The organism is Pelomonas nitida, from assembly GCF_043555975.1.
Classification (GTDB): domain Bacteria; phylum Pseudomonadota; class Gammaproteobacteria; order Burkholderiales; family Burkholderiaceae_C; genus Pelomonas; species Pelomonas nitida.
In genome coordinates, this window is the sequence record NZ_JBIGIA010000026.1 from 1 (window position 1) to 45,685 (window position 45,685).

At 69.9% G+C, this 45,685-nt stretch carries 42 protein-coding genes, 1 tRNA gene and 2 pseudogenes; 24 read left to right on the plus strand and 21 right to left on the minus strand.

Going from position 1 to position 45,685, the window contains the following annotated elements:
• Together ACG00X_RS22500 and ACG00X_RS22505 are read left to right on the plus strand one after the other, a co-directional pair.
• Window positions 1–118: pseudogene (locus tag ACG00X_RS22500) on the plus strand (IS5/IS1182 family transposase); the annotation flags it as partial.
• Complete coding sequence (locus ACG00X_RS22505) at window positions 112–771, plus strand: dienelactone hydrolase family protein (protein ID WP_394491794.1); 660 nt, start codon at window positions 112–114, stop codon at window positions 769–771. The pseudogene ACG00X_RS22500 and the gene ACG00X_RS22505, both read left to right, overlap by 7 nt.
• 48 nt (window positions 772–819) lie before the next feature.
• On the opposite strand, the gene ACG00X_RS22510 is transcribed toward ACG00X_RS22505, so the two are convergent.
• A complete protein-coding gene (locus ACG00X_RS22510) occupies window positions 820–1,632 on the minus strand; it encodes a DUF429 domain-containing protein (RefSeq protein ID WP_394491796.1) in 813 nt (270 codons plus the stop codon).
• Window positions 1,633–1,663: 31 nt separating this feature from the next.
• On the opposite strand from ACG00X_RS22510, the gene ACG00X_RS22515 reads away from it, so the two are divergent.
• A complete protein-coding gene (locus ACG00X_RS22515; RefSeq protein WP_394491798.1) occupies window positions 1,664–2,704 on the plus strand; it encodes an asparaginase in 1,041 nt (346 codons plus the stop codon).
• A 190-nt stretch (window positions 2,705–2,894) separates the two neighbouring features.
• Window positions 2,895–3,368, plus strand: a complete 474-nt coding sequence (locus tag ACG00X_RS22520) for a group II truncated hemoglobin (protein WP_394491800.1) — start codon at window positions 2,895–2,897, stop codon at window positions 3,366–3,368.
• Window positions 3,369–3,418: 50 nt separating this feature from the next.
• Here the strand turns inward: ACG00X_RS22520 and ACG00X_RS22525 are convergent, their stop codons facing one another.
• Complete coding sequence (locus ACG00X_RS22525; protein WP_394491802.1) at window positions 3,419–3,724, minus strand: hypothetical protein; 306 nt, start codon at window positions 3,722–3,724, stop codon at window positions 3,419–3,421.
• Window positions 3,725–3,867: 143 nt separating this feature from the next.
• Between ACG00X_RS22525 and ACG00X_RS22530 the strand changes: the two genes are divergently transcribed.
• The 4 genes from ACG00X_RS22530 (at window position 3,868) to ACG00X_RS22545 (ending at window position 10,331) form a co-directional block, all read left to right on the plus strand.
• Window positions 3,868–4,515, plus strand: coding sequence for a TetR/AcrR family transcriptional regulator (locus ACG00X_RS22530; RefSeq protein ID WP_394491804.1), 648 nt, complete (start codon window positions 3,868–3,870; stop codon window positions 4,513–4,515).
• A gap of 117 nt (window positions 4,516–4,632) precedes the next feature.
• Window positions 4,633–6,045, plus strand: a complete 1,413-nt coding sequence (locus tag ACG00X_RS22535) for an efflux transporter outer membrane subunit (RefSeq protein ID WP_394491806.1) — start codon at window positions 4,633–4,635, stop codon at window positions 6,043–6,045.
• A gap of 78 nt (window positions 6,046–6,123) precedes the next feature.
• Entirely contained in the window at window positions 6,124–7,215 is a 1,092-nt protein-coding gene (locus tag ACG00X_RS22540; protein WP_394491808.1) for an efflux RND transporter periplasmic adaptor subunit, read from the plus strand.
• Window positions 7,216–7,226: 11 nt separating this feature from the next.
• Window positions 7,227–10,331 (plus strand): efflux RND transporter permease subunit, encoded by a 3,105-nt coding sequence (locus ACG00X_RS22545; RefSeq protein ID WP_394491810.1) that lies wholly within the window; start codon window positions 7,227–7,229, stop codon window positions 10,329–10,331.
• Here ACG00X_RS22545 and ACG00X_RS22550 read toward each other — a convergent pair.
• The 7 genes from ACG00X_RS22550 to hutC all read right to left on the minus strand — a co-directional run bounded on the left by ACG00X_RS22550 (window position 10,328) and on the right by hutC (window position 18,979).
• The gene (locus ACG00X_RS22550) at window positions 10,328–12,544 is read right to left on the minus strand and encodes a DNA/RNA non-specific endonuclease (RefSeq protein ID WP_394491812.1); all 2,217 of its coding nucleotides are present in this window, start codon (window positions 12,542–12,544) and stop codon (window positions 10,328–10,330) included. The two genes, ACG00X_RS22545 and ACG00X_RS22550, sit on opposite strands and share 4 nt — an antisense overlap.
• Window positions 12,545–12,674: 130 nt before the next feature.
• Window positions 12,675–14,228, minus strand: a complete 1,554-nt coding sequence (locus tag ACG00X_RS22555) for a methyl-accepting chemotaxis protein (RefSeq protein WP_394491814.1) — start codon at window positions 14,226–14,228, stop codon at window positions 12,675–12,677.
• A 52-nt stretch (window positions 14,229–14,280) separates the two neighbouring features.
• Window positions 14,281–15,651, minus strand: coding sequence for a formimidoylglutamate deiminase (gene hutF, locus ACG00X_RS22560; RefSeq protein ID WP_394491816.1), 1,371 nt, complete (start codon window positions 15,649–15,651; stop codon window positions 14,281–14,283).
• Window positions 15,639–16,439 (minus strand): N-formylglutamate deformylase, encoded by an 801-nt coding sequence (gene hutG, locus ACG00X_RS22565; protein ID WP_394491818.1) that lies wholly within the window; start codon window positions 16,437–16,439, stop codon window positions 15,639–15,641. Before hutG ends, hutF begins: the two co-directional genes overlap by 13 nt.
• The gene (hutI, locus tag ACG00X_RS22570; RefSeq protein WP_394491821.1) at window positions 16,436–17,632 is read right to left on the minus strand and encodes an imidazolonepropionase; all 1,197 of its coding nucleotides are present in this window, start codon (window positions 17,630–17,632) and stop codon (window positions 16,436–16,438) included. Before hutI ends, hutG begins: the two co-directional genes overlap by 4 nt.
• A complete protein-coding gene (locus ACG00X_RS22575; protein ID WP_394491823.1) occupies window positions 17,629–18,177 on the minus strand; it encodes a HutD/Ves family protein in 549 nt (182 codons plus the stop codon). The genes hutI and ACG00X_RS22575 overlap by 4 nt, the downstream gene beginning before the upstream one ends.
• A gap of 70 nt (window positions 18,178–18,247) precedes the next feature.
• Window positions 18,248–18,979 carry a histidine utilization repressor gene (gene hutC, locus ACG00X_RS22580; RefSeq protein ID WP_394491825.1) on the minus strand — a complete coding sequence of 244 codons (732 nt, stop codon included), beginning with the start codon at window positions 18,977–18,979 and terminating at the stop codon, window positions 18,248–18,250.
• Window positions 18,980–19,044: 65 nt separating this feature from the next.
• Here hutC and hutU point away from each other — a divergent pair, with 65 nt between their 5' ends.
• Both hutU and hutH read left to right on the plus strand, forming a co-directional pair.
• Window positions 19,045–20,706: a urocanate hydratase gene (hutU, locus tag ACG00X_RS22585; protein ID WP_394491827.1), complete on the plus strand. Its 1,662-nt coding sequence runs from the start codon at window positions 19,045–19,047 to the stop codon at window positions 20,704–20,706.
• Window positions 20,703–22,202, plus strand: a complete 1,500-nt coding sequence (hutH, locus tag ACG00X_RS22590) for a histidine ammonia-lyase (RefSeq protein WP_394491829.1) — start codon at window positions 20,703–20,705, stop codon at window positions 22,200–22,202. Before hutU ends, hutH begins: the two co-directional genes overlap by 4 nt.
• Before the next feature lie 89 nt (window positions 22,203–22,291).
• Here the strand turns inward: hutH and clsB are convergent, their stop codons facing one another.
• The 7 genes from clsB to ACG00X_RS22625 all read right to left on the minus strand — a co-directional run bounded on the left by clsB (window position 22,292) and on the right by ACG00X_RS22625 (window position 29,794).
• The gene (gene clsB, locus ACG00X_RS22595; protein WP_394491832.1) at window positions 22,292–23,539 is read right to left on the minus strand and encodes a cardiolipin synthase ClsB; all 1,248 of its coding nucleotides are present in this window, start codon (window positions 23,537–23,539) and stop codon (window positions 22,292–22,294) included.
• An 11-nt stretch (window positions 23,540–23,550) separates the two neighbouring features.
• Window positions 23,551–24,345: an endonuclease/exonuclease/phosphatase family protein gene (locus tag ACG00X_RS22600; RefSeq protein ID WP_394491834.1), complete on the minus strand. Its 795-nt coding sequence runs from the start codon at window positions 24,343–24,345 to the stop codon at window positions 23,551–23,553.
• Window positions 24,342–24,824: a dihydroneopterin triphosphate diphosphatase gene (gene nudB / locus ACG00X_RS22605; RefSeq protein ID WP_394491836.1), complete on the minus strand. Its 483-nt coding sequence runs from the start codon at window positions 24,822–24,824 to the stop codon at window positions 24,342–24,344. Before nudB ends, ACG00X_RS22600 begins: the two co-directional genes overlap by 4 nt.
• An 81-nt stretch (window positions 24,825–24,905) precedes the next feature.
• The gene (locus ACG00X_RS22610; RefSeq protein ID WP_394491838.1) at window positions 24,906–25,685 is read right to left on the minus strand and encodes an NPP1 family protein; all 780 of its coding nucleotides are present in this window, start codon (window positions 25,683–25,685) and stop codon (window positions 24,906–24,908) included.
• Between the two features lie 72 nt (window positions 25,686–25,757).
• Window positions 25,758–26,555, minus strand: a complete 798-nt coding sequence (locus ACG00X_RS22615; protein ID WP_394491840.1) for a CsgG/HfaB family protein — start codon at window positions 26,553–26,555, stop codon at window positions 25,758–25,760.
• Window positions 26,556–26,674: 119 nt separating this feature from the next.
• Window positions 26,675–27,085 (minus strand): PaaI family thioesterase, encoded by a 411-nt coding sequence (locus ACG00X_RS22620; protein ID WP_394491843.1) that lies wholly within the window; start codon window positions 27,083–27,085, stop codon window positions 26,675–26,677.
• Between the two features lie 33 nt (window positions 27,086–27,118).
• On the minus strand, window positions 27,119–29,794 hold the full coding sequence (locus tag ACG00X_RS22625; protein ID WP_394491845.1) for a zinc-dependent metalloprotease: 2,676 nt from the start codon (window positions 29,792–29,794) through the stop codon (window positions 27,119–27,121).
• Window positions 29,795–29,914: 120 nt separating this feature from the next.
• Here ACG00X_RS22625 and ACG00X_RS22630 point away from each other — a divergent pair, with 120 nt between their 5' ends.
• From ACG00X_RS22630 to ACG00X_RS22685, 12 genes are all read left to right on the plus strand, one after another.
• A complete protein-coding gene (locus ACG00X_RS22630; protein WP_394491847.1) occupies window positions 29,915–30,505 on the plus strand; it encodes a YqiA/YcfP family alpha/beta fold hydrolase in 591 nt (196 codons plus the stop codon).
• Window positions 30,506–30,522: 17 nt separating this feature from the next.
• Window positions 30,523–32,568 carry a ribonuclease catalytic domain-containing protein gene (locus tag ACG00X_RS22635; RefSeq protein ID WP_394491849.1) on the plus strand — a complete coding sequence of 682 codons (2,046 nt, stop codon included), beginning with the start codon at window positions 30,523–30,525 and terminating at the stop codon, window positions 32,566–32,568.
• A 15-nt stretch (window positions 32,569–32,583) separates the two neighbouring features.
• Window positions 32,584–33,420: an energy transducer TonB gene (locus ACG00X_RS22640; protein WP_394491851.1), complete on the plus strand. Its 837-nt coding sequence runs from the start codon at window positions 32,584–32,586 to the stop codon at window positions 33,418–33,420.
• Entirely contained in the window at window positions 33,417–34,256 is an 840-nt protein-coding gene (gene aroE / locus ACG00X_RS22645; RefSeq protein ID WP_394491853.1) for a shikimate dehydrogenase, read from the plus strand. The genes ACG00X_RS22640 and aroE overlap by 4 nt, the downstream gene beginning before the upstream one ends.
• Window positions 34,256–34,966: a monofunctional biosynthetic peptidoglycan transglycosylase gene (gene mtgA, locus ACG00X_RS22650; protein ID WP_394491855.1), complete on the plus strand. Its 711-nt coding sequence runs from the start codon at window positions 34,256–34,258 to the stop codon at window positions 34,964–34,966. Before aroE ends, mtgA begins: the two co-directional genes overlap by 1 nt.
• Window positions 34,963–35,547 carry a hypothetical protein gene (locus ACG00X_RS22655; RefSeq protein ID WP_394491857.1) on the plus strand — a complete coding sequence of 195 codons (585 nt, stop codon included), beginning with the start codon at window positions 34,963–34,965 and terminating at the stop codon, window positions 35,545–35,547. Before mtgA ends, ACG00X_RS22655 begins: the two co-directional genes overlap by 4 nt.
• Entirely contained in the window at window positions 35,544–36,065 is a 522-nt protein-coding gene (locus ACG00X_RS22660) for a TlpA disulfide reductase family protein (RefSeq protein ID WP_394491859.1), read from the plus strand. The genes ACG00X_RS22655 and ACG00X_RS22660 overlap by 4 nt, the downstream gene beginning before the upstream one ends.
• Before the next feature lie 107 nt (window positions 36,066–36,172).
• Complete coding sequence (gene aroQ, locus ACG00X_RS22665) at window positions 36,173–36,625, plus strand: type II 3-dehydroquinate dehydratase (RefSeq protein ID WP_394491861.1); 453 nt, start codon at window positions 36,173–36,175, stop codon at window positions 36,623–36,625.
• Window positions 36,626–36,682: 57 nt separating this feature from the next.
• Window positions 36,683–37,150 (plus strand): acetyl-CoA carboxylase biotin carboxyl carrier protein, encoded by a 468-nt coding sequence (gene accB / locus ACG00X_RS22670; protein ID WP_394491863.1) that lies wholly within the window; start codon window positions 36,683–36,685, stop codon window positions 37,148–37,150.
• A gap of 133 nt (window positions 37,151–37,283) precedes the next feature.
• Window positions 37,284–38,633, plus strand: coding sequence for an acetyl-CoA carboxylase biotin carboxylase subunit (accC, locus tag ACG00X_RS22675; RefSeq protein WP_394491865.1), 1,350 nt, complete (start codon window positions 37,284–37,286; stop codon window positions 38,631–38,633).
• 51 nt (window positions 38,634–38,684) lie between these two features.
• A complete protein-coding gene (gene prmA, locus ACG00X_RS22680) occupies window positions 38,685–39,572 on the plus strand; it encodes a 50S ribosomal protein L11 methyltransferase (RefSeq protein ID WP_394491879.1) in 888 nt (295 codons plus the stop codon).
• The gene (locus tag ACG00X_RS22685) at window positions 39,569–40,591 is read left to right on the plus strand and encodes a zinc-ribbon and DUF3426 domain-containing protein (protein ID WP_394491867.1); all 1,023 of its coding nucleotides are present in this window, start codon (window positions 39,569–39,571) and stop codon (window positions 40,589–40,591) included. Before prmA ends, ACG00X_RS22685 begins: the two co-directional genes overlap by 4 nt.
• Before the next feature lie 182 nt (window positions 40,592–40,773).
• Here ACG00X_RS22685 and ACG00X_RS22690 read toward each other — a convergent pair whose 3' ends face one another.
• The 3 genes from ACG00X_RS22690 to ACG00X_RS22700 all read right to left on the minus strand — a co-directional run bounded on the left by ACG00X_RS22690 (window position 40,774) and on the right by ACG00X_RS22700 (window position 43,685).
• Complete coding sequence (locus tag ACG00X_RS22690; RefSeq protein ID WP_394491869.1) at window positions 40,774–41,466, minus strand: N-acyl amino acid synthase FeeM domain-containing protein; 693 nt, start codon at window positions 41,464–41,466, stop codon at window positions 40,774–40,776.
• Window positions 41,467–41,649: 183 nt separating this feature from the next.
• Entirely contained in the window at window positions 41,650–42,384 is a 735-nt protein-coding gene (locus tag ACG00X_RS22695) for a SapC family protein (protein WP_394491871.1), read from the minus strand.
• A complete protein-coding gene (locus tag ACG00X_RS22700; protein WP_394491873.1) occupies window positions 42,381–43,685 on the minus strand; it encodes a hemolysin family protein in 1,305 nt (434 codons plus the stop codon). The genes ACG00X_RS22695 and ACG00X_RS22700 overlap by 4 nt, the downstream gene beginning before the upstream one ends.
• A 177-nt stretch (window positions 43,686–43,862) precedes the next feature.
• On the opposite strand from ACG00X_RS22700, the gene ACG00X_RS22705 reads away from it, so the two are divergent.
• Window positions 43,863–44,684, plus strand: coding sequence for a symmetrical bis(5'-nucleosyl)-tetraphosphatase (locus tag ACG00X_RS22705; protein ID WP_394491875.1), 822 nt, complete (start codon window positions 43,863–43,865; stop codon window positions 44,682–44,684).
• A gap of 31 nt (window positions 44,685–44,715) precedes the next feature.
• A tRNA-Ser gene (locus ACG00X_RS22710) sits at window positions 44,716–44,805 on the plus strand.
• 389 nt (window positions 44,806–45,194) lie between these two features.
• On the opposite strand, the gene ACG00X_RS22715 is transcribed toward ACG00X_RS22710, so the two are convergent.
• Window positions 45,195–45,458, minus strand: coding sequence for a hypothetical protein (locus ACG00X_RS22715; RefSeq protein WP_394491877.1), 264 nt, complete (start codon window positions 45,456–45,458; stop codon window positions 45,195–45,197).
• 101 nt (window positions 45,459–45,559) lie between these two features.
• Window positions 45,560–45,685: pseudogene (locus ACG00X_RS22720) on the minus strand (IS66 family transposase); the annotation flags it as partial.

Genomic DNA, 45,685 nt, shown 5'->3' on the forward strand with positions numbered 1-45,685 from the left:
GCTGGCCGCGTTTGGCAAGCTGCGCATCCGGTTTGAGCGCGCCGTCGAGACTCATGTGGCGCTGTTGAGCTTGGCCTGCTGCGTCATCTGTTGTCGCGCCTTGCCGGAATTTTGTTAGCGGCTCTAACCCTAAGGGAGCAGGCCCTGGGCCACAGCCAGGGTGGCGGCGCGCTACCGCTGGCCGCAGCCACGGCCGGCGGCATCGCGGGCGTGGTGATGCTGGCGGCGCCAATCGCCGCCCGTGGCGAAGTCTTCAGCGGCAGCATGCGCCAGCAGCTCGTCAGCGCCGGCATGCCCGCCGACGCAGCAGGCCGCGTGGTCGCGGCCACGTCCCGCTGGATGGAAGGCCGCGCTCGGCAGGCCGAGGCTTCGACGGTCACGCCGCTGCGCGAGGCCGCCGTTGCGGCCTTCCGTGACGCGGGCTGGAGCGCCGAACAGGCGCAGGGCGCTGTGGCGGCGCTGGACAACCCGATGCTGCTGTCCATGTACGACGCGCCGCTGGACGCGGACTTGCTTCGCTCGGGCGCCCCGGTGCTCGCCGTCTATGGCGGGGCCGACACCATCGTGCCGCCGGAGGTCTGTGTGCCGGCGGCCAGTCGCGCGCTGGCCGGCCACCGCGACGCGCTGGTGCTGCTGGTGCCGGGCATGCCCCACGGGATGGAACGCACAGGTCCGGTGCCGCCGCCCCGACCCGGTGCCGAACCGGAGGACGGCATGTCGCCCGTGCTGGTCAGCGCCGTCCAGCATTGGCTGGTGCATCACCTGCACTGACTGCAGGTTTCAGCCTAGGAGGCTCTCGGTCTTTGGGCCTGGAGCGCGTCAGGCGCTGACGATCCAGCCTTCCAGCGGGTCCACACCTTCCGGCCAGCCGTAGCGCGGCTGCGCCACCGCCCAGGCGGCCTGCAGCATGGCCAGCACCGCGTCGATGCAGTCGCCACTGCCGTCGGCCACCAGCTCGTCGCGCTGGGCGTGGCTCAGCTTGAGCCGCAAGCCCAGCCTCGTGCGGCCCTGCTCCAGGGCATCGACGATGTCCTTGCGCGCGATGAGCCGCTCGGGCGTCTGCGCGGCCCGCGTGTCGCTCTTGTATGAACGGCGGCCAATCAGCTCGCGCGCCAGCAGACCCGGATACGCCTCCAGCGCGACACGGCTTTCGTCGCCGGCCAGCAGGCCGGGCAGGTGCACGCCTGCCGCGATCAGCCGCGGCAGGCCCGCGTGCAGCATCCAGGCCACCGGCGGGTTCACCCACTTCATGCTCGGGCTGGCGCCGGCGGGGCCGTCGCAGGCGCGATGCGCGAACTTCGCCCCCACGGGCCTCGCGTCGCAGAAGGCGGCGAACCGCGCCCGGATCTCGTCGCGGCCGAGCGCCGCATAGTGCGCCATCAACACCGCGTAGTCGTTGGGCCAGCCCAGCTGTTCAACCAGCTCACGCGGCAAGCCGAACGGCAGGTCGAACCCGCCCACCCACAGCCCCGGCCGGGCCAGCCAGTCGGAGAAGGCATCCAGGCTGTCTAATGCGGCCAGGCCCTCCAGCCGCACGACCGCGCCATGGCGCCGGCCGGCCGCCACGCGGATGGGTTTCGCGCGCCGAGGCGCGCTCGTGAAATCGATGCCGAAAATGCTGAGATCCTGCATGGGCGGCATTCTGGGGTCCTAGACTGCCCGCATGAACCCCACCCTCATCGAAGTGCTGCGGGGCAGCACCGTCGAGTCCCGCCATGCCGGGGCCGTGGCCATCGTCGACGCGGTCGGCGCTGTGCACACCGCGCTGGGCGACATCGACCGCCCGGTCTTCCCGCGCTCGGCCGTCAAGCTGCTGCAGGCACTGCCGCTGGTGGCCAGCGGCGCTGCCGACGCGTATCAGCTGACCGATGCCGAACTGGCACTGGCCTGCGCGTCGCACAGCGGTGAACCCGCCCACGTGGCCACCGCCGCCGGTGTGCTGGCCAAGCTGGGGCTGGATGAAACCTCGCTCGAATGCGGCACCCAGTGGCCCAGCCGCGAACCCGTGCTGCGCGGCATGGTGGCGCGCGGCGAGGCCGCCACGCCGCTGCACAACAACTGCTCGGGCAAGCACAGCGGCTTTGTCTGCGTGGCCTGCCTGATGGCGCGCCAGGCCGGCGCCGAGGCCGCCCAGTTCGCACGCGGCTATGTAGCGGCCGACCACCCCGTCATGCGCGAGGTGTCGGCCGCGCTGTCGGCCGCCACCGGCGTGGACGTCGAGCACGCGCCGCGCGGCACCGACGGTTGCTCCATCCCCACCTTCGCGCTGCCACTGCGCGCGCTTGCACTGGCCTTTGCCCGCGCCGGCACCGGCCAGGGCCTGTCGCCCGCCCATGCGCGCGCCGCACAACGGCTGCGTGAGGCCGCCGCCCGCGCGCCCTTCATGGTGGGCGGCACCGACCGCTTCGACACCCGCGTCATGCAGGCCTTCGGCGAACGGCTGTTCTGCAAGATCGGCGCCGAGGGCGTCTACTGCGCCGCCCTGCCCGAGCTGGGCCTGGGCGTGGCACTCAAGATCGACGACGGCGCCGCCCGCGCCGCCGAAGCCGCCATGGCCGACGTCGCCCAGACCCTGCTGCGCACCGAGGACGAACTGCTGCGCGGCTACAGCCACGCCGTGCTGCGCAACTGGCGCGGTACAGAGGTGGGCGCCCTGCGCCCGGCGCAGGAACTGAGCACGGGGCTGCGAGGCCCGCGGCACTGACTGCGCATGAAGACCGCCGAACGATGGGCTCGGTGCGCATGCATGCGGCCAGTCAGACGCAAGCGGCATCAGCCAGACTGGCCTTTGCCTTTGCTCATGGTTATCCTCGCGCGCGCTGAAGGCTTCGATGCGCCCGATCATGTCGTTCGTGCGCACCTCACGCTGATGCACAAGCCAGGCGCCACACCCCATGACAGCACCCAACGTCCCCACCCTGTACGAATGGCTCGGCGGCATCGAGGCGCTGTTGCGCCTGACCACGAGGTTCTACCAGCGGGTACCTGACGACCCGGTGCTCAAGCCCATCTTCGAGCACATGGGCGTTGACCACCCCGCGCACGTGGCGGCGTTCCTGGCCGAGGTACTGGGCGGGCCGCAGGACTACTCCTCCCGGTACGGCGGTCATCCGGAGATGATTCGCCATCACCTGAACCGGCACCTGAGCAACGAGCAACGCAAAGCGTGGCTGGCACTGCTGCTCGACACAGCCGACGAACTTCGGTTGCCCGACGACCCGGAGTTCCGATCCGCCTTGGTGGGCTACCTGGAGTGGGGGACGCGGCTCGCCGTCATCAACTCCCAGCCGGGCGCCACCGTCGACGTGCATGCGCCCATGCCCAAGTGGGGCTGGGGCGAAGTCAAGGGGCCGTACCGGCCGGAATGAGGGCGTCGCGCAAGGAAGGGCTCGGCGTCGGCTGGTCGTTCCATCCTTGGTCAGGCCGTCCGCATCGACAGAAACATGACGACGCTGGCTGCAGCGATGACCCCGCATGCGGCCAGCAGCATCGAGTTCTTCACCCAGCGGTGAAAAGTGGCGCACGAGCGGCAGTACAGATAGCAGCCGCCCTTGTGGTGCGAAATCGGCATGGCGCGTCCGTCCAACGTGCAACCACACGAATAGCAGCAGCCCGCTGCGTTGCGTCGCTCTCCCCGGATGTCTCGCCAAGCATGCCAGGCCAACAGGGCCAGAAAGGGTGAGCCGATCACCAAGACGAACAGCGTGCCTTCGACCAACCCCATATCAACAGCCTCTTTTGCGCTCGACTCGAATTGTGTAGGCGCCTGGTGGGGTCGCGGGGCCACCACCACCGGCTGACCAATTAGAAAAAAAGATACAAAACGAGACCAAGCAAGCGCTTGGTTGGTTGCTACAGTCCGGCGCCATGCCCGCCCGACCCACCGCCACCCCTGCAGCGCCGACGCCCTCGCCGCGCGAGCGGCTGCTCGCCGAAGCCATGCGGCTGTTCGGCGAGCGCGGTGTGGACGCGGTGACGACGCGCGAGATCTGCGCCGCTGCCGGCGTGAACCCCGGCGCCATCCACTACCACTTCGGTGACAAGGACGGCCTCTACCGCGAGGTGCTGCGCCTGCCTGTCGCCGAACTGGACCGTCAGCTCACCGGCTTCGACGACCCCGGCCTGAGCCTGCACGAGTCCATCCGCCGCTTCATCCAGCCCTTCCTGTTCGACGACGGCTCCTGCAACGCGCAGCTGTTCTTCCGCGAGATGCAGGCGCCCAGCCCGGTGTTCATGGAGACCGTGGCGCGCGAGGTCGGGCCCATCTTCGACCGCTTCGCCCGCGTGCTGGCCCGCCATGCCGGGCTGGATGCGCCCACCGCCGCCATCCACCAGCTCGCGATGGGGCTGCAGGCCATGGCTCATGACTACGCAATGACCCGACCGATGCTGGACGCCTTCCACCCCGAACTGCTGGCCGACGACCCGCTGCTGGAGCAGACCTGCGACCGGCTGGCCGACTGGGGCTGTGCCCTGGTCGACCACGAACGCAGGCGCCACGCCGCACAGCGCTGAGCCCGCGCCCCCTGCCCCGCCCCCTGGGCACGCGGCCTGCCCACGGCGAGCCAGCGCCCGAACCCCGCCCGGATCTGCCCGCACGGCAGACCTTCAACCCCTTGCCATGACCGGCCCATGAAGACACGCCTCCTCCTCACGGCCCCGCTGCTTGCGCTGCTGGCCGCCTGCATGACGGCGCCGCCAGCCGAGCCGCCCGCGCCGGCCGCCGTGCCCGCCGCGTGGCGCTCGCCGCTGCCCCACGGCGGCAGCACCGCCGCGCTCACTCAGTGGTGGGCCGCGGCCGACGACCCGCAGCTGGCCCGCCTCATCGCGCGCGCCGAGGCCGGCAGCCCCACGCTGGCGCAGGCCGCCGCGCGCCGCCGCCAGGCCGAGGCCGGCGCGGCCCAGGCCCGGGCCGCCCTGCTGCCGCAGCTGTCGGCCGGTGCGCAGGCCCAGCGCGGCCACAACCTGAACGCCGTGCCCGGCACGAGCACGCAGGCGAGCGCGCAGTTCAATGCAAGCTGGGAGATCGACCTGTTCGGCGGGCAGCGCGCCGCTGCCGCTGCCGAGGCGGCCCAGGCTGCGGCCACCACGGCCGACTGGCACGCCGCCCGCGTCAGCCTCGCCGCCGACGTGGCCCAGGCCTATGTGCAGTTGCGGCTCGCTCAGGCCCGCGAAGAATCGGCCGAGCTGGACACGCGCTACGCCGAGCAGCTGGCCGCCTGGGGGCGCGAGCAGCAACGAGCCGGCCTCATGAGCGCCAGCGACGCCGCGCTGCTCAACACCGACCGCGCGATCGCCACCACCAACCGCAGCCAGTGGCGGGCCGAGGCGCAGATCGCGCTGCAGACGCTGGCCCTGCTGTGCGGCGACCGCGCCGACACGCTGGCCACCGAGCTCGCGCCGCCGGCCGTGGCGGCAGAGGGTTTCGAGCTGCGGCGCGCGCAGCCCCGCCTGCCCGAGTTCGACGTGAGCGCGCTACCGGCCCAACTGCTGGCCCAGCGCCCGGACCTCGCCGCCGCCCACCAGCGCTGGATCGCCGCCGTGCAGCAGCAGCGCAGCGTGGAGGCCCAGCGCTATCCGCAGCTGAGCCTGGCGGCGCTGGCCGGCGAAAGCCGGCTGCGCGTGGGCGGCGCCAGCAGCCAGAGCTCGCTGTGGGCCGTGGGCCCCAGCCTCACGCTGCCGCTGTTCAATGGCGGCAGGCTGGCCGCTGCGGCCGACGGCGCACAAGCCGCCACCGACGAAGCCGCCGCCGCCCTGCAGGCGCGCTGGCTGACGGCCGTGGCCGAGGTGGAGGAATCACTGCAACGCGTGACCGCCGGCACCGAGCGCGAGCGCGAGGTGGACGCCATCAAGCGCGAATGGGAAGGCATCGCGCTGCGCGCCGGCGCCCAGGCGCAGGCCGGCCTGCAGAGCGGCGCCCAGCGCAACACCACCTACCGCAACGCGCTGGCCGCCTACGACGCCGTGCTCAGCGTGCGCGCCGAACAGGCACTGGCCTGGATACGCCTGTACCGCAGCCTGGGCGGCGGCTGGACGGGTGCGTGAAGCCTCTCGCCCGATCCGGCCCAGCCCTCGGCCCGCAACGGCACGCCGTGAGCCAACCCAATGCAATGGACACCTGACATGAAAACCCGCATCCCCACCCTTGTCACCGCTGCCCTCACCCTCGCGCTGGCGGCGGCCTTCGTCGCCGCGCTGTCGGGCACCGCCCAGGCGCAGCAGGCGGCCAGCGCGGCGCCGAAGCCGGCACTGACCGTCAAGCGCGTCGTCGCGCAGCCGTCCACCTGGCCGCTGCGCCTGTCGGGCACGGGCTCCATCGCCGCGTGGCAGGAGGTCGTCATCGGCGCCGAGATCGGCGGCCAGCGCCTGGCGGCCCTGCATGTCGACGTGGGCGACCGCGTGAAGAAGGGCCAGCTGCTGGCGCGGCTGTCACCCGGCACGCTGGAGGCTGATCTGGCCGCCAGCCGTGCAGCGCTCCAAGAGGCCGAGGCCTCGGCCCGCGAAGCGCACCAGACGGCCGAACGCGTGAAGACGCTGCAGGGCAGCGATGCGCTGTCACCGCAGTCCATCGACCAGGCCCTGGCCGCCGACGCCGCCGCGCAGGCGCGCGTGGCCGCCGCCCGGGCCCGCGTGCAGGCCGACCAGCTGCGCCTGTCGTACACCCAGATCGCGGCGCCGGACGACGGCGTCATCAGCGCGCGCATCGCCACGCCCGGCGCCCTCGTGCAACCCGGCCAGGAGCTGTTCCGCCTGCAGCGCGGTGGCCGGCTGGAATGGCGCGCCGAGGTGCCGGGCGCCGAGCTGGCGCCGCTGAAGGCGGGCCAGCTCGTGCGCGTGCAGCCCAGCGGCGCGCCGCCGGTGGAAGGCCGCATCCGCCGCATCGCGCCACAGGTGGACGCGCAGACCCGCAACGGTCTGGTCTACGTGGACCTGCCGGCCGGCGAGGCGCTGCGCGCCGGGCTGTTCGCGCGCGGCGACTTCGTGCTGGGCGAGAGCCCCGCGCTGACGCTGCCGCAGAGCGCCGTGCTGCTGCGTGACGGCTTCAGCTACGTGTTCCGCATCGACGGCAGCAAGGTGCGCCAGCAGAAGGTGCAGGTGGGCCGCCGCGAAGCCGACCGCGTCGAGCTGCGCTCGGGGCTGGCCGCCGGCGCGGCGGTGGTGGAGTCCGGCGTGGGCTTCCTCGCCGACGGCGACACCGTTCGCGTCGCACCGTAAGGAGCCCGGCCATGTTCAATGTTTCGCGCTGGTCCATCGCCAACCCGGTGCCGGCCATCATGCTGTTCCTGATGCTGACGGCCGGCGGCCTGTACGGCTTCAGCCGGATGAAGATCCAGCAGTTCCCCGACATCGAGCTGCCCACCATCGTCGTCAGCGCATCGCTGCCCGGCGCGGCCCCTGCGCAGATGGAAACGGAGGTGGCACGCAAGATCGAGAACTCGGTCGCCACGGTGCAGGGCGTCAAGCACATCTACACCAAGGTGCAGGACGGCATGGCCACCGTGACCATCGAGTACCGGCTGGAGAAGCCGCTGCAGGAAGCGCAGGACGACACGCGCGATGCGGTCTCGCGCATCCGCGCCGACCTGCCCGCCGACCTGCGCGACCCGGTCATCACGAAGATGAACCTCTCGGGCGCGCCCATCCTGACCTACACCGTCTCCAGCAGCAGCATGGACGACGAGGCGCTGTCGTGGTTCGTCGACAACCAGGTCGCCAAGCGGCTGCTGGCCGTGCGCGGCGTGGGCTCGGTGGCCCGCGTGGGCGGCGTCACGCGAGAACTGCAGGTGGCGCTGGACCCGGCGCGCATGCTGGCGCTGGGCGTCACGGCGGCCGAGGTGTCGCGCCAGCTCAAGCAGGTGCAGCAGGAAGCCCCCGGCGGCCGCGCACAGCTGGGCGGCGCGGAGCAGTCGCTGCGCACCATCGCCACGGTGCAGACGGCAGCCGAACTCGCCGCGATGGACATCCCGCTGAACGACGGCCGCCACGTGCGGCTGGAGCAGGTCGCCAGCGTGGCCGACACGCTGGCCGAGCGGCGCAGCGGCGCCTTCCTGAACGGCAAACCGGTCGTGGGCTTCGAGATCGTGCGGGCTAAGGGCGCCGGTGAGGTGGACGTGGCCGAGCGCCTCCGCGCCGCGCTCGAGGAGCTGAAGACCGCCCACCCGGACATCACCGTCACCGAGGCCTTCAACTTCGTCGACCCCGTCATCGAGAACTACCACGGCAGCCTGTCGCTGCTGCTGGAAGGCGCCTTCCTGGCGGTCGTCGTGGTGTGGTTCTTCCTGCGCGACTGGCGCGCCACGCTGGTCAGCGCCGTCGCGCTGCCGCTCTCGGCCATCCCGACCTTTCTCGTCATGCAGTGGATGGGCTTCACGCTCAACGTCGTGACGCTGCTGTCGCTGTCGCTCGTCATCGGCGTGCTGGTGGACGACGCCATCGTCGAGATCGAGAACATCATGCGCCATCTGACGATGGGCAAGACGCCGCTGGAAGCCGCCCGCGAGGCGGCCGATGAGATCGGCCTGGCCGTCATCGCGACGACGTTCACGCTCATCGCGGTGTTCCTGCCAACGGCGTTCATGAGCGGCGTCGTCGGCAAGTTCTTCGTGCAGTTCGGCTGGACGGCGTCCATCGCGGTGTTCTTCTCGCTGGTCGTCGCGCGCGTGCTGACGCCCATGATGGCGGCCTATGTGCTCAAGCCACCGAAGCACGCGCACAAGGAACCGTTCTGGATGCCCCGGTACCTGCGCACCGCGCGCTGGGCGTTCACGCACAAGGGCAAGACGCTGGCCATCACCGCGGCCTTCAGCGTGGCCGCCTGCACGCCGCTGTTCCTGGGCGCCATCCCCGGCGCCTTCCTGCCGCCCGACGACCTGAGCCAGACGCAGATCAGCATCGAGCTGCCGCCCGGCAGCACCTACGAGCAGACGGCCGCCATCGCCGAGCAGGCCCGCGCCGCTGCGGCCGCCCACCCGCACGTGAAGCTGGTCTACACCGCCGTGGGCGGCGGCAGCGCCGGCAGCGACCCGTTCGCGATGGGTGGCGCAGCCGAGTCCCGCAAGGCCACGCTGACGCTGAACCTCACGCCGCGCAAGGAACGCCGCGGCACCAGCAAGCAGCAGATCGAGCGCGAGCTGCGCGAGCGGCTGGAGCACATCGCCGGCGCCCGGCTGAAGGTGACGTTCGGTGGCTCCAACGACAAGTACCAGCTGGTGCTGGCCGGCGAGGACGGCGAGGCGCTGACCCAACACGCCGCCAAGGTCGAGAAGGATCTGCGCACGCTGACCGGCATCGGCCAGGTGACCAGCAGCTCCAGCCTGCAGCGGCCGGAACTCATCGTGCGCCCCGACGCCGCCCGGGCCGCGGACCTGGGCGTCTCCACCGCCGCCATCGCCGACACGCTGCGCATCGCCACGGCGGGCGACTACGACCAGTTGCTGCCCAAGCTCAACCTCAGCCAGCGCCAGATCCCGATCGTCGTGCGCCTGCCCGACGCCGCACGTGCCGACCTGGCGCTGCTCGGCGAGCTGACGGTGCCGGGCGCGCGCGGCCCGGTGCCGCTGCGCCAGGTGGCCGACCTGAGCCTGACCAGCGGGCCCGCTCAGATCGACCGCTATGACCGGCTGCGCAACGTCAACTTCGAGATCGAGCTCAACGGCCAGCCGCTCAGCGAGGTTCAGGCGGCTGCCGCCGCGCTGCCCAGCATCGCCAACCTGCCGCCGGGCATCGCCACGGCCGAGATCGGCGACGCCGAGGCCTTCGCGGAGCTGGGCCAGGGCTTCCTGCTCGCCATGGGCACGGGCGTGGCCTGCATCTACATCGTGCTGGTGCTGCTGTTCCACGCCTGGGTGCAGCCGGTCACCATCCTGGGCGCGCTGGTGCTGTCCATCCCCGGCGCCATCCTGGCGCTGTTCGTGACCGGCACCGACCTGTCGATGCCGGCCATGATCGGCATGATCATGCTGATGGGCATCGCGACGAAGAACTCCATCCTGCTGGTGGAGTACGCCATCGTCGCGCAGCGCGACGAGGGGCTGTCGCGCCTGGACGCGCTGCTGGACGCCTGCCACAAGCGCGCCCGGCCCATCGTCATGACGACGCTGGCCATGGGCGCCGGCATGATGCCCATCGCCTTGGGCTTCGGCACCGACCCGAGCTTCCGCGCCCCGATGGCCATCGTCGTCATCGGCGGGCTGATCACGTCGACCTTGCTGAGCCTGCTGGTGATCCCGGTGCTCTACGAGGTGGTGGACGACTTCATCCAGCGCGTCACGCGCCGCCGTGGCGCGGCCCACGGCGAACCCGTGCTGCAGCCAACGCGTGACAACAGCTAAGGCATCGGCTGCTCGGCGGCGACCACGTTCGGCGCCAGCTGCACGCCGGTCAAGGCCGACAGCTCGGCCAGCGAGATGCGCTGCCGGTTGAACGCCGGCAGCGCCACGCCCTCGAAGCCGAAGCCGTACTTCTTGACGACGTCGCTCTGGCTGAAGAGGTAGCCGTAGGACTTCAGGTTGGCCGTCTTCTTCGGCCCGTCCATGACGACGACGACCTTCCAGAATTTCTTCGGGATGCGGATCGCCTGGCCGGCGACCGTGACCGGATCGAACAGGTCCGCGAGCACCGGGCCGGCGAACAGCACCGCCTGGCCGCCGCCGTCCTCGATGGCCTGGGCCAGGTCGCCCTCGAACTGCCCCCAGATGCCTTTCTGGCCGTTCTTGTAGAGGCTGGCGTCCTGCTTGTTGGACGGGTTCTCCTGGTTGAACGCCTCGTGCTGCGGCGTGCAGTTGGTGTAGTGGTAGGTGTCGGCGTTCGCGTAGTCGGTCGGCAGGCCGGCAGCGCCCCAGCAGTTGTCCTCGCGGCGCACGATGTGGCCGCGGTCGATGCGCTTGCCCGGGCCGTAGACGTCGTCGTTGAGCAGTTGCAGCGCCTGCGGCACGCGCGGGTCGGCGCGCCAGTTCTCACCGCCAAGCTCGGAGCGCTTGCGCCGGTCCTGCCGCTGGACGCTGCGGTAGTCGCAGTTGGAGGCCGTCCACATGCACATGCGCAGCTGCTTGTTGAGCACCAGCGAGTAGTGGTGGTATTTGAGCTCCAGCGGGCTGGTGGCGGCCAGGCCGGTCAGGTCCAGCTCGGGGACGTTGCGGTACTCGTCGAAGAACTGCCGGTAGTCGGCCACCGTGTAGAGCTCGTCCTGCCTCGCATCGACGACCTTGGGCAGCCCGATGCGCACGCCGAGGAACTTGGGGTCGTAGCCGCGCCGGGCCGCGTAGTCGCCGTCGAACACCAGCGTCTTCTCGGCGCCCACCACCGCCGCCGCGTCGGGCGTCACGGCCGGTGCCGCTGCCACCGCCGGGCCGCTGGCTGCGGGCGCGTAGACGTGCAGGGTCACCGGCCCGCTGAAATTGAACACCTGGCCTGCTGACATGGCGGTACTCCCGGGAATGGCAAGAGACGCCGGCACCGCCAGGGGCGGCACGGCGGTGGGCACGGTGGCGGCCGTCGCTGCCGTGAGGTCGGCGAGGCCTGCCAGGCCGGACGCCTCGAACGGGTCCGCCGCCGCGGCCAGCAGGCCGTCCAGCCGGGCCTGCATGCGCGCGTCGCCGAGCTGCACCTTCTTCAACTCGTCGACGATGCGGCTGACGCGGATGCCTTCGTTCGCCACCCACGCGATGCTGGACTCGTCATCGCGCTGCTCGTTCCACGTGCTGCCGTCCGTGCGCAGGAGGCGCCCGTCCTTCATGCGCGGCACGCCGCTGTGATGCAGGGCGACGAGTTCCCAGTCGGTGTTGGTCACCTTGGACCCCGAGGAGCCCGGCTCGGTGTCGGTCTCGTAGTGGAGATAGCCCTCGCCGAGAATGTCCAGCAGCCGGTTGTTCCGGACCGCGAACTGCCGCGGGCCGCCCTGCGGGTGCTGGACGATGTTCAGGCCCATGCCGACCAGCACCTTGCCCGTGGCCTCGATGAGCTGCGTGGCGCCCAGCGCGTCGAGCGACTCGCCCTTCATGCCCGTCGCCTTGACGGCGACGAGGGCGAAGTCGAACGTCTCGTTCGCATGGAAGAAGCCCGTCGGGTCCAGCTCGAAGTAGCTGCCGGCGTTGATGCCGCGATCGTCCCTCGCGTAGCCGAAGTTGGCGGCGCACTCGACGGCGTAGGTGCCACTCGGGAACACGTGATAGTTCGTCAACAGCAGGCCGCCAGGCAGCAGGATGCCCGTGGCCAGCCCCTGCGCCTCGTGATTGGCGCCGGGCAGATCGGTGATGCGGGCCACGGTGCCGGCCGCCGCCGTGGCCAGCACGCTCGGCGAGAACGCGGTGAAGTCCCGCGTGCCGATCACGCGCTCGGCGAAGCTCGGCACACCCAGCCGTGCCTTGTTGGCCTGGCGTACGGCGAACTGCATCTGGCGCAACGGCGGGTCGGCCGCACCGGGGCCGAACTGCTCGACCTTGCCGAGCCCGGCATCCCGCTCCTGCTGACGCCTGTGCCAACGCTTGGCGGCATCGTTCAGCAACGCCCGCCGGGCGGCCGCGATCTCACCCGCAACAATGCCCATCGATGACTCCCCCGGTTTCGGCTTGCGCCGCGACCGCGCGAGTCTATGAAGCCGCCCGCAGCGCCGGTGACCGCGCGGCGCCGGTGCCGACGCAACCGTCCTCAAGCGTGGGGATGTCGGCCTCGCGGCCTCAGCCCAGCCTGAACACCGCCACCGAACGCGACAGCTCGTCGGCCTGCTGCTGCAGGCTGGCTGCGGCGGCGGCCGATTCCTCGACGAGCGCCGCGTTCTGCTGGGTCATTTCGTCCAGCCCGGCAATGGCCTGGCCGATCTGGCGGATGCCGTCGCTCTGCTCACCCGTGGCCTGGCTGATCTCCGAAACCACGCTGCCGACGCGGGCGATGGCGGCGATGACCTCCTGCATCGTCTGGCCGGCCTGCCCCACCAGCGCAGCACCGCCGTCGACGTTCTCGCTGCTGTGCGCGATGAGCGTCTTGATCTCCCGAGCCGCCTCGGCCGAGCGCTGTGCGAGCATGCGCACCTCGCCGGCGACGACGGCAAAGCCCCGGCCCTGCTCGCCCGCGCGCGCCGCCTCGACAGCCGCGTTCAACGCGAGGATGTTGGTCTGGAAGGCGATGCCGTCGATGACCGAGACGATGTCGGCGATGCGCGTGGACGACGCGCTGATGCGGCCCATGGTCTCGACGACCTGATCCACGACCGTGCCACCGCGGCGGGCAACCTCGGCAGCGTCAGTCGCCAGCTGATGGGCCTGCCGGGCCGACTCGGCGTTGTGCGCCACGCTGGCGGTCAACTGCTCCATGGCCGAGGCTGTCTGCTGCAGGTTGGACGCTGCCCGCTCGGTGCGGCTGCTGAGATCGTGGCTGCCGGTGGCGACCTCGCGCGACGCCGTGGCGATGCCGTCCGTGCCCTGACGCACACCGGAGACGACGCGCGCCAGCGCCTCCTGCATGCCCTGCACGCCGCGCATCAACGCCGCCGTTTCGTCGCGCCCGTCGGCTTGCACGGGCTGGCTCAAGTCCTGCCCGGCAATGCGCTCGGCCGTCTTCACCGCATCGGCCAGCGGCCGCAGGATGGAGCGGATGTTGAGCGCCGTGTAGGCCAGCAACAGCAGCACCGCGCCGATGACGACCAGGATCAGGTTGCGCCGGATGCCCTGCTCGCGTTCGTTCAGCAGTCGCACCTGCTCGGCCGAATGCTCATCCACCAGCGTCGTCATGTCGGCCAGAACCTTGTCCATCGCGCGCACCGGCGCCTTCACCGGCTCCATCGCGCGGTTCGCTGCGGCGGTGTCGGCGAACTCGGCCCGCGCCAGGCGTTCGAGGATGCCGCCCAGGCCGCCTCGGTAGTCCTGCAAGGCCTTCTGCAGCTCGGCGGGCATGCGCTTCACGGCGGGCGGCAGGTCCAGGCCGGCGATCGCGCCCAGGCTTCCCCCCACCTTGTCGTAGGTCTCGTGCCAGTCCTTGCTGTAGCGCTCCACGGCCTTGGCATCGGCCAGGTTGATCAACAAGTCCTTCTCGTAGCGCCGCAGATTGCCCACGCCAGCCCGCACGCCGGCCAGCTGCGCCAGGGCCTGCACATCGTTGTCGACGTAATGCACGAAGCCGGCCTTGAATATGGCCAGGCTCCACAAGCCCTGCACGCCCACCCCCAGCATGGCCAGTACGGCCAGCGCAGCCAGCGCCAGCAAACGAGCCCGGATCGTGAAATTGTTTAGCCTCATCGCCATCCCTCCTAGGAATGATGATGAGCCTATTGGGTTGCAGCCATTTCTGCTACGCGGAAACCCATAACTGGCGCATCGCCGCATCAAAACCGTCGCCGACGCGCTGCGGCGCCCGCCACGGCCTGGCCCGGCCCGCCACCCAGACCGAATGCCACGGCGAGCCGTTGCTGCCGAAGACGACGGCATCCAGCAACATGTCGTCGGGCAGGCCTCGCAGCGCGTCGGCATCGCGGTTGAGCACCAGGGCGTCCGCACGGGCGCCCGGCGTCAGGCCCCAGGCCGCAAAGCCGGCCGCCCTGGCACCGCCTTGCACGGCGGCGTCGAACAGCCGCGCCGCGCTGGACGGCTGGCCGCCCGGCAGCGAGGCGACATTGCGCTGGCGCAGTTGCAGCCGCTGGCCGTATTCCAGCCAGCGCAACTCCTCCACCCAGCCGCGCGTGACCTGGCTGTCCGAGCCCACCGTCATCGGCACGCCGGCGCGCAGCCAGCCGGGCAGATCGGTCAGGCCATCACCCAGATTTGCCTCCGTGCCGGGGCACAGCACGATGCCCGCACCGCTGGCGGCCACCGCCTCGATCTCGTCGGGCTGCGCATGCGTGGCGTGCACAAGCTGCCAGCGCGCGTCCAGCCGGCCTTGCGCGGCCAGCCACTGCAGCGGGCGCTGCCCGGTCGCCGCCAGGCAATCGGCCACCTCGGCCGTCTGCTCGGCGATGTGGATGTGAATGGGCAGGTCGGCCGCACCGACCAGCGTCATGAGGCGGTGCAGGTCGTCCGCCGAGACGCCGCGCAGCGAATGCAGGGCGACGCCCGCGTTCACACGCGGCAGGCCCGCTGCCTGGATGCGCTGGCAGGCGCGCCAGACCCAGTCGGCGCTGGCCGCGAACCGGTGCTGTTCGGGCCGCAGCCCGCTCGCGCCGAAGCCGCTGCGCGTGTAGGCCACCGGCAGCAGCGTGAGGCCGATGCCCACCTCCTCGGCCGCCGCTGCCAGCGCCCAGGCCATGTCGAGTTCGTCATCCAGCACCTGGCCGGCAGCGGCATGGTGCAGGTAGTGAAACTCGCAGACCTGCGTATAGCCCCCGCGCAGCATCTCCGCATAGAGCTGGCTGGCCACGGCCCGCAGCTGTTGCGGCGAGATGCGCAGCGCCAGCGCGTACATGCGGTCGCGCCAGCTCCAGAAATCGTCCTGCCCGCTGTCGCGCCGCTCGGCCAGGCCCACGAAGGCCCGCTGGAAGGCGTGGCTGTGCGCGTTGACGAGGCTGGGAATGAGCGGCCCGCCGAGCTTCTCGGCGTCGGGCGGGGCGGGCCGGTTGACGGTGATCTCGGACCAGTGGCCGGTGCCGTCCACCGTCAGCAGCACGTCGCGCTGCCAGCCGCCGTCGACCCAGGCCAGCGGTGCGTGGAGCGTCTTCAAGGCCGCCATGCGAGCATCTCCGTCAGCAGTCGTTCGATCAGCGGCGCCACCTGCGCGGCGGCGGCCTCGTCGTAGGCGGTGCGCGGGTCCTGTGCCTCGTCCATGTAGCAGCGCTGGCACATCTCCAGCTGCACGGCATGCTGGCCGCGCTCGGGCTGGCCGTAGTGGCGCGTGATGTAGCCGCCCTTGAAGCGGCCGTTGACGACCTGGCTGTAGCGCGACTGCCCGGCCAGCAGGCCGCCGAGCCGCTCGGTGATGGCCGGCGCGCAGGAGGCGCCGTCGGCCGTGCCGAGGTTGAGCGCGGGCAGCTCACCGTCGAACAGCCAGGGCAGCTCCGAACGGATGCTGTGGCCGTCGAACAGCAGTGCATGGCCGTGTTCGTCGCGCAACCGCGCCAGCTCGCCGCGCAGCGCGTCGTGGTACGGCTGCCAATAAGCCTCTCGCCGTGCGCCGATGGCAGCGGCGTCGGGCTCGGCACCGTCCCGGTACAGCGGCTCGTCGCTGAAGAAGCGCGTGGGCACCAGGCCCGTGCCGCCCGAAGCGCCCGGGTACAGCGGCTGGTCGTCCGGCGGGCGGTTCAGGTCGATGACATAGCGGCTGTAGCGCGGCACGAGCAGGCTGGCGCCGAGCTTCTCGGCCAAGGGGCGGTACAGGCGCTCGAGGTGCCAGTCGGTGTCCTCGCTGGCACGCGCGCGCGGCACCATGCGCTCGGCAAGGTCGGCCGGAATCTCGGTGCCCACATGCGGCAGGCTGATCAGCAGCGGCACGCGGCCCCGCCGCAACTCGAAGACGCTCATGCCTCCCCCTGGACGCCCTGGTACACCCGCGCGATCAGCGGGTTGTAGCCAAAGCATGCTGTCAGCTCGCGCGGGTGGCCACCATCCCAGATGCAGAAGTCGGCCCGCTGCCCGGCCACCAGCCGGCCGCGATCGGCCAGGCCCAATGCCCGCGCGCCATTGACCGTCAGGCCGCGCATGGCCTCCTCGGGCGTCAGCCGGAACAGCACGCAGGCCATGTTCAGCATCAGCAGTGGTGACAGCGTGGGCGAGCTGCCAGGGTTGTGGTCGGTCGCGAGCGCGATGGGCACGCCGACCTCGCGCAGCGCGGCCACGGGCGGCAACTGCGACTCACGCAGCGCGTAGAAGGCACCGGGCAACAGCACCGCCACCGTGCCGGACGCCGCCATCGCCTGCACGCCGGCGGGGCTGAGGTACTCGAGGTGGTCGCAGCTCAACGCCCGGTAGCCAGCGGCGAGCGCGGCGCCCCCCTGGTCGCTCAACTGCTCCGCGTGCAGCTTGACCGGAAGCCCCAGCGCCTGCGCGGCATCGAACACACGCGCCACCTGAGCCGGGCTGAACGCGATGTGCTCACAAAAGGCGTCGACCGCGTCCACCAGCCCGGCCGCGTGCAACGCGGGCAGCCAGGCGCAAGCGGCGGCAATGTAGTCATCTGCGGACGCCGCCTCCGGCGGCAGCGCATGCGCCGCGAGGTAAGTCGTGCGCACGTCCACCCCCAACGCGCCAAGCTGACGGGCAACACGCAGCATGCGCGCCTCGGTGTCGGCGTCCAGCCCGTAGCCGCTCTTGACCTCCAGCGTCGTCACGCCTTCCCGCATCAGCGCGCGAGCGCGCTGAGTGGCGCTGGCCAGCAACTCGGCCTCACCGGCCGCGCGCGTGGCGGCCACCGTGGCCCGGATGCCGCCGCCGGCCTTGGCGATGTCGGCATAGCTGGCCCCCAGCAGACGCTGCTCGAATTCGTTCGCCCGGTTGCCGCCATAAACCAGATGGGTGTGGCAGTCCACGAAGCCGGGCGTGACCAGCGCCCCCTGCAAGTCCACGACTTCGGCGTCGGCGGCCTCTGCGGGCAGCGCCGCGGCGGGCCCGACCCAATGCAGCCGACCGTTGTCGACCAACAGCGCCCCATCATCGACGAGCCCCCAGCCATGCTCATCAGCGAGCGTGGCCAGCCGGCCGCCGCGCCACAGCCTCACTCCTCGCTCCAGGTCAGCCACCAGGCATGGTTGCCGGTGGCATCGGGCCCGGTGAAGACGCAGCTCTGCGTGACCGGCGACTCGCACCAGGCCAGCGTCAGCGGCGCCAGCGGCATCGCGCGGTGACCATGCTCCAGCAGCCCACCCTCCACCGTGAACAGCCCCACCCAAGGCGAGCGTGGCAGCAGCACGCGGCTGGCTGGCGTGATCTCCAGATTGCCGCGGCGTTCCATGGCGTTGAACACCTCCGTCTCGCCGCCGATGAGCTCGGCCTCCGGCGCCAGACCGCCGTCGAAGCCCAGCGGCTCGTCACCCATGCTCTGGGGCCAGTCGAACAGCCGCAAGCCTGCGCCGCGAACAACGGCCAGCCAGCGATGAACCCCAGGAAACGCGGAGAACGGGCCGTTGCGCGACACGCAACCGATGCTGACGCGCACGGCCCAGTCGTGCGCGTGCGGCCACGCGAGCAACTCGCGGGTGGTACCACCGTTGTTCGCCCAGGCCTGCGGCGTCACATCCACTGCGCTGACCTTGCTCCAACTCATGTCTTCGTCCTTGCGCTCAAAACCATTCTCACGGTAAGCGTGAATTGTCCGCACCAGCGCGGGGCGTTGCTCACGCCGAGAAGCTCCCTTGCAATTGGTAACGCGCACCAGGGTGCGTCAGTTTTACCGAGGTTACCGCCACGCCCCGGCTGTAGGTGATGCGCTTGACGACCAAACAAGGGTCGCGCCGCGCAATTCCCAGCAGCTTGGCTTCCACCTCGCCGGGCAGCGCCGCCTCGATCATGTAGCGCGCCTCGGACAGCGGCGCCACCTCCATCAGATAGTGCGTGGGCGTGATGCGGGTGAAATCCTGCGAAAGAAATTCCGGCGCGCAGGCTGGGTTGACCGCCCGCTCCTCGCACTGGATGGCCTGCCCGTTCTCCAGATGGACGATGAGGCTCAGGAACACCGGCGCACCGCGCTTGAGGCCCAGCTCGGCGGCCTGCTGCGGCGAGGCCTTGCCGCGCAACAGCGCATGCACGCGCGCCTCGTGCTGGCCGCCACGCTCGACGATCTCCTCGTGCACGTCGCGCACGTTCAGCGTGGACGAGATGCGGTGCAGCTGCGCGACGAAGCTGCCCACGCCCTGCACCCGCTCGATCAAGCCCTCCTGCACCAGTTCGCGCAGCGCGCGGTTCACCGTCATGCGGCTCACCTCGAACTGCGCCACCAGCGCACCCTCGCTGGGCAGCAGGTCACCCGCCACCCAGTGGCCGCTGGCGATGCCTTCGCGCAGATGATTCTTGACCTTGAGGTATTGCGGCTCGGGGCCGGCGGCAGTGCTACGGGCGGGTCGGGGCATGCGTCCATCCTAGTTGACGCCACTTGTATAGACAACTAGAGTCCCGCCACCCGACCGGAGAGCCCATGACCGCCCTGCCCCGCCCCGTGAAATCACCCACCGGCACGCAGCTGCATTGCAGGAACTGGCTCGCCGAGGCGGCCTACCGCATGCTGCACAACAACCTGGACCCGGCCGTCGCCGAGAACCCGGAGGCGCTCGTCGTCTATGGTGGCATCGGCAAGGCGGCGCGCAACTGGGACGCGTTCGACGCCATCTGCCGGTCGCTGCGCGAACTGGGCGACGACGACACGCTGCTGATCCAGTCCGGCAAGCCGGTCGGCGTGTTCCGCACCCATGCCGACGCACCGCGCGTGCTGCTGGCGAACTCCAATCTCGTGCCGGCCTGGGCGACCTGGGAGCATTTCCACGAGCTGGACCGCCGGGGCCTGATGATGTACGGCCAGATGACGGCCGGCAGCTGGATCTACATCGGCAGCCAGGGCATCGTGCAAGGCACCTACGAAACCTTCGCCGAGGCGGCCCGCCAGCACTACGGCGGCGTGGCCAGCGGCCGCTGGGTGCTGACCGCAGGCCTGGGCGGCATGGGCGGCGCGCAGCCGTTGGCCGCGAGCTTCGCCGGCTTCTCGTCACTGACCATCGAATGCCAGCAGTCGCGCATCGACTTCCGGCTCAAGACCCGCTACGTGGACGAGCAGGCGAGCGACCTGGACGACGCGCTCGCGCGCATCCAGGCCCACACGGTCGCAGGCCGCGCCGTGTCGGTCGCGCTGCTGGGCAATGCGGCCGAGGTGCTGCCCGAGATGGTGCGCCGAGGGGTGAAGCCCGATCTGGTGACCGACCAGACCAGTGCCCACGACCTCATCCACGGCTACTGCCCGCCGGGCTGGTCGGTCGAGCAATGGAAGACCGCCGCCGCTGAACCTGCCCGCCACGCCGAACTGAAAGCCGCCGCCGCCGCCGGCTGCGCCACGCATGTGCAGGCCATGCTGGCCTTCAAGGCGCAAGGCATCCCGACGGTGGACTATGGCAACAACATCCGCCAGGTCGCCAAGGACCAGGGGGTGGCCAATGCCTTCGACTTCCCCGGCTTCGTGCCCGCCTACGTGCGTCCGCTGTTCTGCGAGGGCAAAGGGCCGTTCCGCTGGGTGGCACTGTCGGGCGACCCCGACGACATCCGCAAGACCGACGCCAAGCTGAAGTCCCTGTTCCCGCAACACCTGGCGCTGCACCGCTGGCTGGACATGGCCGCCGAGCGCATCGCGTTCCAGGGCCTGCCGGGGCGCATCTGCTGGTTGGGCCTGGGTGAGCGCCACCTCGCCGGCCTGGCCTTCAACGAGATGGTCAGGACCGGGGAGCTGAAAGCACCCATCGTCATCGGCCGCGACCACCTGGACAGCGGCTCCGTGGCCAGCCCCAACCGCGAGACCGAGGGCATGAAGGACGGCAGCGATGCCGTCTCCGACTGGCCGCTGCTGAACGCGCTGCTGAACACCGCCGGTGGCGCCACCTGGGTGAGCCTGCACCACGGCGGTGGCGTGGGCATGGGCTATTCGCAGCACGCGGGCGTCGTCATCGTCTGCGACGGCAGCGACGCCGCCGCCCGGCGCCTCGAACGCGTTCTGTGGAACGATCCGGCGACTGGCGTCATGCGCCATGCCGACGCGGGCTATGAGTCGGCGCAAGCCTGTGCCCGCAAGAACGAACTGAACCTGCCCTCGCTATGAAACTGATTCCCGGACACCTGACGCTGGCGCAACTGGCCGACATCGCCGCTGGCCAGGCCCGCCTCGAACTCGACGACTGGGCCGCCATCGACGCCAGCGCCACGCTGGTGGCCGCCGCCGCCGCGGGCGATGCGCCGGTCTACGGCGTCAACACCGGCTTCGGCAAGCTGGCCAGCACGCGCATCGCGCGCGACCAGCTCGCCGCGCTGCAGCTGAACCTGATCCGCAGCCATGCCGTGGGCGTGGGAGCGCCCATGTCGCCCGAGGTCGTGCGGCTCATGCTGGCCACGAAGGCCGGCAGCCTGGCGCGTGGCTTCTCGGGCGTGCGCGGCGTCGTCGTGCAGTCGCTGCTGGACGCCTTCAACGCGGGCTTCATCCCCTATGTGCCGGCGCAAGGCTCGGTGGGCGCCAGCGGCGACCTGGCGCCGCTGGCCCACCTGACGCTCGCACTGATGGGCGAAGGCGAGGCCCTGGTGGCGGGCCAACGTGTGCCGGCCGGCGCCGAGCTGGCCCGCCTGGGCCTGCCACCGCTGACGCTCACCGCCAAGGAAGGACTGGCGCTCATCAACGGCACGCAGGCCAGCACGGCACTCGCGCTGCACGCGCTGATGCGCTTCGAGGGCTTGTTCGCCACGGCCCTGGCCAGCGGCGCGATGACGCTGGACGCCGCGCGCGGCAGCGATGGCCCGTTCGATGAACGCATTCACGCCGTGCGCGGCCAGCCCGGGCAGATCGCCGTGGCCGCCGTCTACCGCGAGCTGCTGGCGGGCAGCGCCATCCGCGCGAGCCACCGCGAGGGCGACGAGCGCGTGCAAGATCCCTACTGCCTGCGCTGCCAGCCCCAGGTCATGGGCGCCTGCCTGGACCAGGCCCGTCACACGGCGGAAGTGCTGGTGCGCGAGGCGAACGCGGTCACCGACAACCCGCTGGTGTTCGACGACGTGATGGTATCGGGCGGCAACTTCCACGCCGAGCCGGTCGCGTTTGCGGCCGACAACCTGGCGCTGGCGATTGCCGAAGTCGGCGCCATCGCCGAACGCCGCATCGCGATGCTGATCGACCCGGCCATCTCGCGCCTGCCGCCGTTCCTGACGGCTGACGCCGGCCTGCACAGCGGCTTCATGATCGCCCACGTGACGGCCGCCGCGCTGGCCAGCGAGAACAAGAGCCTGGCCCACCCCGCCAGCGTCGACAGCCTGCCGACCAGCGCCAACCAGGAAGACCATGTCTCCATGGCCACCTTCGCTGCGCGCCGCCTGCACGCGATGCTCGACAACACCGCGCACATCGTGGCCATCGAGCTGCTGGCGGCGGCGCAGGGCATCGACTTCCTGCGCCCGCTGCAGAGCTCGGCGCCCGTGGAGGCGCTGCACCAGCGCCTGCGGGCCGACTGCGCCAGCAGCCCGGCCGACCACTACCTCGCGCCAGACATCGAACGCGCCGCCGCACTGGTGCAGGCCGGCGCGCTGCGGGCACCGCACGCGCCGGGCTTCTGAGCGATGTGCGAGCGGCTCAACGCCGCTTGCATCGCCGGCCCCTCGGGGTCCCGCCTAGTCCAGCGGGGGCAAGCCCGGGCGAGGGGTCTTCAATACCTTCCCGTCGCCCCCGCCACGCGCAGGAACACGTAGGCGAACCACACGACGACGGCGCGGTGCAGCAGCGCACGCCAGCCCTTGCCGGCCGTCTCGCCGACGCGGGCCGACGCCGCGATGGCCGTCTCGATCTCTCCGGCAAGACAAGCGGCGAAGGGCCGGTCCAGCACGACGACGTTGGCCTCCAGGTTGACCAGCAGCGACAGCGGGTCGATGTTGGAGCTGCCCACCGTCGCCCACTCGCCATCGACGACGGCGACCTTGGCGTGCAGGAAGGCCGGGGTGTATTCGTAGATCTCGATGTGGTGACGCAGCAGGTCGGCGTACAGCGCCTCGGCGGCCCAGCCGGCGAGGCGGTAGTCCAGCTTGCCCTGCAGCAGCAGCCGCACGCGCACGCCGCGGTCCGCGGCGCGGCGCAGCGCCTGGCGGATGCGCTGGCCGGGGTAGAAATACGGGCAGACGATGTCCACGCTGCGCTGCGCGCTGCCGATGGCGTCGGCATAGGCGTGCTCGATGGTGCGGCGGCGGCGCAGGTTGTCGCGCAGCACGAAGGCGGCGCGCATGGGCGGCAGCTGGGTCGAGGCCTCGGGCAGGCGCTGCGGGCCGCGCCACAGCTGGCTCAGCCACAAGGTGAAGCGGCGGCGCATCGGCACGTAGTCGAGCAGCGCGTCGTCAAAGTCCCGCCCCAGCCAGGCGCGCGACCAGATCGAGCGCACGCCCTCGGCCACCAGGTCGACGAGACCGCCACGCACCTGCACGGCGAAGTCCAGCCGGGGCAGCTCGGTCTGGCCGTGGCGGATGTCCACGCGGTCGTCGATGATGTTGATGCCGCCGACGAACGCGTGCTCGCTGTCCACGACGCAGAGCTTCTGGTGCAGCCGGCGCAGCTGGCCGCGCTGGAACCAGTGCCACCAGCGGTCCATGGGCCGGAACACCGCCAGCGCCACGCCACTGCCCGCCAGCCGTGCGCGCAGCGCCGCGAGGCTGGCGTTGCTGCCGAAGCCGTCGACGACGACGCGCACGCGCACGCCACGGCGGTCGGCCGCGACGAGCGCGTCGGCCAGCGCCAGCGAGGTCGCATCGTCGTGAAAGATGTAGGTGGCCAGCCAGACTTCGCGGTGCGCATGGCGGATGGCCTCGGTCATCGCCGGGAACAGCTGGTCGCCGCCTCGCAGCAGCTCCACGTCGTTGCCGCCGACGAAGCCGGTGTCCCTGGCGCGGCGGCGCTGGCGCCGCCTCAACCCAAACTGCCTCATTCCAACGCCAGCTCCACGACGAGGGGCAGGTGGTCGGACATGCGCGCCCAGCTGGGCCCGCGCGGCACCTGCAGGCCGGTGCAGCGCAGCCCGCGCGTGTAGACGCGGTCCAGCGCAAACACCGGCAGCCGCGACGGGAAGGTGGCCGGGCGGCCGCGGCCATGGGGCGGGGCCGCGCGGCGCAGGCCGTGGCCACGCATCGCCGGGTCCAGGCGCTCGCCCCAATCGTTGTAGTCGCCCGCCACCAGCACCGGCGCGCCGGCCGGCACGTGCTCGCCGACGAAGGCCGCAAGGCGGTCCACTTGGCGCATGCGGCTCGCATGGATCAGGCCGAAATGGGCCACGACGACATGCACGTCCACGCCCTGCCAGCGCACCGGCACGTGCAGCAGGCCGCGCTGCTCGAAGGCGTGGTCGGACACGTCGTGATGGCCGATATCGCCGATGGGCCAGCGCGACAGCAGCGCGTTGCCGTGCTCGCCATACTTGGTCGTCGCGTTCGTGCGGTAGGCCACCTCGTAGCCGTCGGGTGCGAGGAACTCGGCCTGTCCCTTGTCGGGCCAGCCGAACCAGGTGCGGTCGAAATACGCGGCCTCGCGGTGGTGGAACAGCCTCACCTCCTGCAGGCAGACGAGGTCGGCGTCCAGCGCCTGCACGCCCATCTGCAGGTTGTGGATCTCCAGCCGCTTGGCCAGGCCCAGGCCACGCACGCCCTTGTGGATGTTGTAGGTGGCAACGCGCAGCACGTCGTCACCGGCGGTATGGGGAGTGGGTCGGGCGGTCGATCTCATGAACGGCAGGTCGTCGAATGGCTGCTGAAGCGCGGCAACTGCAGCACGGCTTCGGCGTTGGACGGCGAGAAGCAGCGGTCGGCCGCCTCATGCCATGGCAGCCACATCCACGATAGATGCTCGCGCGGCGCGAGCGTGGGCGTCAGCGCCGCAGGCAGCTGTAGGCCGAAGACGTGTTCGGTGTTGCGCGTGACGCCGGGCGCATAGCGGTGACGCCAATGCGGATAGATGTCGTAGACGTTGGCAAGTTCCCAATCCCGCAACGTGGCGCCCAGCGCGGTGATGTCGAAGCCGGTTTCCTCCAACACCTCACGCCGTGCGGTCTCGGCGGCAGGCTCGTCGACACTGTCCTTGGAGCCCGTCACGCTCTGCCAGTAACCGGGGTGGTCGGCCCGCTCGATGAGCAACACCTGCAGGTCGGGTGTGTGGATGACGACGAGGACGGACTCGGGGATCTTGAAAGGCTTGGCCGGCGGCATGCGAGCAGCATAGCCGCGGCCCGCAGCGCCCCAGGCCATGATGTGCGCGGCGGGCCGGGGCTGGCCCGCCGCGGGCAACGCTCAGGGCCGGGAGGCCTCCAGGCTGGCCTGCGTGAACTCCGGATAGCCCGACGGCCGGTAGGTGTTCAGGTTGGTCAGGAAGTTGTTGTCGCGCAGCGGAATGGTGGCCGAGCCGTAGTCGTAGGCGTTGAGCTTGTTGCGCATCTGCTCGTTCGTGACGCCGTCGCCCACCACCTCGTACCAGCTGACGATCGTCGGCGTGACGAACTGGCCATAGCCGTTCTCGGCCGCCTCGCTGGCGCTGGCCATGCGCATCGCATGGGTCAGCGCGCCGTCCTTGTGATAGACGATCTTCACATGGCCGGATTGCAGCGGCAGCGACGCCGCTGCCACGTTGTAGAGCTTGCCATGGGCGCTGTAGCCGGCATGGGTGACCACGCCGTTCTTGGTCCAGACGGCCGCATGCTCCCAGTCGTGGCGGTGGCCGCCGCCGAGCGCCGTGACCTGGTCCTTCAGGAAGTACAGCGCATAGAAGTGACCACAGTAGGTGTCGCTGCCGCTCTTCAGGCAGGCGTGGCGGTGCAGCGTGTTCGACAGGTCCAGGAAGTTGCTCGCGCGGCAGCCGCCGGTGATGCTGCCGCTGGGCTTGAGGCCGCCGTTCTGGCTGCCGTTGCGGGCCACGCCGGCGCTGGGCAGGCAGCCGTCGGTGTCGAAGTCGAACACCGGATGATTGGCGCGAATGTCCGCCATGCGGGGCAGCGCTTCATCCAGGCGGGGGAAGTCGTCGGCGCGGGCAGATGCAGCCAGGGCCAACAGCGACAGGATGAGGAGAGGCTTCATGCGGCGTTCCAACAGAGAGTCGAGCGAAGCCGAGACTCTCGCAACGCCGCGTGTCGGCGGCATGACGGCGGTTCAGGCGCCTGCAGCCTTCCTCGTCGCCACCGCAGGCGGCAAGGCCTTGGCCTGCAGCTCCCGCACCTGGGCGACGAGCTGGTTGTGGGCATCGAGAAAAGCCGCCGCGATGACCTTGCCCTCGTTGGAATTGCTCCAGCCCGCGCCGGCCACGCCGCCGAGCTTGCCCAACATGGCGCCGCCCACGCCGAGGTCGGCCACCTCCACCGAGCCCGTGGCGGCGGCGATCTGCTCCGTCGTCTCGTTATCGGTCAGCAGCAGCGCTGCCTGGGCCTGCTTCATCTTGACGTGCTCGGCGGCGCCGACCAGCTTGTTCAGGTAGGGAATGGCCTGCAGCACGCTGCCGATCTGGCGGCCCGCGTCCTGCTCGCTGAAGGTGAGGCTGGGCGTCAGGCTGTACTGCGCCTCGTAGCCCCGGCCCTTGTGCACAGTGTTGCCCTCCTGGCGCAGGATGCCGGCGTCCTTCAGCTCCTGCTCGCGCACCGTGGCCTTGAGCCCGGCGGCGCGGTCCACGACGCGGAAGCAGCCGCTCTGCTGGGCCAGCAGCCGCACCAGCGGCACGGGGCTGGACGGCAGCTGATAGCTGCTGGAATAGCTGTAGCCGTTGGGGTTCTCGACCAGCGCCAGCGTCGCCACCGGCGCATCGCACCTCACCAGCTCACGCGCCGCGTTGTGCGCGCCGGCCGGGCCGGCCGAGCCGGTCACGACAGACCCGCCTTCGCCCAGCGACGTGGACGACTTGCCGCAGGCGGCGAGCAGCAGCACGACGGGCAGGAGGGACAGGCAGCGAGCATTCATCGGTGAGGCCTCACGAGCAAACGGGAGGCGCGAGTCTGCCCGCGCCGCGCCGTCAGGCCGCCCCTAGAACGTGGGAGCCACGGCCCGCCTCTCCCCCGTCCACGGGGCTCAGCCTAGGCTCAATGGCCGTACAGGACCATCTGCGTGCAGCGGAACAACGCGATCGTCTTGCCCGTGTCCTGGTGCGTGACGACGGCGTCCCACACCTGCGTCGTGCGCCCGAGGTGCACGGCCTTGGCCACACAGGCGATCGTGCCCTCGCGCGCCGTGCCGAGGTGGTTGGACTTGAGCTCGACGGTCGTGAAGCCCTTCGCCCCTTCGGGCAGGTTGGCAACGCAACCGTAGCCGGCGCAGGTGTCGGCCAGCGTGACGACGCTGCCCGCATGCATGAAGCCGTTGGGCGCCATCAGCTCGGGTCGCACGGGCAGCTCGGCATGCACCTCGTCGCCAGCCACTTTCGTGATGACGATGCCCAGATGACCAGGCAGGTGGCCGGCCCCGGCCTGGTTGAAGCGGGCGCTATCGAACATGGACTCTCCTGGTAAGCGATCAGCGGTCAACGATCAACTGCGCGTCAAGGTCGCCTTGAGCATGCTGTCCAGCAGGTCCAGCGTCTCGGCCAGGTGGGCGCGGGTCTCGATGGAGAGGCCCGGCTTGGCCGAGGCTGCGCGCAGGTCGCGGGCCAGCTGCGTGGCGTGCCAGCGGGCCATGGAGAACGCGTCGGCGTAGACCGCCGCGCCGTTGGCGGCGCGATTCAGCTGCGCCTGCAGGCGGCGCACGTACTCGCGCTGCAGGCTGCGGCGCATGCGGTCGATGTCAGCGCCAGTCTTGAGCTCGCTGAAGATGGCCCCCTGCAGCGTGCCGTACACCTCGCCGAGCGACACCGCCGCCTTGCGCTGCGACTCCGGCAGGTAGGCCGACTGCTCGATGAGGCGGCGCGCGGTGGCGGGCGACATCAGCCGGTCCAGCACCCGCCCCTGCAGCGCGGCGACGCCGTCGGGGATGGACATCGGCAAGCCCCGCTCCCACTCGTTGTAGTCCAGCGTCTGCGTGACGAGGAACTCGGGCTTGAACCTGAACGAGTCGCTGGCCAGCAGGCCGCTGGCGATGAAGCGCAGCGCCTCACGCTGCTGGGCGTTGTCCACCGGCTTGAAGGCGGGGCCCGTCGTCACGCCCGGCACGACGCGCTCGGCCAGCAGGCCGCCGACATATTTGCTGACCGTGGTGGCCGACATGTCCAGCTGCCGGAAGGCCGCCGCGATGGAGCGCCGGTTGCGCAACGGGTCGTCGCCGACGGCGGCGGGGCGCGCCTGCACGCGGTCCCACAACTCCTGGCTGAGCTTGAGGCGGCGCTTGGCGTAGGCCAACGGGTCGTCGCCGAGGTCGAACTGGTTGGCGCGCGGGTCGAAGCCGTCGTAGGGGCCGCCCACGCCCTGGTCGAAATCGTCGCCGAAGGCCAGCTGCGGTTCGGTCGAGCGCGCGGCGATCCGGGCCAGCTCGGCGGCCTCCTGCCCGGCCGGGAAGGTCTTGTAGGCGTACTCGATGGCCCAGTAGTCGTAGGCGCCCAGCGTCGTGTTGGTCAGGGTGGCGCGGGCCTCGCCCTTGAGCGGCAGGTTGTAGGCGTTGTAATCCATCACCGAGTTGGAGATGCCGTGCGCCTCGGTCCAGGCCTTGTCGCGCAGCTGCGCCTGCGTGACGGTGGTGGAGGCCTTGAAGTTGTGCTTGAGGCCCAGCGTGTGGCCCACCTCATGCATGATGGTGTCCTTGATGACGGCCTGGGCTAGCGCCTCGGCCTCGGGGCCGTTCATGTCCATGCCGTCGCGCAGCGCGAGCAGGTCCAGCGCGAAGCCCAGTTCACGCCCCTGCTCTGCGGCATAACTGCAACTTTGCTCTGCCAGCAGCTGCTGGCTGCGATCGCTGCCCCACGCGCTGACGCTGCTGGCCGGCTCGTGGCTGTGCAGGCCCAGCACGTCGTCACTCGCCAGCCGGCGCGAGCCGCGCCCGAACACATCGCTCATGCGGATGTCGGCATCCAGGATCTCGCCGGTGCGGGGGTCGCGCGTGCTCGGGCCCTGCGCAAAGCCCACGTCGGCGCCGGTGAACCAGCGGATGGACGCATGCCCCGCGTCCATGTTGTCCCAGTCGGCGTCGTCGGGCTGCTGCTTGGCGACGACGGCGTCCTTGAAGCCGATCTTCTCGAACGCCTTGTTCCATTCCAGCACGCCGGCCTTGACCGACTCGCGGTATTTGGCGGGGATGTTCTTGTCCAGCCAGTAGACGATGGGCTGGACCGGCTCGGACAGCGCGGCCGCCGGGTCTTTCTTCTCCAGGCGCCAGCGGGCGATGAGGTGAACGCGCGGGTTGACCTTCAGGTCGTCGCTGAGGTTGGTGTAGCTCTCCGCGAAGTGCCCCAGCCGCGGGTCGGCCATGCGCACGGCCGCCGGCGCCTCGGGCAGCGCGCGGAAGTTGTAGACCAGGCTGAAGAACATGGAGCGCGGATCGGGCGTGGCCTGTGGCGGCGTGGGCACCGGAACCGGCGCCGGCACCAGCGGCGGCGCCGGGATGCGCGGTGTGGCGAAGTGCATGCGCGCGGTCAGTGTGGTGAGCTGGGCATCGGCCCGCGTGGCCTCGATGAAGGAGTTGCCCCGGTCGGGCGCATACGGCAACCGGTAGACCTGCTCCAGCCGCGTGGACAGCCCCGGGATGTCGCCCAGCAAGAAGCCGCTGGCATCCACGAGCACGGACTTGCGGTCCGGGTGCTCGGCGCTGGCCATGGGGCCGCCCGCGATCAGGCTGGGCGAGAACGCCTGCGCCACGGCCAGCCGCGCAATGTCGTTGTCCGCGCGGAACTTCATGTTCAACGCGATCAGTTGCACATGGTTGCCGACCCGGCGCCACTCGGCCAGATCGTCCCCTAGCATCTCGCTGGCATACAGGCCGCGCTCGCCGATCGAGTTGGCGGCGTTCACGCTGAACAGGAATGGCTTGTTGAGGGCTTCCTTCGGAATTTCGATCCAGACCTTGTCGTCCTTGCGCCAGATCGGGAACAGGCCGGGCTGCTCCTTCGCGCCGCGGATGACCTCGAGGAAGGGCTTGGGCGCCGTGGGATCGACCGGCGGCCGTGCCGCGGCGGGCGCCGACGCCGCAGCCGCTGGCGCGGCGGGTGTCTGGGCCTGGGACAGCGTGGCGGCCAACAGCAGGGCGGCGGTGGCAAGGGCAGTGCGGGGCATGCGGGTCATGCGAAGCGTCCGGGTAGGAAAGGAAAGGAAAAGCGGCGACTGTGTCCGGCGGTGACACTCGCGTCAATTGGATTCCGCCAGCATCACGCCGCCGCCAAGCTTCCCATCGAAACTGCCGTCATGGACCTCACCCATCTCATTTATTTGCATGGCTTTCGCTCGTCGCCGGCCTCGGCCAAGGCGCAGCGCATGGCCGCCTGGGCGGCCATGCAGCCCGGCCTGACCTTCGTCTGCCCGCAACTGCCGCCCTCGCCCGCGGACGCCATGGCCCTCGTGGCCACGCTGGTGGCGGGCTGGCCGGCCCAGGGCGCGGCCGTCGTCGGCAGCTCGCTGGGGGGCTTCTACGCGACGGCGCTGGCCGAGCAGCCGGCCCACCATGGCTGGCGCGCCGCCGTGCTCAACCCCGCCGTGCACCCGGCGCGTGACCTGGCCGGCCACATCGGCGAGCTGAGCGCCTGGCACGACGAGACGCTGAAGTTCGACTTCACCGCCCAGCACGTGGCCGAACTGGTGGCACTCGCGCCGCCGGCCCGGCTCACGAACCCGGGCCGCTACTACGCCCTCATCGCCAAGGGCGACGAACTGCTGGACTGGCAGGAAATGCACGCGCGCTACGCCGGCTGCGCGGGCGAGGTCATCGACGGCAGCGACCACGGCCTGACGGACTTCGACAACCACCTCCCCGCGCTGCTCGGGCACCTGACGCGCTGAGGGAGAATCACCTTCTTATGTTTGCGCTGTTTGATGACGCCGGGAAGTTCCTCGCCGGCCGGGTGATGTCGGAGGCCGATGCCTCGCTGCAGGTCGAGCTGGACTCGGGCAAGCGGGTCAAGGTCAAGTCCGCCAACGTGTTGCTGAAGTTCGAGAAGCCGGCGCCCGCCGAGCTGCTGGCCGACGCACGCGCGCTGGCCGACGAGATCGACCTGGACCTGGCCTGGGAGTTCGCGCCCGAAGGCGAGTTCGGCTTTGCCGACCTCGCCCGCGACTATTTCGACGCCAAGGCCGGCATCGTCCAGCAGGCGGCGGCGCTGTTCCGCCTGTTCGACGCGCCGCATTACTTCCGGCGTGCCGGCAAGGGGCAGTTCAAGAAGGCGCCCGAGGAGACGGTCAAGGCCGCGCTGCTGGGCATCGAGCGCAAGCGCCAGCAGGCATTGCAGATCGAGGCCTGGGCGCAGCAGCTGGCAGCGGGCACCTGCCCGCAGCCCATCCAGGACCAGATCTACAAGATCCTCTTCAAGCCCGACAAGAACGGCCCCGAGTACAAGGCCGTCGTCGAGGCCAGCAAGCTCGCGCACAAGGCGCCGCTGGACCTGCTGCAGGGCGCCGGCGCCATCACCAGCCCCTACCAGTTCCACTGGAAGCGCTTCCTGTTCGAGAACTTCCCCAAGGGCGTGGGCTTCCCCGCGTTGACGGCGCCGGAGATCAAGGACGAGCTGACGCTCTCGCCCGCGCGCGCGTTTTCCATCGACGACTCGCAGACGACGGAAATCGACGACGCGCTGTCGGTGCAAGGCCTGGGCACCGGCACGGTCACCTTCGGCGTGCACATCGCCGCCCCCGGCCTGGCCATCACGCCGGATTCGGCCGTCGACAAGGTCGCCCGCGAGCGCCTGTCCACGGTCTACATGCCGGGCTGGAAGCTGACCATGCTGCCCGACGACGTCGTGCAGGCCTACACGCTGATCGAGGGCCGCGACTGCCCGGCCGTGTCCATCTACTTCACGATGGACGAGGCAACGTTCGAGGTGAAGGCCAAGGAAACGAAGCTGGAGCGCGTGCACATCGCCGCCAACCTGCGCCACGACAAGCTGGACGGCATCGTCACCGACGCCACGCTGTCGGGCGATGCGCCGGCCGACTACCCGTTCGCGCCGGAGCTCGCATTTACCTGGCGCCTGGCCAAGCACCTGAAGGCGCAGCGCGAGGTGGTGCGCGGCAAGCCGGAGAATTTCAACCGGCCCGACTACAACTTCCGCCTGGCCGGCGAACGCAGCGAAGCCCCCAACGGCAGCGAGTCCGTCGAGATCACGGTGCGCGCCCGCGGCAGCTCGCTGGACCTGATCGTGGCCGAGGCCATGATCCTGGCCAACTCTGCCTGGGGCGGCTGGCTGGCCGAGCTGGGCCTGCCGGGCATCTACCGCAGCCAGGCCAGCCTGGCGCCGGGCATCAAGGTGCGCATGGGCGTGAAAGCACTGCCGCACGCCGGCATGGGCGTGGCGCAATACACCTGGGCCACGTCGCCGCTGCGCCGCTACGTGGACCTCGTGAACCAATGGCAGATCATTGCCTGCGCCCGCCATGGCCGCACCGCAGCCCTGGTGGCGCCGTTCAAACCCAAGGACGCGCAGCTGTTCTCCATCATCTCGGCCTTCGAGTCGGCCTACACCGCCTACAACGGCTTCCAGAACGGCATCGAGCGCTTCTGGACGCTGCGCTGGCTGCAGCAGAACGCCACGACCGAGCTGACCGCCACCGTCATGAAGGAAGGCCTGGTGCGCGCCGACGACCTGCCGCTGGTCTTCAAGGCGCTGGGCTGCGAGCCGCTGCCGCGCGGCAGCCATGTGAAGGTGCGCATCACCGGACTGGACGAAATGACCCTGGACGTACACGCGACGCTGATCGAGCGCCTGGATGAAACCGCTGCCGAAGCGGAAGCCGATGGCGACGACGACGACCTGGCGGCCGCCGCGGCACCGATCGCGCTGGCCATCGACCTCAACGACGGCGGCGATGCCGAAGCCGCCCAACCTGCCACCCTGGCCACACAGAACTAAATGCGCCGCCTCAGCATGTTGCAGATCGCTCTGGCGGCTTCGCTGGGCATCCATGGGTTGTTGCTGGCCTGGCGCGCCGGCTCGCCCGACTCCTTCAACCGCGTGTTCCAGGAGACCCCGCTGGAGGTCATCCTCGTCAACACCCGCTCCAACGAGCTGCCGACCAAGGCGACCGTGCTGGCCCAGGCCAACCTGGCCGGTGGCGGCGACGCGGAGGCCGGCCGGGCGACCTCGCCGCTGCCGCCCGCACGGCTCAACGAGATCGGCGACGCCGCCGAAGCGCAGAGCTCGCAGATCTCGCAGCTGCAGGAGCAGCAGCAGCAGCTGTTGACGCAGATTCGCCGCGAGCTGGCGCTGATGCCGCCGCCCGACCCGCGCCGCGAGAAGACCGACGCCGTCGAGCAGTCCCAGGCCGAACGGCGACGCCAGCTGGTCGACCTGCTCGCGGAGATCGAGAAGCGCGTCAACCTGGAGAACGCGCGCCCGCGCAAGCGCTATGTGAGCCCGGCGGCGCGCGAGGTGGTCTACGCGCAGTACTACGACGGGCTGCGGCGGCGCGTCGAGGAGCGCGGCACGCGTGACTTCCCGACCTTTCGCGGCAAGAAGCTCTACGGCGAGCTCATCATGAACATCCACGTCGACCACAAGGGTCGCGTCATCGATACCGAGGTGGTGTCGCCCAGCGGCAACCCGACGCTGGACCGGCGTGCCATCGCCATCGTGCGGGCCGCGTCGCCGTTCGGCAATTTCACGCCGGAGATGCTGCGCGGCGCCGAGGTGCTGGTCATCACCTCGCGCTTCAAGTTCACGCGCAACGACGGCCTGGAAGCCACACTGGCCGCACAGCAATGACGGATCGATACGCCGTCGTTGGCAACCCGGTGGCGCACAGCCGCTCGCCGGCCATCCACGCCATGTTCGCGGCCCAGACCGGCCAGAGCGTCGCCTACGACCGGCTGCTGGCGCCGCTGGACGGCTTCGAGGCCGCGCTGCGAGCCTTCGCTGCATCGGGCGCGCGGGGTTGCAACATCACCGTGCCGTTCAAGTTCGACGCCTTCGCCCTGGCCGCCCGCCGCACCGAGCGCGCGCAGCTGGGTGGCGCCGTCAACACGCTGCGCTTCGATGCCGAGGGCTGGGTGGGTGACAACACCGACGGTGCCGGCCTCGTCAACGACATCCAGCGCAACGCCGGCCGCTCGCTGGCCGGGCAGCAGGTGCTGCTGGTCGGTGCCGGTGGCGCGGGTGCCGGCGCGCTGGGCGCCCTCATCGCGGCGAGCCCGGCCCGCATCACGGTCGCCAACCGCACGCTGGACAAGGCCCAGGCGCTGATTGCCAGCCACGCCGCGCTGGCCGCCGGCCACCGCGTCGAGCTGGCGGCCGTGACGCCGGCCGACGCGCCGGCCGCGCAGGACATCGTCATCAACGCCACCAGCACCAGCCTCGCCGGCGCCGCCTCGCCCGTCGACGCCCGCGTTCTCAAGCCCGGCAGCCTGGCGCTGGACATGATGTACGGCCCGAAGGCACAGGGCTTTCTGGACTGGGCGGCCGCCCACGGCGCCGAGCCGCGCGACGGCCTGGGCATGCTCGTCGAGCAGGCGGCCGAGGCCTTCTTCTTCTGGCGCGGCGTGCGGCCGCAGACGCGCGACGTGCTCGCCGCCCTCCGCCGCGAACTCGAGGCCGCGCCGTGATGGGCCACGCCGCCCGGCTGCTGGGTGTGCTGGTGCTGGCGCTGCTGTGCCTGCAGCTCTGGTTCGCCGGCCGCATCGCACTGATGAACTGGGTGGCGCCGCAGTCCACCAGCTTCCAGCGCAGCGAGGCGCTGCGGCTGCTGAAGGAAAAGCACCAGGTCGCCTGGGCGCAGCAATGGGTGGACGACGACCAACTGCCCCGCACGCTCAAGCGCGCGGTCATCGCCAGCGAGGACGACTCCTTCGCCCAGCATGGCGGCGTGGACTGGGACGCGCTGCAGGGCGCCTGGCACAAGAACGAAAAGGCCCAGGCCCGCGCCGCCGCGCGCGGGCGGACCGCCAAGGTCATCGGCGGCTCCACGATCACCCAGCAACTGGCCAAGAACCTGTTCCTGTCCGGTGAGCGCACGCTGCTGCGCAAGGGCCAGGAGCTCGTCGTCACGCTGATGCTGGAAGGGCTGCTGAGCAAGCAGCGCATCCTGGCCATCTACCTCAACAGCGTCGAATGGGGCGAAGGCCTGTTCGGCGCCCAGGCGGCCGCGCGGCACTACTTCCGCACCGACGCCGCCCGGCTCGGCCCCTACGAATCGGCGCGGCTGGCCGTGATGCTGCCCGCGCCCAAGCGTTTCGAGCGCCAGCCCTCCTCATCCTATGTACTGGGCCGCGCCTCGCTGATCGTCGCCCGCATGCCCAGCGCCGAACTGCCATGAGCGCCACCCAGGAAATCGCCGCCGCCGCCGCCCGGCTCATCGTCGACGAGGGCATGGACTGGGGCCCCGCCAAGCAGCGCGCCGCGCGAGACCTCGGCGTGCCGCGCGCCGCACTGCCGGGCAACGACGAGGTCGAGGATGCCGTGCGCGAGCACATCGCCATCTTCCACGCCGACACCCAGCCCGCCGAGCTGCGCGCGCTGCGCGAGCTGGCCGCTGTGTGGATGGAGCGCCTGGCCGACTTCCGCCCGCACCTGACCGGCGCCGTCTGGCGCGGCACGGCCACGCGCCTGTCCAACCTCCACCTGCAGCTCTACTGCGACGACGGCAAAGCCGCCGAGATCGCGCTGCTGGACCGCGGCGTGGACTTCGACGTGGCCGAAACCCGCGGCCCCCGGGGCCGCACGGTGGACATGCTGGTGCTCGACGCCCCCTGCCCCGCGCTGCAGGAACGCGTCACGGTCTGCCTGACCATCCTGGATTTCGACGACCTGCGCGGCGCCCTCAAGCCGGACGGGCGCGGCCTGACCGAACGTGGCGACCTGAACGGCCTGCGCGCCTTGCTGGAGCAGGCCGCATGAGCCCGATCTCCCGCCGCCTCCTGCTGGCCGGCGCTGGTGCCGGCGCTGCCCTTGTCGGCGCCGCACTGGCGTGGCGCCGGTCACCCGCGAACGCGCCCTCCCCGGCCGCCGAAGCCTTCTGGTCGAGACGCTTTGTCGGCATCGACGGCCAAGAGCTGGACGTCGCCCGCTGGCGCGGCAAGCCGCTGCTGCTCAATTTCTGGGCCACCTGGTGCCCGCCCTGCGTGAAGGAGCTGCCGGAGATCGACCAGTTCCACGGCGAAGCCAAGGCCAAGGGCTGGCAGGTGCTGGGCCTGGCGGTGGACCAGGCCGAGCCCGTGCGGGCCTTCCTGAAAAAGACACCGCTGGACTTCCCCATCGCGCTGGCCGGCCCGCAAGGCCTGGCGCTGGTGCGGGATCTGGGCAATCCGGCCGGCGGCCTGCCGTTCTCCGTCGTGTTCAACGAACAGGGCGTGATCAGCTGGCGCCGCATGGGCGTCACCCGCCTCGAAGAACTGCGCCAACTGGCCTCGAGTTGAGAATTTCCCCAATCCGGCGGAAATCGTCCTCAAAACGCGTAAAGTTCGCCCTTCCTCAATTTAGTGGCGCTTCTCTAGACCTCGCCGGTCCGGCCCGCGCCACGTGTTTGATGCAACTTCTCGTCCTGCATGGCCCCAACCTCAACCTGCTCGGTACCCGCGAGCCCGAGGTGTATGGCGCGCAGACCCTGAGCCAGATCGACGCCGAACTGAGCGCGATCGCAGCACATGCCGGCGCCCGCCTGCAAAGCTTCCAGAGCAACCATGAAGGGGCGCTGGTCGACCGCATCCAGGCCGCCCGCAGCGATGGCACGCGCTTCATCGTCATCAACCCGGCCGCCTACACGCACACCAGCGTCGCCATCCGCGACGCGCTGGCGGCCGTCGCACTTCCCTTCATCGAAGTGCACCTCTCCAACATCCACCGCCGCGAGCCCTTCCGCCACCACAGCTATCTCAGCGACCTGGCGGTCGGTGTGATCTGCGGGCTGGGCGCCAGCGGCTACCGGCTGGCCGTGCATCACGCCCTCGAATCGTTGGGAGCCGCCGCCCGCGCCTGAACAGCGCGGCGGCCTCCTGTTCCTTCCCTGACAACTACAACACCGCCTGGAGCCATGATGGACCTGCGCAAGCTCAAAACCCTGATCGACCTGGTCTCGGAGTCGAACATTTCCGAACTCGAAATCACGGAGGCCGACGGCAAGGTCCGCATCGTCAAGTCCGACCCGGCTGCCGCCGTGGCGGTGCAGCCGGTCTACACGACCGCCGCCGCGCCGGTCGTCGCCGCCGCCGTGCCAGCGGCTGCCGCCGCACCGGCCGCTGCCGCACCGGCCGCCGCCGCCGTCGAGACCGGCCACGTCGTGAAGTCGCCCATGGTCGGCACCTTCTACCGCGCCTCCAGCCCCAACGCCAAGCCCTTCGGCGACGTCGGCCAGCAGATCAAGGAAGGCGAGGCCATCTGCATCATCGAGGCCATGAAGATCATGAACGAGATCGAGGCCGACAAGTCCGGCACGATCACGAAGATCCTGGTCGAGAACGGCCAGGCCGTCGAATTCGGCCAGCCGCTGTTCGTCATCGAATAAATGAAGCCCTCCCCCGACCGGCTTTGCCGGCCCCCGCAAGGGGGCGCTGTCAGCGGCCTGGCCCAGCCAGTTCCACGGCAGCCGCTGGATGGGTCCCTCTGCTTCGATGCGCCTCGTGCGCTGGGCAACTGCAATGTTTAAAAAAGTTTTGATCGCGAATCGCGGGGAAATCGCCCTGCGCATTCAACGCGCATGCCGTGAGCTCGGCATCAAGTCCGTCGTCGTCTACTCCGAAGCCGACCGCGACGCCAAGTACGTGCGGCTGGCCGACGAGGCCGTCTGCATCGGCCCGGCACCGTCGGCACAGAGCTACCTCAGCATGCCGGCCATCATCGCCACGGCCGAGGTCACCGACGCCGAGGCCATCCACCCCGGCTACGGCTTCCTCTCCGAAAACGCTGATTTCGCCGAGCGCGTCGAGCGCAGCGGCTTCACCTTCATCGGCCCGACGCCCGAATCCATCCGCATGATGGGCGACAAGGTCTCGGCCAAGCAGGCCATGATCCGCGCCGGCGTGCCTTGCGTGCCCGGCTCCGAAGGCGCGCTGCCCGAAGACCCGAAGGAGATCATCAAGATCGCCCGCTCCGTGGGCTACCCGGTCATCATCAAGGCGGCCGGCGGTGGCGGCGGGCGCGGCATGCGCGTCGTCCACACCGAGGCCGCGCTGGTGCACGCCGTGCAGACGACCCGGGCCGAAGCGGGTGCCGCGTTCGGCAACCCCGAGGTCTACATGGAGAAGTTCCTGGAGAACCCACGCCACGTGGAGATCCAGATCCTCGCCGACACGCACAAGAACGCCGTCTGGCTGGGTGAACGCGACTGCTCCATGCAGCGCCGCCACCAGAAGATCATCGAGGAAGCGCCCGCCCCCGGCATTCCCCGCCGCAACATCGAGAAGGTGGGCGAGCGCTGCGCCGCCGCCTGCAAGAAGATGGGCTACCGCGGCGCCGGCACGTTCGAGTTCCTGTACGAGAACGGCGAGTTCTACTTCATCGAGATGAACACGCGCGTGCAGGTGGAGCACCCGGTCACCGAGCTCGTCACCGGCATCGACATCGTGCAGCAGCAGATCAAGATCGCCGCCGGCGAGAAGCTGCCGTTCACGCAGCGCCAGATCGAGATGCGCGGCCACGCCATCGAATGCCGCATCAACGCGGAAGATCCGGTCAAGTTCATCCCCTCGCCCGGCCGCATCACGATGTGGCACCCGCCCGGCGGCCCCGGCGTGCGTGTGGACTCGCATGCCTACACGAACTACTTCGTGCCGCCCAACTACGACTCCATGATCGGCAAGATCATCGTCCACGGCGACACGCGGGAGCAGGCGCTGGCCCGCATGCGCATCGCGCTCAGCGAGACCGTGGTGGAAGGCATCCAGACCAACATCCCGCTGCACCGCGAGCTGATGGCGGACGCCAAGTTCATCGAAGGCGGCACCTCCATCCACTACCTCGAAGGCTGGATGGCGGCGCACAAACGATAAGACTGCGCTGCAGGGGCCTGCAGTCGCGGGACAATACGGCACATGAGTCATCTGTTTGAACTTGCGCTGGTGTGCCGCGAGGCCGACGTCGAGATCGTCAGCGACGCGCTGATGGAGATCGACGCCCTCGCGGTGTCCGTTGAAGACGCCGACGCCGACACCGATGCCGAACGCGCGCTGTTCGGCGAGCCCGGCATGCCCGCTCCCAAGGCGGGCTGGGACCGCTCGGTCGTCAAGGCCCTGTTCCCGTCGGAAGCCGAGGGCACCGAGGCCGCGACGCTGATCCTGGCCCAGGACTGGGCTGCCGACGTCCATGTGCAGGCCATCCAGGCCGTACCCGAGCAGGACTGGGTGCGCCTCACGCAAAGCCAGTTCGCGCCGGTCGAGATCACGCCGGACTTCTGGATCGTGCCGAGCTGGCACGAGGCGCCTCCGCAGGCGCTGCGCGTCATGCGGCTCGACCCGGGCCTGGCCTTCGGCACGGGCACCCACCCGACGACACGCATGTGCCTGCGCTGGATCGCCACCCGGGCCCAGCCCTGGCCGCGCGTGCTGGACTATGGCTGCGGCTCCGGCATCCTCGCCATCGGCGCGGCGCTGCATGGCGCCACGCACATCGACGCAGTCGACATCGACCCGGCGGCCATCACCTCCTCACGCGACAACGCCACCGCCAACGGCGTTGCGCTGAACACGGGCGAGCCGAGCCTGGCCCGCGGCGAGTACCCGCTGGTCATCGCCAACATCCTCGCCACGCCGCTGAAGCTGCTGGCGCCGCTGCTGTGCGCCCATGTGGCGGCTGGCGGGCATCTGATCCTGGCCGGCATCTTGTCGCACCAGGCCGATGAACTGAAGGCTGCCTATGCGCCCTGGCTGGCGCTGGAGGTCAGCGCCGAAGAGGAAGGCTGGATCCTGATGACCGCCCAGCGAGCCGCATGAGCCTCGCGACGCGCTGCACCGCCTGCGGCACGATCTTCCGGATCGTCGAAGATCAGCTGCGCGTCTCCGATGGCTGGGTGCGCTGCGGCCGGTGCGCCGAGGTCTTCGACGCGCGCGAGCTGCTGTTCGACATCGAGCGCGACACGCCGCCGGCCTGGCCGCCCGTGTTCCCTGGCGCGCCGGCACCGGCGCCGGGCACCGCGCCGACGACCGCCGTCGAGGTGTTGCCACCTCCACCCCCGGCCCCACTACCGCCGCCCCCTCCCCCGCCAGCACTGCCCGAGCCCGTGTGGGTACCTCCGCCCGAGCCTGAGCCGGAGCGGGAGCGAGAACCACGCCCGGCCACGCTGCCAGCCGGCTGGCCGACAGACGAGGCAACCCGCATGGAGCCCCAGTGGGGCGAAATCGACCTGCCTGTCGAAGCGCCACCACCTCCACCCCAAGCGGCGCGCCCACGCGAACCTGCCGCACCGCCGAAGGCTGCGCAGCGCGGAGCGCCGTCGCCCGCCGTCGTACCGGAGTTCATGCGCCATGCCGAGAGCACGGCGCGCTGGAACCGGCCCATCGTGCGCATCGCCCTGGCGCTGCTCTCGCTGCTGCTCGCCGCGGCGTTGGCGCTGCAGGTGGCGCTGCATTTCCGCGATGCACTCGCCGCCCTGCATCCGCCGCTGCGCCCGGGCCTGGTGGCCTTGTGCGAACCCGTCGGTTGCGACATCCAGCCCTGGCGGCGCATCGAGGCCCTGAGCATCGAGTCGACGTCGCTGAACCCCGTGGGCAGCGGCTACCGGCTCAACCTGTCGCTGCGCAACAAAACCGGCGTGGCAGTCGCCGCCCCGTGGGTGGAACTCAGCCTCACCGACGCCAGCGGCAGCCCCTTCGCACGGCGCGTCGTGGCACCGGACGCGCTGACACCGGCCATCCGGCAGATCGGCCCCGACGCCGAGCAGTCCCTGTCACTGAGCTTCGCCACCGGCGGCCAACGCGTCAGCGGCTACAACGTCAACATCTTTCATCCCTGACGGCGGGATGATGTGACGGCCGGCGGTGTCGCGTCTGGCGCAGACGGTCGTTGCTCGCCGGCCAGCGCCAGACAGTCAACGCGTAGTCCGGCGATGGGATACGGAATCCAGGGGGGCAAGGTCAACGCGTTCCGCGCAGCCTTAGATCGGCTCCAACAACCAAGCCCATCCGCTGCTCGGCATCAGCCCAGCGCCAGCTTCGCCAGCATCGCCGCTTCGGTGCCGGCATCCCAGAACAAGGGGTAGAGGCTGCGCGTCGTCGCCAGCAGCTCCGGGCGGCCGCCCAGCAATGCAATCTGCTCGCGGGCCGTCGTGAACTCGAAACTCATCAACACGGCCGGCGCGTTCACCCGCGGGTTGTGGCGCGCGGTCGTGTAGGGGAGCAGCCCCAGCCAGCGGCGATAGAACGCCACATGACGCGGATTGACCTCGATGACCAGCCGCGCCACGTGCGCACGGCGATGAGCATGCAGGTAGCCCAGATGGAAGATCTGCGCCAGTACCCGCTTGGGCTCGTGGGCATGCTTGTCGACGGCCAGGCCGCCAAACTCGCACAGCGACACGCCTGACGCGCGCCATTCGGCCAGCTCTTGCTTGAAGAGAGCGTCGGCATGCAGGCCGCCTTCACCGTCGAATCGCACGGACAGCGTGCCGATGATGTCGCGGCCATCGCTGGCGGTGCACACGATGTCACCCGCCTCGCTGCGGCTGCTGTACCGCTCCCGAGGCACCGCCAGTCCGCGATCGCCGTAGCGGCGCTCCACCAGCTCCAGCGCATCACCCGCCAGTGAACCGAAGTCACTGTTCAACTCCAGCGGCGGCCCGCCAAAGGGGTTCAGCGGCTCACGCCGGCGTTCCTTGAAGATCGGGATCATCGACTCACATCCTTTGACGCCTAACTCACCGAGCCGCGGAGTCTAGAGATGTGGCGGTGACTTTCTCACTTGAATTTCACAGTTTGATACATGTGCATCGTGCGGAACGGGATTGCACCCGGCGTCGAACTGTGCAAGGGCGCAAAGACAGGGCACGCGGCCGCGTGCCCTGGGCCGCGCCACTCAGGCGGCGTAGCGGCCGGCCAGGCGGTTCATGTTGCCCAGCGACAGGCGATGCATCTCGATCAGCGCGATCAGGCCGTTGCGATGCAGTTCCAGCACCTTGGCATCAGGCAGCTCGCTGTACTTCTTTTCGTCCAGCGCCAGGAAGCCTTCGACATCCAGCTTGTCGCCGTTGGGCAGCGTGGCCTCGAAGCGCATGTCCTGCAGCAGATCCAGATCGGACAGCAGCGCGCAGATCAGGCGGGTGCGCTCCGCTTCCTGCTCGAAGTTCTCGAGGAAGTTGCGCGCATTCAGCAGGAACTCGGTCGGCTCGCCATCCTTGAACAGCGCCTCGCCGGTGGTTTCGTTGAAGGCGGTCCACTTGTTATCGAAGCAGACGGCGAGGTTGTTGGCATTGCCATCCAGGCGGGCCATCGCGAACGGGTAGCGGCGCACATAGGCCGGCACATAGTTGGCCGTCCACTTGTCGCCTTCGACGAACAGGTTGGAGCCCGGCTTCAGGCCCAGCACGGCCAGCGGCGCCACGGCCTGCTTGCCGGCGGCGTCCGGCTCGCCGGCGCGCACGAACACGACCGGGAACTCCTTGCAGGCATCGGCGAACTCGACGGCGGCCAGGAACACCGAGTTCTGGTCGGCCACGCGGCTCACGACCGGCTGGGCCGTGTCCAGCTTCAGGTTCTTGTGGGCTTCACGGTCCAGCGGCTGCAGCTCGCCATACATCGGGGGGTTGCTCATGATTCTTTCTCTCCAGGTTCGGCCAGACGACTGGCCAGCACTTTGTCCACACGCTTGCCGTCGAGGTCCACGACCTCGAATCTCCACGCGTCCCACTCCACCACATCGGTCGTGCGCGGCAAGCGCCCCAGCAGCAGCATGATCATGCCGGCCAGGGTGTTGTAGCGCCCACGGTCCTCCTCGGGCAGTTCCTTCAACGCCAGGCGGTCTTTCAGTTCGGGAACCGGGATCAGGCCATCGATCAGCCAACTCCCGTCCTCGCGCTGCACCGCCCACGCGTCGCCATCGCTGGGAGCGTTGAACTCCCCGGCGATGGCCTCCAGCACGTCGCGCACGGCAATCACGCCCTGCACCTCACCGTACTCATCGACAACAAACACCAGCGGCGCATCCGAGACGCGGAAGTGCTCCAGCAGCTCCATGCCCGACAAGGTCTCGGGCACGAACAGCGGCGCCTCCAGGCCGGCGGTCAGGTCCAGCGGCTGGCCCTCCAGCATGCCGGCCAGCAGCGCCGGTGCATTGGCCACGCCCAGCACGTCACCCAAGCCGCCACGGCAAACCGGATAGCGGCTGAAGCCATGCTCGCGCAACACGGCCAGCACCTCGGCCGGCGTGGCTTCGACGTCCAGCCAGGCAATCTCCGCGCGCGGGATCATCATGGAGCCGATCTGCCGCTCATCCAGCCGGAACACGTTGCGCACCATCTGGTGCTCGTGTTCTTCGATGACGCCCGCGTCCAGGCCCTCTTCCAGGCTCGCAGCGATTTCCTCTTCCGTCACGCCACGCGAGCCCTTGTTGCGCAGGCCCAGCACGCCCAGCGTCGCCTCGGTCGAGAAGCTCAGCGTGCGAACCAGCGGCCGCGCCGCGATGGACAGGAAGTTCATCGCCGGCGCCACGAGGCGCGCCACCGTCTCCGGGTAGATCTGGCCAATGCGCTTGGGCACCAGTTCACCGAACACGATGGTCAGCAGCGTGATGATGACCACCACCAGCGCGGTCGCAGCGATGTCGGTCGCATGCGGATTGAGGTGGAAGGTCTCGGTCAGCCACTTGGACAGCGGCCCCGAGAACGCCGCATCACCCACGATGCCGTTCAGCACGCCTATGCCGGTGATGCCGATCTGCACGGTCGACAGGAACTTGGTCGGGTTCTCGTGCAGGTCCATCGCGGCCTGCGCGCCGCCCTCGCCGCTCTCCACCATGACCTGCAATCTGGCCTTGCGGCTGGCGGTCAAGGCCATTTCCGACATCGCGAACAGGCCGTTGAGAAGAATCAGAAAGAGAACGAGAGCGGTATCCATCGAAGGCGCCAGCCCCGGAGTAACCCGAGGTGACGCGCGATCAAAAACGAAGGCCGGGAGACTAGCAGATGGCTGCGACCGCGCCCATCGCCGATTCCCCGAATTCGCACCCACGCCCCGTCGCGCAACAGATCCGGGCACCCCGGCCGCTCGGCCGGGCGCTTAGCATTCGCCTCGATGAACTACCTGATCGGCGACCTCCAGGGCTGCTGCGACGCCTTCGAGCGCCTGCTCACCCGCATCGAATTCTCACCGTCGCGCGACCGTCTCTGGCTGCTGGGCGACCTCGTCAACCGCGGCCCCCGCTCACTCGCGACGCTGCGCCGCCTGGCGGCCCTCGGCGATGCTGCAACCTGCCTGCTGGGTAACCACGACCTGCACCTGCTCGCCGTCGCGCACGGCGTACGCCCCCAGCACCGCAACGACACGCTCGGCCCCATCCTGCAAGCCGACGACCGCGAGTCCCTGCTGGGCTGGTTGCGCCAGCAACGCCTGGCGGTCTTCGAACTCGGCTGGCTGATGGTGCACGCCGGCGTCGTGCCGCAATGGACCCTTGAGGACACCTTGACGCTGGCCGGCGACGTGCAGACCGTGCTGCGCGGGCCCGACCTGCCCGACTTTCTGCACGTCATGTACGGCAACGAACCCTCGCGCTGGCACGCCGGGCTGACGGGCAACGACCGTCTGCGCTTCACCGTCAACGTGCTGACCCGGCTGCGCTTCTGCACCGCCGACGGCGAACTCGACTTCAAGACCAAGGACGGCGCGGGCTCTGCACCACCGGGCTATGCACCCTGGTTCGACGCCCCCGGCCGGCGCACGGCCGGCACGCCCATCGCGTTCGGCCACTGGTCCACCCTCGGCCTGCTGAACCGCCCCGACCTGCTGGGGCTGGACACCGGCTGCATCTGGGGCGGGCAGTTGACCGCCGCGCGGATCGACGGCGCAACGCGCGAGATCATCCAGATCGACTGCGAGCAGGCGCAGAAGCCCGGATAGCGCGCCGTCTCCCGTAGAATGCGCAGCCTCCGGAAGCGTGGGAGAGTGGTTTAATCCAACGGTCTTGAAAACCGTCGAAGGTGTGAGCCTTCCGTGAGTTCGAATCTCACCGCTTCCGCCAGGACATCAATACTGAAGCGCCCAAACGGGCGCTTCTTTGTTTTTTCTACCATCCGCTCCACCCACCGCCGATTGCTCAGGCAACCAGCAAGTTGATGGCACGACAGGTCAGACCGTGGTTGGCACAGCCCGCGCCGGACGAAGCACTTCGAGTGCGTGTATGCGATTGGGCGCCGACCAGCAGAACCCATCAGGGACAGCGAGCTCGTCTCGCATTGAAAGTCCGAATGTACGGGTGCAATCTTTTCTTCGTGCGGCAGTGAACTGGAAGCTTGGCAAACCGGGGGCGTCCATGTACGTCCGGCCAACCCACTCTGAAGCGCCTTGTTGAAACCAGGTTAGTGGGGCGCCTATCCGGAGGTGGCGCGTGCGTGCCGGTGAATGCGCTCTTTACCGGTCGGACTGCTTGGGCACGTCACTACGACCTGCGATAGCACGAACCAAGGGGACCAGAGCCCATATCGGAGTGGCGATGATTGCGATCCAGACCAGCAAGAACACACCTTTTCCGCCGCCGCCGAAGAAGCCCGTCACCATCGCAATCACGAGGACAACTACGGCAATGACGGCGCCCAAAAATAGACGCACGAAAAGCAAACCGATCCCCTGAGCGATTGTTGGAGGATCGTTATGTTCAGGCACTTGTGGTTCCATTTCGTCAGTATGCGTGATGGCGGCTGAGGTCAGCTGGCCCCAGCAGCGCTCCGCTCCAGCGATGCGGTAGCAGTTCGTCCAAGCACCTGGCCGGGTGGGTCGGCAGCAGCCCGCTTGCCCGCACGCAAGCTGCCGGCGAACAGCCAGTTCTGCCGCCCGAGCGCGATGGGCCTGATGCGGTTCTCCACCCAGTTGTTATCAATCGGCAAGTCGCCGTCGTCGAGGTA

Coding starts and splice junctions, on each gene's coding strand:
- hutH (WP_394491829.1), top strand. CDS start 20,703: ATGAAACTGATTCCCGGACACCTGACGCTGGCGCAACTGGCCGACATC.
- ACG00X_RS22620 (WP_394491843.1), bottom strand. CDS start 27,085: ATGTTCGATAGCGCCCGCTTCAACCAGGCCGGGGCCGGCCACCTGCCT.
- hutU (WP_394491827.1), top strand. CDS start 19,045: ATGACCGCCCTGCCCCGCCCCGTGAAATCACCCACCGGCACGCAGCTG.
- ACG00X_RS22700 (WP_394491873.1), bottom strand. CDS start 43,685: ATGGATACCGCTCTCGTTCTCTTTCTGATTCTTCTCAACGGCCTGTTC.
- hutC (WP_394491825.1), bottom strand. CDS start 18,979: ATGCCCCGACCCGCCCGTAGCACTGCCGCCGGCCCCGAGCCGCAATAC.
- ACG00X_RS22540 (WP_394491808.1), top strand. CDS start 6,124: ATGAAAACCCGCATCCCCACCCTTGTCACCGCTGCCCTCACCCTCGCG.
- ACG00X_RS22625 (WP_394491845.1), bottom strand. CDS start 29,794: ATGACCCGCATGCCCCGCACTGCCCTTGCCACCGCCGCCCTGCTGTTG.
- ACG00X_RS22530 (WP_394491804.1), top strand. CDS start 3,868: ATGCCCGCCCGACCCACCGCCACCCCTGCAGCGCCGACGCCCTCGCCG.
- ACG00X_RS22550 (WP_394491812.1), bottom strand. CDS start 12,544: ATGGGCATTGTTGCGGGTGAGATCGCGGCCGCCCGGCGGGCGTTGCTG.
- ACG00X_RS22600 (WP_394491834.1), bottom strand. CDS start 24,345: ATGAGATCGACCGCCCGACCCACTCCCCATACCGCCGGTGACGACGTG.
- ACG00X_RS22610 (WP_394491838.1), bottom strand. CDS start 25,685: ATGAAGCCTCTCCTCATCCTGTCGCTGTTGGCCCTGGCTGCATCTGCC.
- ACG00X_RS22615 (WP_394491840.1), bottom strand. CDS start 26,555: ATGAATGCTCGCTGCCTGTCCCTCCTGCCCGTCGTGCTGCTGCTCGCC.
- ACG00X_RS22660 (WP_394491859.1), top strand. CDS start 35,544: ATGAGCCCGATCTCCCGCCGCCTCCTGCTGGCCGGCGCTGGTGCCGGC.
- nudB (WP_394491836.1), bottom strand. CDS start 24,824: ATGCCGCCGGCCAAGCCTTTCAAGATCCCCGAGTCCGTCCTCGTCGTC.
- ACG00X_RS22655 (WP_394491857.1), top strand. CDS start 34,963: ATGAGCGCCACCCAGGAAATCGCCGCCGCCGCCGCCCGGCTCATCGTC.
- ACG00X_RS22515 (WP_394491798.1), top strand. CDS start 1,664: ATGAACCCCACCCTCATCGAAGTGCTGCGGGGCAGCACCGTCGAGTCC.
- ACG00X_RS22555 (WP_394491814.1), bottom strand. CDS start 14,228: ATGAGGCTAAACAATTTCACGATCCGGGCTCGTTTGCTGGCGCTGGCT.
- ACG00X_RS22535 (WP_394491806.1), top strand. CDS start 4,633: ATGAAGACACGCCTCCTCCTCACGGCCCCGCTGCTTGCGCTGCTGGCC.
- mtgA (WP_394491855.1), top strand. CDS start 34,256: ATGGGCCACGCCGCCCGGCTGCTGGGTGTGCTGGTGCTGGCGCTGCTG.
- ACG00X_RS22545 (WP_394491810.1), top strand. CDS start 7,227: ATGTTCAATGTTTCGCGCTGGTCCATCGCCAACCCGGTGCCGGCCATC.
- ACG00X_RS22630 (WP_394491847.1), top strand. CDS start 29,915: ATGGACCTCACCCATCTCATTTATTTGCATGGCTTTCGCTCGTCGCCG.
- hutG (WP_394491818.1), bottom strand. CDS start 16,439: ATGAGCGTCTTCGAGTTGCGGCGGGGCCGCGTGCCGCTGCTGATCAGC.
- ACG00X_RS22690 (WP_394491869.1), bottom strand. CDS start 41,466: ATGATCCCGATCTTCAAGGAACGCCGGCGTGAGCCGCTGAACCCCTTT.
- ACG00X_RS22705 (WP_394491875.1), top strand. CDS start 43,863: ATGAACTACCTGATCGGCGACCTCCAGGGCTGCTGCGACGCCTTCGAG.
- hutF (WP_394491816.1), bottom strand. CDS start 15,651: ATGGCGGCCTTGAAGACGCTCCACGCACCGCTGGCCTGGGTCGACGGC.
- aroE (WP_394491853.1), top strand. CDS start 33,417: ATGACGGATCGATACGCCGTCGTTGGCAACCCGGTGGCGCACAGCCGC.
- ACG00X_RS22715 (WP_394491877.1), bottom strand. CDS start 45,458: ATGGAACCACAAGTGCCTGAACATAACGATCCTCCAACAATCGCTCAG.
- ACG00X_RS22525 (WP_394491802.1), bottom strand. CDS start 3,724: ATGGGGTTGGTCGAAGGCACGCTGTTCGTCTTGGTGATCGGCTCACCC.
- accC (WP_394491865.1), top strand. CDS start 37,284: ATGTTTAAAAAAGTTTTGATCGCGAATCGCGGGGAAATCGCCCTGCGC.
- ACG00X_RS22695 (WP_394491871.1), bottom strand. CDS start 42,384: ATGAGCAACCCCCCGATGTATGGCGAGCTGCAGCCGCTGGACCGTGAA.
- ACG00X_RS22685 (WP_394491867.1), top strand. CDS start 39,569: ATGAGCCTCGCGACGCGCTGCACCGCCTGCGGCACGATCTTCCGGATC.
- ACG00X_RS22575 (WP_394491823.1), bottom strand. CDS start 18,177: ATGAGTTGGAGCAAGGTCAGCGCAGTGGATGTGACGCCGCAGGCCTGG.
- ACG00X_RS22510 (WP_394491796.1), bottom strand. CDS start 1,632: ATGCAGGATCTCAGCATTTTCGGCATCGATTTCACGAGCGCGCCTCGG.
- ACG00X_RS22635 (WP_394491849.1), top strand. CDS start 30,523: ATGTTTGCGCTGTTTGATGACGCCGGGAAGTTCCTCGCCGGCCGGGTG.
- ACG00X_RS22520 (WP_394491800.1), top strand. CDS start 2,895: ATGACAGCACCCAACGTCCCCACCCTGTACGAATGGCTCGGCGGCATC.
- ACG00X_RS22640 (WP_394491851.1), top strand. CDS start 32,584: ATGTTGCAGATCGCTCTGGCGGCTTCGCTGGGCATCCATGGGTTGTTG.
- accB (WP_394491863.1), top strand. CDS start 36,683: ATGGACCTGCGCAAGCTCAAAACCCTGATCGACCTGGTCTCGGAGTCG.